Annotated in this window: 49 protein-coding genes and 1 tRNA gene (2 of these 50 cut by a window edge); 23 read left to right on the top strand and 27 right to left on the bottom strand. The window is 64.9% G+C overall.

Annotated elements, in window-relative coordinates; genetic code table 11:
* The 3 genes from DMR_RS09835 to DMR_RS09825 all read right to left on the bottom strand — a co-directional run.
* On the bottom strand, positions 1-185 hold the start of the coding sequence (locus DMR_RS09835; RefSeq protein ID WP_006918937.1) for a chemotaxis protein CheW. 292 nt of this gene lie to the left of the window's left edge; the window shows 185 of its 477 coding nt (coding positions 1-185); it begins with the start codon at positions 183-185; the stop codon falls past the left edge of the window.
* A gap of 171 nt (positions 186-356) precedes the next feature.
* A complete protein-coding gene (locus tag DMR_RS09830; protein WP_043600429.1) occupies positions 357-848 on the bottom strand; it encodes a hypothetical protein in 492 nt (163 codons plus the stop codon).
* 74 nt (positions 849-922) lie between these two features.
* A complete protein-coding gene (locus DMR_RS09825; protein WP_015860753.1) occupies positions 923-2,122 on the bottom strand; it encodes an aminopeptidase in 1,200 nt (399 codons plus the stop codon).
* 175 nt (positions 2,123-2,297) lie between these two features.
* On the opposite strand from DMR_RS09825, the gene infA reads away from it, so the two are divergent.
* Positions 2,298-2,516, top strand: a complete 219-nt coding sequence (gene infA / locus DMR_RS09820) for a translation initiation factor IF-1 (RefSeq protein ID WP_006918952.1) — start codon at positions 2,298-2,300, stop codon at positions 2,514-2,516.
* A 176-nt stretch (positions 2,517-2,692) separates the two neighbouring features.
* Here infA and DMR_RS09815 read toward each other — a convergent pair whose 3' ends face one another.
* Positions 2,693-4,300, bottom strand: a complete 1,608-nt coding sequence (locus tag DMR_RS09815) for an MBL fold metallo-hydrolase RNA specificity domain-containing protein (protein WP_015860751.1) — start codon at positions 4,298-4,300, stop codon at positions 2,693-2,695.
* Positions 4,301-4,462: 162 nt separating this feature from the next.
* On the opposite strand from DMR_RS09815, the gene DMR_RS09810 reads away from it, so the two are divergent.
* Together DMR_RS09810 and DMR_RS09805 are read left to right on the top strand one after the other, a co-directional pair.
* Positions 4,463-5,119, top strand: a complete 657-nt coding sequence (locus DMR_RS09810; RefSeq protein ID WP_015860750.1) for a TIGR00730 family Rossman fold protein — start codon at positions 4,463-4,465, stop codon at positions 5,117-5,119.
* A gap of 25 nt (positions 5,120-5,144) precedes the next feature.
* Complete coding sequence (locus DMR_RS09805) at positions 5,145-5,597, top strand: YaiI/YqxD family protein (RefSeq protein ID WP_015860749.1); 453 nt, start codon at positions 5,145-5,147, stop codon at positions 5,595-5,597.
* Positions 5,598-5,719: 122 nt separating this feature from the next.
* Here DMR_RS09805 and rpoD read toward each other — a convergent pair whose 3' ends face one another.
* From rpoD to DMR_RS09760, 9 genes are all read right to left on the bottom strand, one after another.
* Complete coding sequence (gene rpoD, locus DMR_RS09800; RefSeq protein WP_015860748.1) at positions 5,720-7,486, bottom strand: RNA polymerase sigma factor RpoD; 1,767 nt, start codon at positions 7,484-7,486, stop codon at positions 5,720-5,722.
* Positions 7,479-9,209: a DNA primase gene (dnaG, locus tag DMR_RS09795; protein ID WP_015860747.1), complete on the bottom strand. Its 1,731-nt coding sequence runs from the start codon at positions 9,207-9,209 to the stop codon at positions 7,479-7,481. Before dnaG ends, rpoD begins: the two co-directional genes overlap by 8 nt.
* A gap of 90 nt (positions 9,210-9,299) precedes the next feature.
* A complete protein-coding gene (locus tag DMR_RS09790; RefSeq protein WP_015860746.1) occupies positions 9,300-11,621 on the bottom strand; it encodes an endonuclease MutS2 in 2,322 nt (773 codons plus the stop codon).
* Between the two features lie 23 nt (positions 11,622-11,644).
* On the bottom strand, positions 11,645-12,091 hold the full coding sequence (locus DMR_RS09785; RefSeq protein ID WP_015860745.1) for a GatB/YqeY domain-containing protein: 447 nt from the start codon (positions 12,089-12,091) through the stop codon (positions 11,645-11,647).
* The gene (gene rpsU / locus DMR_RS09780; protein WP_006918961.1) at positions 12,091-12,291 is read right to left on the bottom strand and encodes a 30S ribosomal protein S21; all 201 of its coding nucleotides are present in this window, start codon (positions 12,289-12,291) and stop codon (positions 12,091-12,093) included. Before rpsU ends, DMR_RS09785 begins: the two co-directional genes overlap by 1 nt.
* 306 nt (positions 12,292-12,597) lie before the next feature.
* The gene (locus tag DMR_RS09775; protein WP_006918962.1) at positions 12,598-12,780 is read right to left on the bottom strand and encodes a hypothetical protein; all 183 of its coding nucleotides are present in this window, start codon (positions 12,778-12,780) and stop codon (positions 12,598-12,600) included.
* Positions 12,781-12,801: 21 nt separating this feature from the next.
* Positions 12,802-13,074, bottom strand: coding sequence for an HU family DNA-binding protein (locus tag DMR_RS09770; protein WP_006918963.1), 273 nt, complete (start codon positions 13,072-13,074; stop codon positions 12,802-12,804).
* A 205-nt stretch (positions 13,075-13,279) separates the two neighbouring features.
* Complete coding sequence (rsmA, locus tag DMR_RS09765) at positions 13,280-14,110, bottom strand: 16S rRNA (adenine(1518)-N(6)/adenine(1519)-N(6))-dimethyltransferase RsmA (RefSeq protein ID WP_015860744.1); 831 nt, start codon at positions 14,108-14,110, stop codon at positions 13,280-13,282.
* On the bottom strand, positions 14,107-15,714 hold the full coding sequence (locus DMR_RS09760; protein ID WP_327194902.1) for a glycosyltransferase family 4 protein: 1,608 nt from the start codon (positions 15,712-15,714) through the stop codon (positions 14,107-14,109). Before DMR_RS09760 ends, rsmA begins: the two co-directional genes overlap by 4 nt.
* Before the next feature lie 181 nt (positions 15,715-15,895).
* Here DMR_RS09760 and DMR_RS09755 point away from each other — a divergent pair, with 181 nt between their 5' ends.
* Both DMR_RS09755 and DMR_RS09750 read left to right on the top strand, forming a co-directional pair.
* Positions 15,896-17,392 (top strand): GGDEF domain-containing protein, encoded by a 1,497-nt coding sequence (locus tag DMR_RS09755; RefSeq protein WP_015860742.1) that lies wholly within the window; start codon positions 15,896-15,898, stop codon positions 17,390-17,392.
* 149 nt (positions 17,393-17,541) lie between these two features.
* Positions 17,542-17,618: transfer RNA gene (locus tag DMR_RS09750), tRNA-Arg, on the top strand.
* 234 nt (positions 17,619-17,852) lie between these two features.
* Here DMR_RS09750 and DMR_RS09745 read toward each other — a convergent pair.
* The 3 genes from DMR_RS09745 to DMR_RS09735 all read right to left on the bottom strand — a co-directional run bounded on the left by DMR_RS09745 (position 17,853) and on the right by DMR_RS09735 (position 21,044).
* Positions 17,853-19,100 carry a hypothetical protein gene (locus DMR_RS09745; RefSeq protein ID WP_015860741.1) on the bottom strand — a complete coding sequence of 416 codons (1,248 nt, stop codon included), beginning with the start codon at positions 19,098-19,100 and terminating at the stop codon, positions 17,853-17,855.
* Positions 19,101-19,242: 142 nt separating this feature from the next.
* Complete coding sequence (locus tag DMR_RS09740; protein WP_043600425.1) at positions 19,243-19,788, bottom strand: cysteine hydrolase family protein; 546 nt, start codon at positions 19,786-19,788, stop codon at positions 19,243-19,245.
* A gap of 158 nt (positions 19,789-19,946) precedes the next feature.
* On the bottom strand, positions 19,947-21,044 hold the full coding sequence (locus DMR_RS09735; protein WP_043600424.1) for a nicotinate phosphoribosyltransferase: 1,098 nt from the start codon (positions 21,042-21,044) through the stop codon (positions 19,947-19,949).
* A gap of 296 nt (positions 21,045-21,340) precedes the next feature.
* On the opposite strand from DMR_RS09735, the gene DMR_RS09730 reads away from it, so the two are divergent.
* The 8 genes from DMR_RS09730 (at position 21,341) to DMR_RS09695 (ending at position 30,508) form a co-directional block, all read left to right on the top strand.
* Complete coding sequence (locus tag DMR_RS09730) at positions 21,341-23,482, top strand: Tex family protein (RefSeq protein WP_015860738.1); 2,142 nt, start codon at positions 21,341-21,343, stop codon at positions 23,480-23,482.
* A 535-nt stretch (positions 23,483-24,017) separates the two neighbouring features.
* Positions 24,018-24,842, top strand: coding sequence for a nitrogenase iron protein (gene nifH, locus DMR_RS09725; protein ID WP_015860737.1), 825 nt, complete (start codon positions 24,018-24,020; stop codon positions 24,840-24,842).
* Positions 24,843-24,891: 49 nt separating this feature from the next.
* Positions 24,892-25,221 (top strand): P-II family nitrogen regulator, encoded by a 330-nt coding sequence (locus DMR_RS09720; RefSeq protein ID WP_006919643.1) that lies wholly within the window; start codon positions 24,892-24,894, stop codon positions 25,219-25,221.
* An 11-nt stretch (positions 25,222-25,232) separates the two neighbouring features.
* A complete protein-coding gene (locus tag DMR_RS09715) occupies positions 25,233-25,607 on the top strand; it encodes a P-II family nitrogen regulator (RefSeq protein ID WP_015860736.1) in 375 nt (124 codons plus the stop codon).
* A gap of 51 nt (positions 25,608-25,658) precedes the next feature.
* Entirely contained in the window at positions 25,659-27,278 is a 1,620-nt protein-coding gene (nifD, locus tag DMR_RS09710; RefSeq protein WP_015860735.1) for a nitrogenase molybdenum-iron protein alpha chain, read from the top strand.
* Positions 27,279-27,310: 32 nt separating this feature from the next.
* Positions 27,311-28,696, top strand: coding sequence for a nitrogenase molybdenum-iron protein subunit beta (gene nifK / locus DMR_RS09705; RefSeq protein WP_015860734.1), 1,386 nt, complete (start codon positions 27,311-27,313; stop codon positions 28,694-28,696).
* 135 nt (positions 28,697-28,831) lie between these two features.
* A complete protein-coding gene (locus DMR_RS09700; protein ID WP_015860733.1) occupies positions 28,832-29,137 on the top strand; it encodes a (2Fe-2S) ferredoxin domain-containing protein in 306 nt (101 codons plus the stop codon).
* A gap of 162 nt (positions 29,138-29,299) precedes the next feature.
* The gene (locus DMR_RS09695; RefSeq protein WP_015860732.1) at positions 29,300-30,508 is read left to right on the top strand and encodes a tetratricopeptide repeat protein; all 1,209 of its coding nucleotides are present in this window, start codon (positions 29,300-29,302) and stop codon (positions 30,506-30,508) included.
* 31 nt (positions 30,509-30,539) lie between these two features.
* Here the strand turns inward: DMR_RS09695 and DMR_RS09690 are convergent, their stop codons facing one another.
* The 3 genes from DMR_RS09690 to DMR_RS09680 form a co-directional block, all read right to left on the bottom strand.
* Positions 30,540-30,866: a hypothetical protein gene (locus DMR_RS09690; RefSeq protein WP_015860731.1), complete on the bottom strand. Its 327-nt coding sequence runs from the start codon at positions 30,864-30,866 to the stop codon at positions 30,540-30,542.
* Positions 30,863-32,854, bottom strand: coding sequence for a molybdopterin-dependent oxidoreductase (locus DMR_RS09685; RefSeq protein WP_015860730.1), 1,992 nt, complete (start codon positions 32,852-32,854; stop codon positions 30,863-30,865). Before DMR_RS09685 ends, DMR_RS09690 begins: the two co-directional genes overlap by 4 nt.
* Before the next feature lie 189 nt (positions 32,855-33,043).
* Complete coding sequence (locus DMR_RS09680; protein ID WP_015860729.1) at positions 33,044-35,080, bottom strand: two-component system sensor histidine kinase NtrB; 2,037 nt, start codon at positions 35,078-35,080, stop codon at positions 33,044-33,046.
* Positions 35,081-35,244: 164 nt separating this feature from the next.
* On the opposite strand from DMR_RS09680, the gene DMR_RS09675 reads away from it, so the two are divergent.
* From DMR_RS09675 to DMR_RS09660, 4 genes are all read left to right on the top strand, one after another.
* Positions 35,245-35,817, top strand: a complete 573-nt coding sequence (locus tag DMR_RS09675) for a LemA family protein (RefSeq protein ID WP_015860728.1) — start codon at positions 35,245-35,247, stop codon at positions 35,815-35,817.
* Positions 35,818-35,948: 131 nt separating this feature from the next.
* Positions 35,949-37,817: a DUF2207 domain-containing protein gene (locus DMR_RS09670; RefSeq protein ID WP_232502903.1), complete on the top strand. Its 1,869-nt coding sequence runs from the start codon at positions 35,949-35,951 to the stop codon at positions 37,815-37,817.
* Positions 37,818-38,307: 490 nt separating this feature from the next.
* Entirely contained in the window at positions 38,308-39,387 is a 1,080-nt protein-coding gene (locus DMR_RS09665; RefSeq protein ID WP_015860726.1) for a tetratricopeptide repeat protein, read from the top strand.
* 16 nt (positions 39,388-39,403) lie between these two features.
* Entirely contained in the window at positions 39,404-40,141 is a 738-nt protein-coding gene (locus DMR_RS09660; protein WP_015860725.1) for a tetratricopeptide repeat protein, read from the top strand.
* Here the strand turns inward: DMR_RS09660 and DMR_RS09655 are convergent.
* Entirely contained in the window at positions 40,138-43,143 is a 3,006-nt protein-coding gene (locus DMR_RS09655; RefSeq protein WP_015860724.1) for an NAD-glutamate dehydrogenase domain-containing protein, read from the bottom strand. The two genes, DMR_RS09660 and DMR_RS09655, sit on opposite strands and share 4 nt — an antisense overlap.
* 130 nt (positions 43,144-43,273) lie before the next feature.
* On the opposite strand from DMR_RS09655, the gene DMR_RS24905 reads away from it, so the two are divergent.
* Entirely contained in the window at positions 43,274-43,741 is a 468-nt protein-coding gene (locus DMR_RS24905; RefSeq protein ID WP_052278983.1) for a hypothetical protein, read from the top strand.
* Here DMR_RS24905 and DMR_RS09645 read toward each other — a convergent pair.
* From DMR_RS09645 to DMR_RS09620, 6 genes are all read right to left on the bottom strand, one after another.
* A complete protein-coding gene (locus tag DMR_RS09645) occupies positions 43,713-48,131 on the bottom strand; it encodes a DEAD/DEAH box helicase (protein ID WP_015860722.1) in 4,419 nt (1,472 codons plus the stop codon). The genes DMR_RS24905 and DMR_RS09645 overlap by 29 nt on opposite strands.
* A 177-nt stretch (positions 48,132-48,308) precedes the next feature.
* Positions 48,309-49,097, bottom strand: coding sequence for a 4-hydroxy-tetrahydrodipicolinate reductase (gene dapB, locus DMR_RS09640; protein WP_015860721.1), 789 nt, complete (start codon positions 49,095-49,097; stop codon positions 48,309-48,311).
* Positions 49,098-49,189: 92 nt separating this feature from the next.
* A complete protein-coding gene (gene hypE / locus DMR_RS09635; RefSeq protein WP_043600419.1) occupies positions 49,190-50,191 on the bottom strand; it encodes a hydrogenase expression/formation protein HypE in 1,002 nt (333 codons plus the stop codon).
* A 107-nt stretch (positions 50,192-50,298) separates the two neighbouring features.
* Complete coding sequence (hypD, locus tag DMR_RS09630; RefSeq protein ID WP_015860719.1) at positions 50,299-51,390, bottom strand: hydrogenase formation protein HypD; 1,092 nt, start codon at positions 51,388-51,390, stop codon at positions 50,299-50,301.
* A complete protein-coding gene (locus DMR_RS09625) occupies positions 51,377-51,604 on the bottom strand; it encodes a HypC/HybG/HupF family hydrogenase formation chaperone (RefSeq protein ID WP_015860718.1) in 228 nt (75 codons plus the stop codon). The genes hypD and DMR_RS09625 overlap by 14 nt, the downstream gene beginning before the upstream one ends.
* 96 nt (positions 51,605-51,700) lie before the next feature.
* The gene (locus DMR_RS09620; protein WP_015860717.1) at positions 51,701-52,060 is read right to left on the bottom strand and encodes a hypothetical protein; all 360 of its coding nucleotides are present in this window, start codon (positions 52,058-52,060) and stop codon (positions 51,701-51,703) included.
* A 119-nt stretch (positions 52,061-52,179) separates the two neighbouring features.
* Between DMR_RS09620 and DMR_RS09615 the strand changes: the two genes are divergently transcribed.
* The 4 genes from DMR_RS09615 to DMR_RS09600 all read left to right on the top strand — a co-directional run bounded on the left by DMR_RS09615 (position 52,180) and on the right by DMR_RS09600 (position 55,798).
* Positions 52,180-52,839: an HDIG domain-containing metalloprotein gene (locus tag DMR_RS09615; protein WP_015860716.1), complete on the top strand. Its 660-nt coding sequence runs from the start codon at positions 52,180-52,182 to the stop codon at positions 52,837-52,839.
* On the top strand, positions 52,802-53,716 hold the full coding sequence (locus tag DMR_RS09610) for a D-alanine--D-alanine ligase family protein (protein ID WP_015860715.1): 915 nt from the start codon (positions 52,802-52,804) through the stop codon (positions 53,714-53,716). Before DMR_RS09615 ends, DMR_RS09610 begins: the two co-directional genes overlap by 38 nt.
* 108 nt (positions 53,717-53,824) lie before the next feature.
* Complete coding sequence (gene carA, locus DMR_RS09605; RefSeq protein WP_015860714.1) at positions 53,825-54,952, top strand: glutamine-hydrolyzing carbamoyl-phosphate synthase small subunit; 1,128 nt, start codon at positions 53,825-53,827, stop codon at positions 54,950-54,952.
* Between the two features lie 27 nt (positions 54,953-54,979).
* Positions 54,980-55,798: a tetratricopeptide repeat protein gene (locus DMR_RS09600; protein ID WP_015860713.1), complete on the top strand. Its 819-nt coding sequence runs from the start codon at positions 54,980-54,982 to the stop codon at positions 55,796-55,798.
* A 388-nt stretch (positions 55,799-56,186) separates the two neighbouring features.
* Here the strand turns inward: DMR_RS09600 and DMR_RS09595 are convergent, their stop codons facing one another.
* Entirely contained in the window at positions 56,187-57,029 is an 843-nt protein-coding gene (locus DMR_RS09595) for a L,D-transpeptidase family protein (protein WP_043600418.1), read from the bottom strand.
* A gap of 320 nt (positions 57,030-57,349) precedes the next feature.
* Here DMR_RS09595 and DMR_RS09590 point away from each other — a divergent pair, with 320 nt between their 5' ends.
* On the top strand, positions 57,350-57,671 hold the 5' portion of the coding sequence (locus tag DMR_RS09590; protein WP_015860711.1) for a bacteriohemerythrin. The gene runs 86 nt beyond the window's last position; only the first 322 of its 408 coding nucleotides appear in the window; it begins with the start codon at positions 57,350-57,352; its stop codon lies off the right edge, out of view.

Raw genomic sequence — 57,671 nt, 5'->3', positions numbered from 1 at the left:
ATGACCTTGCCCCGCAGGTTGATGACGCCCTCGACGAACTCGGGGGCGCGCGGGACCTTGGTGATATCCATCATGCGGATGATCTCCTGCACGCTGAGGATATCGACGCCAAATTCCTCCTCGCCAATACTGAACGTGACGAGTTGGAGGAGTTCGGCATCCTGTTTCTTGAGGGTTTCCTCCATGCGGCAAGCTCCCGTTTATAGTGTGGCCGCGCCTGGGGCGGCAAATTGCGTCGCTATAGCAATTCTTACGAAAAGCGGCCGTAAAGCGCAAGGCCGATGCGCGGGCCGGCAGAAAAATCCCGAGATCTCCTGGCCGCGCCGTTGCCGAACGCCGCCAGGTGAAAAACAAAGTTAGTCCCCGGCGTCCATTCCGGCTTCGCGCTGGCGCTCTTCGGGCGTCATGCTCCAGAACGGGAAACCGTCCTTGGTGCGACGAACCTTGAGCTGAACGTCGTCGCCCTTCTTGACCTTGACGGCCATGAGCACGTCCTGGCCGTCGAATTCGGCCCAGGCGCCGGCCGCCTTGACCTGATCGCCTTCCTTGAGGCCGATGGAGGCCAGATCGACGAATTCCTTGGGGCCAAGATGCACGATTTCCAAGGTTTTATCTTTCTTGTCCTCGACCTGCAGGGCCACGCCCGTGGCCATGCCCGGCAAAGGCACGATATCGTAAATCTTGACCACCCGCCCCTTGATGGCGTCGGCTTCCTTGGGATCAAACAGCTTGTCGTAGGCCCCGCCCCGCTCCCAGCCCCGAATGTTGGGGTTGGTCTTGGGTCCGGCCTGGGCCAGACCGGCCAGAAGCGCCAGGACCACAACCGTCAGCATCGCCAGTTTCCGCATACCCCGCTCCCTTCCGTGTGGCTGCGCGCCGCGCGGGCGCGCCCCTGCCGCGTTACGGCAGGCCGCTCGTCGCGTCAATACGTGAACTGCCCATCTTCATAGATGGTCACGTCGCTGCCGTCCGCCAGATGGGCGCGCACCCGCTTGGGCTCGGTATTGACGAGGTCCCAATGCAGGGCCGAATCGTTGAAGCCCAGTTCGGCTTTCCTGGCGGCATCCAGGCTGGCCGGGTCGCCGTCGTAGGTATCGGAATAGGAACTTCCCACGGCCACGTGGCAGTTGCCGTTCGGTCCGCCAAAGTTTTCGTCATACAGCGTATTGGCCATGAACTTGTCGATGCGCGAAAAACGCCGATCAGTCAGGGAAAATTCGCCGATGCGCGAGGCTCCGGGGTCCATGGCCAGCTGTTTACGCACGAACTGCTCGCCCTGCTCGGCCGAAACCTCGGCCACCTGCCCGTCCTTGAAGGTCAGACGCACGCCGGAGACGAGATTGCCGCTGCGATACGACGGCTGGTCGGCGAAATAGCGCCCGGACACGCCGCGCCAGTCGGGCGAAGTAAATATCTCGAAGCTTGGGATATTGTGTCCTGAAAGCCCAAGCCAGCGGCGGCGCTCGCCGATGCTCACCTTGAGGTCCACGCCGACCGACTCCACATGGAGATAGTCGGCCTTGATGCTGCCAAGCCAGGCCTTGATCTCCCGGACCTCTTCATACAGCGCCCGCCAGCGGGCCACGGGGTCGGGGTCTTTGAGAAAGCAGGCGGCCACGACCTGGGCGGCGTAATCCTTTTTCGACAGCCCGGCCTTGGCGGCCAGTTCGGCCGTGGGATACAGGCACAGCGTCCAGCTGAATTCGCCGCGTTCCTCCCGGCGCACCAGGATGTCGCGCAGGGGCTTGCGGGCCACGGCGGCGGCGGCGATGCGCTTGGGGTCCACGCCGCTTAAGTGCGTCAGACTGTCCGGGCCGAGCAGATGCATGGCCCCGTGGAGATTTTCGTGAAGTTCGGCCTGTCCAGGGGCCTGGAACACGAGCTGGGCCTCGTCGGCCTTGCCGTAGAAGGCGCTTTCCATGGCCGGGGTGAGCGCCAGTCGCGGCACGGGACTGATGCCGCGCTCCAAGAGCTTGGCGTAGACGGCCTCGGCCAGTTTCAGGGCGGCCAGTTCGTATTGGACGAGCACCACGTCGCCGGGCTTGTAGGGTTCGGTGCGGGAAGTCAAAAGCCCCCAGACCAGGACATCGGCGTATTTATCGAGTTGCGGTCGCGTCAGCACGGCGGTTCTTCCTTTTTTTCAACGCTATACTCCAAAATGCGGCCAGGCGGCAAGAACGGACGGCAAGCCTCCCTGCCCCTTGCCTTTTTCGAAAAAACCATCTACCTAACCCCGTTCACGATAACGCGACCATTCGGCCGCGTCCATGGGGCGCGCCGTCAGGAGGATACTGTTTATGGCCAAAGAAGGCGCCATCGAGGTTGACGGCGTGGTGCAGGAAGCACTGCCCAACGCCATGTTCCGCGTCGAGCTGGAAAACGGTCACGAAGTGCTGGCCCACATTTCCGGCAAAATGCGCAAGTTCTACATCCGCATCCTGCCCGGCGACCGGGTCAAGGTCGAGCTTTCGCCCTACGACCTCACCCGCGGCCGCATCACCTACCGCCTCAAGTAGCCAGCCGCCCGCCGACTCACGGGCCGCGCCTTCCGGGGCGCTTCCCGCTCCCAAGCAGCCAAGGCCCGAAAGGCTTTTTACGGATTTCGAGCACCGGACGCCAGCCACGCCGCCCTCCCCTGTCGACGGACGGCGCGGCCCCGGGGCCTGCCCGAAGCCGCGTCCGTTGTTTGAGCCTACAATTCCGAGAGCAGCTCCAACATCTCCCGGTCCAGGGTCGTAATCCGCTGGCGCAGTTCCGCCTGCTCCTCGGACGGGCGCTCGGACAGATCCTTGGCCTTGCCACGAAGCCGGGCCAGCCGTCCTTCCATCTCGGCGAACAGCACTTCCCAGTCGATATGCGGGTGGGCCTTTTCGGCGTCCACGGCCACCACCGGCTCGGCTCCGGGCGTGAGCGTGTATTCCTCAAGGTACTGGGGAATGCGCACCTTGACCCCAAAACGCTGGCGGATCAGCCCGGCCAGGGTCTCCAGGGACTTCTGCTCGCCGTGGACCAGAAACACCTGGGGATGGTTGACCTTGAAATGCGACAGCCAGGCGAGAATCTGGCTCTGGCCAGCGTGGGAGGAAAAGCCGCCGATGGTGTAGACCTTGGCGTTGACCGCCACTTCCTCGCCCAGGATGCGGATCATTTTCGCGCCGTCCACGATCTTGCGGCCGGGCGTGCCCATGGCCTGGAAGCCGACAAAGACGATGCCGGCCTCGGGACGCCACAGGTTGTGGCGCAGGTGGTGCTTGACGCGGCCGGCGTTGCACATGCCGCTGGCGGCGATGACGATGGCCGGGCCTTTGAGTTCGTTGATCTCGCGCGACTGGTCGGTGGTCTGGGTGAAGCGGAGATTGGGCAGGGACAGCGGGTCTTCGCCCCGATCATAATAGGCCCGGGTCTCGGCGTCGAGGTAGGCCGGGTTGCGGCGAAAGATCTCCGTGGCCTTGATGGCCAGCGGGCTGTCCACGAAGACCGGCAGATCGGCCGGGATGCGGCCTTCCTTGAGCAGCAGGTGCAGGCAGAAAAGCATTTCCTGGGTGCGTTCCACGGCAAAGGCCGGAATGATGACCTTGCCGCCCCGGGTGTAGCTCTCGCGGATGGCCTGGGCCAGTTCCTCGCGGCTGTCCTGGGGGTTTTTGTGGTCGCGGTCGCCGTAGGTGCCTTCCAGAAAGAGGTAGTCGGACTCCACCGGCTTGTCCGGATCGTTGACGAGGAGCTGATCGGGCCGGCCGAGGTCGCCGGAGAACAGCATCCGCGTGCGCTTGCCGTTGCCGTCCAGGGACAATTCAATAAAGGCCGATCCCAGGATATGCCCGGCGTCGTGGTAGACGGCGGTGATGCCCGGGGCCGGCGAGAAGGACTCGCCGTAAGGGACAGGGGTCAACAAGGCGGCGGCGGCCAGGGCGTCGGCCTTGGTGTAGAGGGCTTCCACGGTCCGGCCGCCATGGCGGCGGCTTTTGCGGCTGGCCCATTCGGCTTCCATCTCCTGGATGTGGGCGCTGTCCTCCAGCATGATGGCGAGCAGCTCTTTGGTCGGCGGCGTGCAATAGATCTTGCCGCTAAAGCCGGTCTTGACCATGCGCGGAAGGAGTCCCGAATGGTCGATATGGGCGTGGGTGAGCAGGAAGAAGTCGATGTTGCGGGGCTTGTAGACCGAGGTGTCGAGGTTTCGGCGCTCGATGACCTCGTTGCCCTGGTGCATGCCGCAGTCGATGGCAAAGCGGGCCGTGGCGGTCTCGATAAGATGGCAGGAACCGGTGACGGTTCCGGCCGCGCCGAGGAACTTGACCTTCATGGTGCCTCCGGGTGCGGCCGCCCAGGCGGCCGCGTCTTGATAATAAGCGCCTTTGCGGGCAAGACCGGCAAACGGCGGTCGGCCGTTTGCCGGAGGACGCCGTGTACCCCGTTCGGCCGCCGCTGAAAAGGCCCTGCCCGGTAATCAGCCAAAGGAGCGCCCATGTCCGCCTCGCGCCAATACTTGATCAACGATCTGTCGATGTCGGAATCCTGGCGGCTTTTCAAGATCATGGCCGAAATCGTCGATGGATTCGAGCAGCTTGGAGAATTGAAACCGGCCGTGTCCATCTTCGGCTCGGCCAGGATAGGCCCCGACGAACCGCTCTACGCTGAAACGGCCAAGCTTGCCCACATGCTGTGCCAGGCCGGCTATTCGGTCATCACCGGCGGCGGACCGGGGCTCATGGAAGCGGCCAATAAGGGGGCCTACGAATGCGGCGGCGAGTCGGTGGGCTTGCATATCCATCTGCCCCTTGAGCAGCAGCCCAACAAGTTCCTGACCATCCGCAGCGATTACCGCTATTTTTTCATCCGCAAACTCATGTTCATCAAGTACGCCATGGCCTACATCGCCATGCCCGGGGGCTTCGGCACCCTGGACGAACTGAGCGAAGCCCTGGTGCTCATCCAGACCCGGCGCATCAAGCCCTTTCCCATCATCTTCATGGGCAAGGCCTTCTGGGGCGGGCTGATTGACTGGTTCAAGGGCACGGTTCTGGATCGGGGGTTCGTCTCAGCCGAGGACCTGGAGCTGTTCACGGTCCTGGACACGCCGGAAGAGGCCGTGGCCTACATCCGGCGGCACGTCATCGTCTAACCTTTTCACGACGCGTAAGGACAGCATGAAGATTTACGCCGATGCCGACGCCCTGCCCACGCCCATCAAGGACATCCTGTGCCGGGCGGCCATGCGCCGGGGGATTGCCCTGGTGCTCGTCGCCAACAAGGCCCTGCGCTTCCCCGAGTCGCCCCATATCACGGCCGTGCGGGTGGGCCAGGGCTTTGACGTGGTGGACGGGGTCATCGTCGAACGCGTGGCTCCCGGCGATCTGGTCATTACGGCCGACATTCCGTTGGCTGCCCAGGTGGTGGAGAAGGACGCCCATGCCCTGAACCCGCGCGGGGAGCGCTACACCCGCGACAACATCCTGGGCAAGCTGGCCATGCGGGGGCTGCTCTCGGAGCTGCGCGACTCGGGGGTGGTCACCGGCGGCCCGCCGCCCCTGTCCAACCGGGACCGGGAGGCGTTCGCCAACCAGCTCGATCAGTTTTTGCGGCAGTACACCGGCAACTAGAATACCATGTTCCCAGGTACGACCGGCAGCCGGCTTATCAGCCGCCGGAAAAAAACGCCCTCCGATCTATACGACCGGAGGGCGTTCTCGTTTTCTAAAGCAGCAGAAGCGATTAGCGCGGCTTAGCCTTCGTAGTACGACCGCAGATGCTGGCTGCGCACCGGATGGCGCAGCTTGCGCAGGGCCTTGGCCTCGATCTGTCGGATGCGCTCGCGGGTGACGTTGAACAGCTTGCCCACTTCCTCAAGGGTGTGGTCCGACTTCTCGCCAAGCCCGAAACGCTTGCGCAGCACCTGCTCCTCGCGCGGGGTCAGATCGGAAAGCACCTTGCCGATCTGCTCGCCAAGCTTGGTGTTGACCACTTCCTCGGCCGGAGCCAGGGCCTTTTTGTCCTCGATGAAGTCGCCCAGGCTCGAATCCTCTTCGTCGCCGATGGGCGTTTCCAGGGAAATCGGCTCCTTGGCGATCTTGAGGACCTTTTTGACCTTCTCCAGCGGATAATCCATGCGCTCGGCGATCTCTTCCGGGGTCGGGTCGCGACCGAGCTCCTGGACCAGATAGCGCGAGGTGCGAATGAGTTTGTTGATGGTTTCGATCATGTGCACCGGGATGCGGATGGTGCGGGCCTGGTCCGCGATGGCGCGGGTGATGGCTTGCCGTATCCACCAGGTGGCGTAGGTCGAGAACTTGTAGCCGCGCTGATACTCGAACTTGTCCACGGCCTTCATAAGGCCGATGTTGCCTTCCTGGATGAGATCGAGAAACTGCAGACCGCGGTTGGTGTACTTTTTGGCGATGGACACGACCAGGCGCAGGTTGGCCCGGATCAGTTCCTGCTTGGCGCGCTGGGCGGCGTTGTTGCCGCGCTTGATGCGCCACAGCACCTCTTCGAGCTCGTGGACGTTGTGGCAGCACTTGTCCTGAAGCCGAACGAGAATCTCCATCTTGGCCGAGAGCATTTCCTTGAAGGAGAAAAGCTCTTCCACGGTCAGCCCCAGCGACTCGGCGGCGATCATGGGATTGATCTCCCGGGCGTCGAGCTGGGCGAACATCTCCTGGATTTCGGACTGGGACTTGCCGACCGACAGGATATAGGCCGAGAGGTCGCGCTGACAGTTGTGCATCTGACGCACATAGTCCTCGACGATCTCGATGATGCGGTCGATAAGCGTCTTTTCGAGCTTGATGTCACGAAGGCGGGTCACGATCTCGTCCTTGAAGACCATGATCTCCTTCTGGATGCCGGCCACCCGCTTGTCCACGCAGGCGCACTGGTCGAACTTCGAGTACACCTTGCGTTTCTTGCGAAACGACGTCTTGACCTCTTCAAGGAGGAAGATGACCCGCTGGCGCTGGTTCATCTCATCCTCGGAAGGATCGTCTTCCTCGATGGTCTTGACCACGTCCTTGAGCTTGATACGGCCGATCTTGAGGTCCTCGCCGACCTGGATGAGCTCTTCCACGGCCACCGGCACTTCCACCAGGGCGTAGAGGACTTCCATTTCGCCGTTCTCGATCTTCTTGGCGATGACCACCTCGCCCTCGCGGTCGAGCAGCGGCACAGCGCCCATCTCGCGCAAGTACATGCGCACCGGGTCGGTGCTGCGGGACGAATAGTCGAGGGAATCCTCGCTTTCGGTCAGTTCCAGATCGGCGTCCGGGGCGTCGTCTGGCTCGGCGGCGGCCACTTCGATCTTGCGGCCGTCCTTGTCGGTGTCCACGAGGTTGATGTCGAGCTGATCGAAGATGGCAATGACCTCTTCGAGCTGCTCGGGGTTGTTCACCTCGGAAGGCAGGGCCTTGTTCACCTCGTCGAAGGTGAGAAAGCCTTTTTGCTTGCCTTTGATGATGAGGCTTTTGATCTGTTGGATCTCTTTGAGATTACTCATCTCCCCTCCCGGAAAGGGCTTGCAGTTCCCCGAGTAGCCGCAGGGCTTCCTCGCTGTCTCCCCGTTGCTGGGCCAGACGGATGGCGTCCATGACGGACCGCCGCCGGTCGCTCTCCCGCGCCTCATGGAGAAATACGCAAAGTTCCTCGAAAAACGCCGCCGCGTCCTCGTCGGACACGGGCGGTTCCATCTGCGCCTTGGCCCAAAAGGCGGTTTCGGGCTCGGTCAGGCGCGCCTCGGCCTCGTCCGAAACCAATCCGGCCAATCTGGCGAAAAACAGCCGGGCGTCGGCGTTGCCCAAAAGCTCGCCCGCCCCGGCTCCGGCAAGGTGCGCCGCATAGTCCGGCCGGCGCACGACAAACGACAAAATCTGTGCGTCGCGCGGGGCCAGCTCCCAGGCCGGCTGGCGCGGCGCGGCCGTCTCGCCCGGCCGTGGCCCGGGGGCCGGCCTCTTGGCCGGTCGGGAAAGCAGCCGTCGCAGTTCGGCCTCGGCCAGCCCCAGCCCCGAGGCCACGCGCGGAATAAACAGCGCCCGCAGGCCCTCGTCGGCCAGGCCCCCCAAAAACTCCCCGGCCCAGGCCACGATCTCCCGGGGGGCGTAGCTCTCGCGCACCATGCGCAGACAGAAATTGAGTCCGTCTTCGGCCCGTTCCAGACAGGCTTCGAATCCGTCGCGCCCCTGGGCATGAAGCAGGCTGTCCACGTCCTCGCCGTCGGGCAGGGGCACTACCCGGCAGGCTCCGCCAAGGGTCAAAAGCATCTGGGCCGCCCGCAAGGCCGCCTTGCGCCCAGGCGCGTCGCCGTCAAAGACCAGATCGACCCGGGGGGCGAACCCGCTTAGGCGCTTGGCCTGCTCATGGGTCATGGCCGTTCCCAGCACCCCGCAGGCCTCGCCGTAGCCGAACTGGTGCAGGGTGATGACGTCGAGATAGCCCTCGCTCAAAAGCGCCCGCCGGGTCTTGGCCATGACCGGCCTGGCTTCGTAGAGTCCGTAAAGATGCTGCCCCTTGGTATAGATGGGGGTTTCGGCGCTGTTGAGATACTTCGGATCGCCCTCGCCCATGACCCGGCCGCCAAAGGCGATGACCCGGCCGCCGCCGTCGCGGATGGGAAACATGAGCCGGCCGCGAAACCGGTCCCATGTGCGCCCGTTCTTGCCCTGGGTCAAAAGGCCCGCGATGATGGCCGAATCGTCGTCAAAGCCCCTGCCGCGCAGCACGGTTTGCAGGCCCTGCCAGCCCTCGGGGCTCACGCCCAGGGAAAACCGCTCGATCATCTCGGCGCTGACCCCGCGCCTTTCCAGGTACTCCCGGGCCACCCGGCCTTCGTCCCGGCCAAGCAAGTGGCGGAAATACCGGTCAGCCAGCTCGTGCATGGCTAGGCAAGCGTCGCGTTCGCGCTTCTTGGCCGCCGCGCGCGGGTCGCTGCGCGCCCGGCCGAGATCGACTCCCACTTCGGCTGCCAGCCGCTCCAGCCCTTCACGAAACTCCAGGCCGTTTATGCGGCAAAAAAAATCAATCACGTCCCCCGAGGCCTGGCATCCGAAACAGTGGAAAAAGCCTTTGTCGGGATGTACGTTAAACGACCCCTTGGTCTCCTGGTGAAACGGACAAGGCCCCACCAGCCGGCTGCCGACCGGCCGCAGGGTCACATAACGCCCCACGATTTCGGCGATGTTGGCCCGGGCCTTGACCGCCGCCACGGCCCCGGAATCATTTTTCATCGCACCCGGCCAGACAAACGTTGCAAGCGGCCCGGGGCCGCCCAAGGGTTGCTCGCTCCCGCCGGCGAAGCGAACAAAAAATGCCGACGCTTATTTGAGCGTCACCATGGTCATGCCGTCGCCGCCCCGATCCTCGGGAGCGATGGCAAAGGACGCGACCTGGGGATGGTCCTTCAGCATCCGATGCACCTCACGCCTAAGCGCCCCGGTGCCCCGACCGTGGATGACCTCCAGCTCGCCGTGCCCGCGCAGCAGCGCATTGTCGACAAAGGCCAAAAGCTCGCTCTCAGCCACGTCGGCGCGCATTCCCCGCAAATCGACCACCAACCCCAGCCCCTTGGCCTCCGAGGCTGTCGGCGTCACCACCGCACCGCCCCCGGCCTTGGCCGGTTTGCCGGCGGCCGGGGCCAGATCAGCCACGTTCACCCACAGGCTCACGCCGCCAATATCGACCTTGGCGGCCTGACGCTTGAGGTCTTTTTCCCGCACCACGCCGATTTTGTTCCAGCTTGTCACCTGAACCGAATCGCCAGGAGCCACGACGGACAGGTCGAAGGCCACAGCCGCGGCCTCGCCTCCGGGTCCCCCGGTCAATTCGTTGCTTTCATCAATAAGTCTTTTGCGAACATCGGCAAGGGCCTTTTGCGCTTCCTTACGTCCCAGGCGTCCGGCCTCGTGGCGACGCACGATGTCGCGGGACAGCTCGCGGATTTCCTCCACCAGCTTGTCCTGAGCTTTCTTCAAGTTGTCCTTGAGCTTTTGAATCTTGCCTTCTTCGGCCAGCCGCTTGGCGGCAATGGCCTCCAGCTCGTGTTCGCGACGCAAGGCCAGGTCATTTAAGCGGTCGAACACCAGTCCGGTGTCGTTGCCGTCCAGGAGCAGATAGCGGTTGGCCCGCTCCAGGATGTCCTCGGGCAGGCCGTGCTCCCGGGCCACGTCCAGGGCGATGGACGCCCCGACCTGATCGTAGGCCAGACGGTAGAGCGGCTTTTTGGTGGCCGGATCAAAGAGCATGCAGGCGGCGCGCACGCCTTCCCGGGACAGACCGTAGGCCTTGAGCGCCGGAAAGTGGGTGGCGGCGGCCAGATAGGCCCCCCGGTCAAGGAGACCGTCCACCACGGCCTGGGCCAAGGCCGCGCCCTGGGACGGGTCGGTGCCGGCCCCGAATTCGTCAAGGAGCACCAGCGTGTCCGCGTCGATGTCCGGCCAGACGCGCGAGAGGTGGCGGATCTGGGCCGTGAAGGTGGACAAATGGTCCTCAAGGCTTTGCTCGTCGCCGAGAAAGACGAAAATCTTGGCGAAAAAGGGCAGGCTGCTGCCCTCCCCGGCCGGCACGGGCAACCCCGACAGGGCCATGGCGGCCAGAAGCCCCAAGGTCTTCAAACAGACGGTCTTGCCGCCGGCGTTGGCCCCAGTGACGATAAGCGCCCGTTGGTCGGGGGCCAGTTCCAGGTCCTGGGCCACGGCGGAATCCGGGCCGGCCAGGGCCAGCAGGGGATGGCGGGCGGCGAGCAGGCGCACGGCCCGGCCCTGGGCGACCTCGGGCAGCGTGCCACCAAAGGCATCGCACAAGGCGGCCTTGGCCCACAGCACGTCGCAATCCACGAGCAGGCGGTAGGAGGCCGCCACTTCCCGGCGCTCGTCCCGGGCCAGGCCGGTCAAAAAGGCCATGACCCGGGCCTCGGCCTCGCGCTCCTCGTTTTTGAGTTCCTGGAGGCGATTGTTGATCTCCACCAGGAAAAAGGGCTCCACGTAGATGGTTTCCCCGGTCTGGGAATAGTCGTGGATGACGCCGGGCAGGCGGCCCTTGAAATTGGCCCGCAGCGGCAGGACGTAGCGGTCCGAGGAGATGGTGACGTAATCGTCCTGCAAAAGCGGCCCCAGCTCGCGCTCGGAGATGAACTCCTTGACCTTGGTCAGGATGGTCTGGTGGATGGAGCGGATTTCCTGGCGCACGGAGAAAAGCTCGGGCGAGCTTTCGTCCTTGAGGCGTCCGTCCGGGCCCAGGCAACGGGCCAGGGCGGCCTGGGTCTTCTTGGCCCAGGGCGTGCGGTAGACGATAGCGCCGAGTACGGAGTCGCCCTCTTCGCGGCCCAGGGCTTCGCGCAGGGCGGCCACCCGCGACAGCACGTGGGAAAGAGCGACCAGCGCATCGAGGTCCAGGACCCGGCGTTCGCTTTCGAGTACGGCGAAAAGCGGCTCGATGTCGGGAAAAGCGGTGAATTCGAAGGCCCGGTCGCGGCGCAGCTCAAGGGCCTCGACGAGCTTTCGCTGTTCCGTGGCCAAACGCGCGGCATCGCCCATGGGCCCAAGGGCCCGACAGGCGGCGGCGGCCGGTTCCGAGGCGGCATAGCCGGCCAACCGGTCCAAAACCTTCGGAAACTCCAGCAACGAAAGAGTTCTGGATTCCATAAGAAAATGTGGATTCGGGGAGGTCAGGAAGCGAGGCGCGCCTTGACGGCGTCGCTGACCCGCTTGCCGTCGACCCGCCCCTTGTGAGCGGCCAGCACCGCCTGCACGACCTTCCCCATGTCCTTCATGGAGGCGGCGGCAAGGTCGGTCACGGCGGCGTTGACGGCGGCGGCAAGCTCGTCGTCGGTCAAGGGAGCGGGAAGATAGGCGAGCAAAACGCCCAGCTCCCGCTCCTCTTTTTCGACAAGATCAGCCCGGTTCGCCTTGGCGAACTGTTCGATGGACTCCCGGCGCTGCTTGGCCTGCTTGGCCAGGACGTCGCAATACTCGTCCTCGGTCAAAGGGCGTCGCAGTTCGACCTGACGGTTTTTCGCGGCTGACTTAAGCATCCGCAAGACACCGAGGGTCAACTCGTCCCTGGCCTTCATGGAAGCCAGGTAGTCGGATTCGATACGGGCTATGAGATTCATTACATCATGTTGATTTTGCGCATTTTCTTGAGCAACCGCTTGCGAGCGGCGGCCTTCTTCTTCTTGCGCATGACGCTGGGTTTCTCAAAGTGCTGACGTTTCTTCAGCTCGGAGAGAATCCCGGATTTTTCGACCTGCTTCTTGAAGCGGCGCAGGGCCACGTCAAAGTTGTCGGACTCCTCAAGGTAGACACCGGGCATTCACATCACCCCCTCTTTGAAAAATTCCCTCGCGGTAAAGCAGGGTCATTTACCCGACGCACTCCTCCCTGTCAAGGGAGGCAATCCACGTCTTGTCAAAAAAGATCCCGTCGTTCAACCGCCGCCTCCCCTGCCGGATGAGGCCTGCCCTGGTCTGGAAAAGCGCCAAGCGTTTTCCCATAAAAGCGCCGACATCCCCGTCCCCGACAGGTTCAGCGCCCGGCAAAGGCGCAGGCCCCCACACGCCAAACAAAACCGCCCGGCGGCAAGCCGGGCGGCGGCGCGATCCCGAGGCCGGGAAAAGACTTAGTGGTGGCCGTGAGCCGGGGCGTTCTTGGTGTCCTGGTAGGCTTTGAAGATGCAATAGCCCATGCCCGAGGCGATGATGAAGAGCACCAAGTAGAGCACGCTGAAAAACACGAAATGATCGGGCTGCCACCAGGGGAGGTCCTGCGGCAGGGGGCTGTGGACGGTTTCGCCGTGTAACATGTGAGCTTCTCCCGCGATTGGTTATTGAATAGCGTCCTTGAGCAATTTGCCCGGCCGAAATTTGACGACTTTGGAAGCCGGGATATTGATCTCGGCGCCGGTGCGGGGATTGCGGCCGGTGCGGGCCTTGCGCTCGTCCACCATGAAGGTGCCAAACCCCGTCAGCGTGATCTTGCCTTCGCCAACCAGCGTTTCCTCGATCGCCTCGATAAAGGCGTTGAGGGCGCGTTCGGCGTTGGCTTTGGTCAGCCCTGTCTTTTCGGCAATTTTTCCTACCAGATCAGCCTTGGTCATCAGTCCTCTCCTCCTCGGTTGATCGCCTCCGGCCTGGCGGCGGCGCTATGCTCGCAAATCACTCCGGCGCGTTCCGTCAACATCAACAGGGACGCCCCCCCTCGCCTCCCCGCGGCAAGGACGGCCCTCCTGCCCCTGCGTCGCCGTTTCCGGCCTGACGCGACGCACGTGAGTGGGCAAACCAAAATCGATTTCAGCCCCAAAGTCAAGAGGGCAAGCGCGTTTTCAGCAATTTGGCCAGCTGCTGGAACTGGCCTGGCGTCAAGGTTTCGGGCCGAACGCGCCCCTCGATGCCGTGCCCGGCGCATGCCTGGGCCAGGGCCTCGTCCCAGTGGGGCTTCAAGATGCCGGCCAACTGCTTGCGGCGCATGGAAAAAAGCCGCTTGAGCAAGGTCGCCAGGCCGGCCGGGTCCTCGGGCCGTTCCTTGCTCGCCCGGGGAGTCACGGCCACCACCGCCGAATCCACCTTGGGCTGGGGCCGAAACACCCCGGGCGACACCTTGAAACAATAATCGAACCGGGCAAACGACGACGTCCAGGCGGTCAGCGCCCCGTACTGCCTGCCGCCCGGAGCGGCGCACAGGCGAAGGGCCACCTCGTGCTGCACCATGAAGACCCCCACGGCAAAGCGCGAGGCCTGGGAGCAGATATCCCACAACAGCGGCGAAGCGATATTATAGGGAAGATTGCCCACCAGCTTGGCGCCGTCCAAGGCGTCAAGGCGCGACCAGTCCAGGCGCAAGGCATCGACCAGGGCCGGATGGGCCCCGGGATGCTCGCGCGGCAGCCGGGCGGCCAGTTCCCGATCCTTTTCCAGGGCCAGATAGGCGCGCGGCCCGGCGGCCAGGATATGACCCGAAAGGGCTCCCCGCCCAGGGCCAATCTCGATGACCGTGTCTTCAGGCCCGATCCGCAACTGGGCCACGATCTTGGCGGAAACGTTGGGATCGACCAGAAAATTCTGGCCCAGGCTGCGTTTGGCCGGGGCGAACCCATCGCCCCGCTCTGTCGTGTCATGGCCCATGGGGCGCGTCATGCCGGCTCCTTTTGCACTTCGAGCAAATCTTGCTTGAGCGCCCACAGCACATGCCAGACGGCGGCGGCTTCGTCGAGTCCCGGCACGGCCGCAGCCAGACGTCTGGCCAGGGTCAGGCCCGGACAGCCGCCCCGGGCCAGAAAGACCAGCACCCGCAGAGCCTCGGGCCGCACCTCCCGGGACAGCTCGGCGTAGATCACCGGAAAATCCTGGCGGTGGTAGACCGCCTGGCCGGCCCGGGTCCAGACCAGCCGCAGGTCGTCGCCAAGCCTGCCCGAGGGATAACCAGCAAAGACCTCGTCGTAGGCCAGGGTCCAGGGATGGGGCGTGGCGGCCAACTGGTCCCGATCCGGCACGGGCTGCGCGGCCAGGCGTTTCCAGAGCTCCAGATGGCGGCCAACGCAGGCGTCCCAGGTGAATTGCGCCACGGCCCGCTCGCGCCCGGCCTCACCCAGGCCCCGGGCCTTATCGGGATCGCCAAGGACAGTGGCCAGCGCTTCGGCCAGGGCCGGCACGGACACGGCCGTAGCCTGGGCCAGGCGCAGATGGGTATGGTTGTCGTAGCACAGCGGAGCCAGCACATCGCGCGCCGGGGACCGGGGCAGCCCCAGCGTCGGCAACAGCCAGCCGGTGCGCCCCGGCGCAACGATGTCGCGGTAGCCGTCGTAGTCCGAGGCGACCACCGGCAGGCAGGCGGCCATGGCCTCCAGGAGCGTGAGGCCAAAGGTTTCCTGGGGATTGTCGGCCAGGGAGACAAACGCGTCGGCCAGGCCGAACAGTTGCCGCTTGGCCGCCTCGTCCGGCCGGCGCACCAGAACCAGGCGCAGGCCCACGTTGGCGGCCAAGGCGGCCAGGGTCCCCAAAAACGGATCGTCGTCATCGGTCCAGCCGGCCACCACCAGCATCAGGTTCGAGACATCCAGGCCGGAAGCCATGAGACGCTGCACGGCCCGAAAAAGCGGGAGCAGGTCCATCTTGGAGCTGTGGGAAACCCGTCCGAACATGAGGAGCACCGTGCCCTGGGGGGCGATGCCCCAGGCGGCCCGGGCCTCCGCGCGTTCCTGGCCGTCAAGACGCCGCCAGTCGTCGGGCTCCACGCCCAGGGGGATCAAGGCCAGTTCGGGCGCGGGATAAGCCTCGGGCGAGAGACCGTAGCCCCGGCGCAAGGCCTTAAACAGAGCCGTCACGGCTTCCCGGCCGGCCTTCGAGGTGCACACGATGGCGTCGCGCCGGGTGGTCGCGGGCGCGAGATGGGCCAGAAAATCGCGCTGATAGTGGGCGTAGCTTAGGGAATGGATGCCGCCGGTGATGGGAAAGATCACTCGAGAGAGAGCGTTCCGGGCAGCGGCCAGACGGGCCTGGGCAGTGAGGCAATCCGAGAGGTGAAAGACCGCGTAGTCCGTGGTTCCCAGGGCGGCCGGCAGCTCCTGACGCGTCAGAACTTTGAACGCGCCGCGCCCGGCCAGGGCCGGATAACGGGCGGCGAGCAGACCTTCCTGGCGCTGGCGCTCGCGCTCGGAGGGCATGAAAAAGTGGTAGGCGTCAAAGGGATCGCGCCGGGCCAGGGCATCGAGAAAGGCCGCGTTGGCCACCTTTCTGCCCATGATGTCGGCCCCTTCGATAAACGGGTCCAACGTAGCGAAGATACGGGGGGGGTGCATGGAGCCAGGGAGCCACAGCCTGGGCCGGTTGTCAAACGGCGCAGCCTATTACTGTTTGGACTGTCTTTTGCAAAGAGCGTGTCGGGCAGGCATATTGTGCCGGCCCTGACCCAAGGAGGCAGCCATGACGCGCGGAATCCGCCCCGAACATGTGTGGGGCATCGGACTTGGCGAAGAGGCCGCGACGGCCGTGAGTTCGGCGCTTGGAGCCGGTTACGTGCTGCGCAACTGGCCCATGGGCAGCCATCCCGGCGCCAGGGACATCGCTCGGGCCGCGCCCCTTGTCGTCTTTGTGGTCAAGGAAGCCTGGGACGCCCTGCCCCTTGATACCCAGAAGATCATTGAGGAATGGGAGACCCCCCAACGGGTGTTGGTGCTCGGGGCCACCCAGTCCGTGGCCGAATTCGAGGACGTGTTGGAAAACGGCTTTTTGTCCGCCGTGTCCGAGCCGCTGACCGACAAAAAGATCCGCGACGTCATCTTCCGGGCCAAGGAAGTCAAGAGCCTGTACGACGACATTTTCCGCATGACCCGCGAGATCATGCTGGAGCGCGAGCTTCTGGCCCGAAAGACCGATCTTGTGCTGTTTCTCAACCGCATTCTCACCCGGGCCAGCGAGTCCCTGGACCCCATCGTGATCCTGGACAACGCTCGGGAGGATCTTGAGCTGCTTCTGCCCCTGCAGGCGCTCATGGGCGCGCTGTGGCAGACCGGCGAAGGCGGGAATCTTGAAGCCGAACTGTTCCTGGAACCCGACATGGACCAAACGGCCGAACGCCACTGGACCGAGCAGTTGCTGCGTCAGGCCGCCAAGCTCGCCGGCAAGCCCATGCACAGCTACAAGGCCAGCTTCCTCGACGGCGGAGCCGACCACGAGTCGGTCGGCGTCCCGACCGCCCCTGAAGATCTCATCACCTTGCCGCTTCGGGCCGGCGGCCAGATGTTTGGCCTGCTCGTGCTCTACCGAGCCAAAGGCCGCGCCCTGGGCAAGGATCAGGTCCAGGCCCTCTACGCTTCCATCAACCATTTGGCTCTGGCGCTGAAAAACGCTGCCCTCTTCAATCAGGTCAAGATCCGGGCCGACCACGACGGCCTCACCCGCATCCACAACCGTCGGGCCTTTGATGAACGCCTCATCGACGAATTGCGCCGCCACCAGCGCTACCGCCATGCCATGAGCCTGCTTATGGTCGACATCGACCATTTCAAGGGCATAAACGACCGCTACGGCCACCTGGTCGGCGACCACGTGCTGCGCGAGGTGGGGAGCATCCTGTCGGAAACCCTTCGTAGCACGGATTTCACGGCCCGCTACGGCGGCGAGGAATTCGTGGTTATTCTGCCCCAGACGGCCGAGGAACAGGCGCGAATCCTGGCCGAGCGGCTGCGAGGCGCCATTGCCGAAGCGCGTTTCGTCCATGACGGCGAGGACTTTTCCATCACCGTGTCCATCGGCGTCTCGGCCTTGCAGCCCGGCGCCTTGACCCGGCGCAAGGATCTGCTGGAAAAAGCGGACAAGGCGCTTTACCAAGCCAAGCACCTGGGCAGGAACCAGGTCTGTACGTCCCTTGGACCGGTGACCCGCAGCGTGGACGCCTTGAGCGCGGTCCAGGCCGGTTAGTCCGGACCAAAGCCGGGAAGGTGGCTGGAAGACACGCCCAGGACACCATGCTGCTGGAGCCGGGCTTTATCCCCTCCCCAAACCGGAATAGGACAGCAAGATTTCCTTGTTGACATCCGCTGGGCCGGCGCGTAAAAGCTTCCTTCCTTGGGCAATTAGCTCAGTTGGATAGAGCGTTGGCCTCCGGAGCCAAAGGCCACAGGTTCGAATCCTGTATTGCCCACCATATTTCAAGGGGTTACGATGTAAGTCGCGACCCCTTCTTCGTTGCGGCAACAAAGCGGCAACGGCATTAGCCCGCCAGTGAAGCTCTTTTTGTTCGCAACATCCATCCACTGCGGACCACGGCTGTCCGTAAGGGAGACTGCCGGCGACAGCCAAAAACTCCAAAGCGGCCCTCGCAGGGAGCGAATTCCAGGCATTTCACAACGCAATGACTGGTTACGATGGTTTCAATCGGCTATTTCGTCAGAAAAAACCGTTTCCTGGCTTCCTCGGTGTCGGGAATCGGCAGGATGCCACGCTTGCGGACCTCGCTTATGGAAATCAGGTACGGCTCTTGGGCGTCCTCCTCGTCGCCGGCCTTGCCGGCTTTTTTGCGGGCCTCGGCCTTGCGCGCCTTGGCGTAGACCTCATCCATCTGGAGCTGGCCGGCCTTGGCCGCGTCCTCGAAAGTCGATTCACTCAGTAGCGTTGTTTCTAGATACAGCATCTGCTTGCCTTGCGGGTCCAGGGCAACGGCCACGAGCATATGCTCGGGCAAGGCCACAAGCCATGTCTCCAGGCCGATTTTCGTGAAAATCGAGGCCAGCAGGCAGCTGCCTTCCACGCAATTGGCCTGCCGCGACAACAAGGCGTCGCTGACAAACCGCACATGCTGCACCGCGACGTCATCAAGCTTCACGGACGCTTTTTCGATGTTCGAATAGCGGATGCCGCGCCGTCGCAACACCTGCCAGACGGCCTTGACCTGCTTGCGCACGCCGGCCGGATCGGATTGGTAGCCGTTAAAAGCGGCCACCTCCCGAGAGGTCAGGGCCTCTTGCAAAATCTGCTGCACGGCCGGGTGGTTCTCGTTGACGTAGGCGGCAAAGAGCCAAAGCGTCCCATAATACGTCTCATCGTCCTTCAAGCCGAACACGCAGTCATTGATGGAAGCGATGGAGACCTGAGCCGAACGCTCCCCCTGGGGGACGCCGTCCAGCCAAAGCTTGGCCGTCAGAGTCGCAGGCGAGGCATGACGCTGCAACACGACGGCCTCGTCCATGGATACATAAGGAAACACCTGATACACCTTGCCTTTTTGCGGCAAGGCCACCTCGACCCGACCAGGATGGACCAGGGGCGAGGAGGAAGTCAACTCCACCACGGCCTTGGCCCCGGCGCGTGGCGAGACCACCGAAATGCCGAGCAGACCGTTGGCGTCGCCCAGTTCGCCGTCCTGTTGCTGCGGATTCACCTGCATCTTGGCCATGCAGAGCATGAGCGACGGATAGAGCACGCCTTTCAGCCCAACCTGATCGAATTCCCAGGCGCTTTGGCGGGGTTGTCTGGCCGCGCTCGCGGCCGGGGCGGGTTGGGCGGTCCAGGCGGTCTGCCCCAGGCCCAGAACCAGGACCAGGGCGAGCAGCAGGCAACGCAGGACGAGTTGCCCAATTGCAGGAAAAGCAACAGGCGGCTTTCGGCAAAGATACGCTCTATTAGGCATGGGAACCCCTCCGCTTTGGGCTTGCTGGCGTGTCGGACGATCGATGCAAACAGAACGCCCGGCCAGAAGTCAGGCTTCCGAGCCGGAGGGAGCAGGGACTTCAGCTTGTCCTTAATCTCGCTTGGGCGGCAACGTCCACTGTTTAAAAAGCGGACAGCACGTCGTCGCAGGAGACCAAACGGACTCCGGCCCGGGCCATGGCCTCCAGGGCCGCCTGGGACGCGCCGGGCATCATGTCCACGCCGGCTATGGCGTCGACGGCCACCGTCACGCCGTAGTCCCGGGCCGCCGCATCCAGGGCGCAGGCCTGGACGCAGTATTCGGTGGCCACGCCGCACAGCCAAAGCCGCTTCACGCCAAGGCCCTGGAGGAGCCCGTCCACAGCGGCATGGCTGAAAAGGCTCATGGCGTCCTTGTGGGCCACGAGTTCGCCGGCTGCCGGAGCCAGTTCGTCGATGACGCGCGCGCCCCAGGACCCGGCCAGGCAATGGGGCGGCCAGTCGGCGAACTCCCGGGAATCGACCGGATGGGCGTCGGCGGCGTGGACCACGGGCAAGCCGGCGTCACGGAAGGCCCGGCGCAGCCGCGCGCACGCCTCGACCACGGCCGCACCTTTGGGGAAGTAGAGCTTCCCGTCGGGGTGGATGAAATCATTGAGCATATCCACCACGATCAACAGATCTTCCATGGCCCGACTCCTTGAAGCAACCCTATCGATACTACTCAGCCGACCAGAGAACCAATCCACGCCGACACCCTTTAAACATTTCTGCAGATGGGGGGTCTGGGGGCCTCAGGCCCCCAGCCGCGGGAGGCCTCTTTTTCTTCCCCTCCTTCCCACACCTCTCACACAACGCGCCGCAGGCGGGGGTTGTCGCGCAAGCTCCGGCCGGCCTTGGCCAGGGGCTGGCCCTCGATGCGCACGATGTCGGCGGTGGCGTACCAGGCGTCAAAGAGGCCGCCCACGCCCACGGCCTCGAACAGCCGGCCATGACGCGCCTCGTCGGCGGCAAAGGCGGCCGCCTTGGCCGGATCGCCAAAGCCGCTGGACAGCACGATGTTGACGTGGGCAAAGCCGGCCGCATCCAGGGCCTGGCGCACAGCCCGCACGCCGGCCACGGTGACGCCGGGGCCGGTCAGGTAGGGGCGGCCGTCAAAGGTCGCGCCGCCCTGGCCGATCAGTTCGCCCGAGGTGTCCAGGCGCACGCCCCACAAGCGCTCCCCCAGCGCCCGGGCCGTGTCCAGGGCGTCGTCGATTTCCTTGTTGAAGGTGTCGACAAGGGCGATGCGCGGACAGGTCGGCTCGATGTGGCGGTCAAAGGCCAGGGCGGCTTCGCGGGTGGCCCGCTTGGGGCCGAAGCGATGGGCGAAGGCCAGGACCAGGGCGTGGGGAATGGTGCCGACCCCGGCGGGCAGGCCGGCGGCCCGGGCGCCGGCGTCGGTGGCGCAGGAATCGAAACCGCCGGCCACGGCCGCCCGGCAGAGTTCCTCTTCCAGGGACCAGTGCCAGTGGCGGGCGCCGAAATACAGGAGATCCTTGCCCGGCAAGATCTGGCGTAGGGCCGCCGCCTTGGCGGTTGCGGCCAGGGGATCGGGCCGGGGAACGTCGTTTGCCAGGCTGGTGCGGGCGGTCAGGATGCCGAGGTAGAACGTCTCCAGCTCGATGACGTCGCCAATGGGGCCTTCGATGCGCATCACCGGCTCCAGGGGCGAAAAGGCCTCGCCCTCGGCCAGGGCCCAGACCTGGCCGCCATGCTCCATCAAGGGCGAATAGGCCAAAAACGCGGCGGCCGCCTCGCCAACGCCGGCGATTTTCCCGGGACCATTTCGAAAAAAGACCTGCACCGTAATCCACGGGTTGAGGCCTTCTTTTTCCAGGATATGGCGCGAGCGCAGGAAGTATTTGTCGGTGTAGGGCTGGTGGCGCGGGGGGAGATTGGGCATGGACGGCTCCGTGGGCGGCGCGTTGCCGCGAAAGTGGGGTAAAACTACAAGCTGTCCGCCGTGTTGCCAAGGGAAGGTCAAGGCGTTGAGCCGCCCTGCCCTTGCCCGCAAGGCCCGGTGACTGTTATGTCGGCCCTCCCGAGGCGACGGCCTGAAGCCTCGTGTCGCGTCCACGAAAACGTTTCTGCTCTTTCGAGGACAAAGACTTAAAATCATTCATTTTTAAAAAATACCATGGTATTTTATAGAGGGCGCGACACCAAGACCCGCGCGGGTCGCGCCCGGAGGCGCTCCCCATGACCGAAAAACACGCCGCCCTTATCGCCAAGGAACTGTCCGTCGCCCCGCGCCAGGTGGCGGCCGTGGCCGGACTGCTCGCCGACGGGGCCACGATTCCGTTTATCGCCCGCTACCGCAAGGAAGCCACCGGCTCCCTGGACGAGGTGGTCGTGGCCGCCGTGCGCGACCGCCTCCAACAACTGGCCGACCTGGACAAACGCCGGGCCGCCATCCTGGAATCCCTGACCGAACGCGACCTCTTGACCGACGCCCTGGCCCGGGACATCGAGGCCGCCCAGGACATGGCCCGGCTGGAAGACCTCTACCTGCCCCACCGCCCCAAGCGCCGCACCCGGGCGGCCATGGCCCGGGAACGGGGACTGGAGCCCCTGGCCGAACTGCTCATGCGCCAACGCGGCGTGCCCCCGGAAAAAGAGGCGGCCCGGTTCGTCAATCCCGAAAAGGACGTGGCCGACGTCGCCGCCGCCCTGGCCGGGGCGCGCGACATCATGGCCGAGGCCATAAGCGAGGACGCCGCCAACCGGGCCGTCCTGCGCGATCTTTTCGCCAAGCGCGGCCGCATCGTCTCGCGTCTGGTCAAGGGCAAGGAAGCAGACGCCGCCAACTATCGGGATTTCTTCGAGCGCGACGAAGCCGTGCGCGCGGTGGCCGGCCACCGCGCCCTGGCCATGTTTCGCGGCGAGCGCGAGGGGCTTTTGGCCCTTTCCCTGCGCCCGGTCGAGGACGAGGCCCTGCGCCAGCTCACGCGCCTGGTGGTCACGGGCCGGGGCAAGGACAGCGAACAGGTGGCCGAGGCGGCCGCCGACGCCTACAAGCGCCTGCTTGGGCCGTCGCTGGAAAACGAACTGCGCGCCAGCCTCAAGGACCGGGCCGACCGGGAGGCCATCGCCATCTTCGCGGCCAATCTGCGCCAAGTGCTCCTGGCCGCGCCCCTGGGACAGGCCCGGGTGCTGGCCCTGGACCCCGGGTTTCGCACCGGGGCCAAGCTGGCCGTCCTGGACGCCCAGGGCAACCTACTCCACTACGAGACCATCTTCCCCACCGGCTCCGAGCGCCAGCGCGACCAGGCGGCCGAGACCCTGCGCCAGCTGTGCGCCGCCCAGGCCATCGAGGCCATCGCCGTGGGCAACGGCACGGCCGGGCGCGAGACCGAACGCTTCGTGGCCGACCTGGGCTTGGGCGTGCCGGTGATCCTGGTCAACGAGGCTGGGGCGTCGATCTACTCGGCTTCGGAAACGGCCCGCAACGAATTCCCGGACCTCGACCTGACCGTGCGGGGCGCGGTAAGCATCGGCCGCCGGCTCATGGACCCCCTGGCCGAACTGGTCAAGATCGACCCCAAATCCATTGGCGTGGGCCAGTACCAGCACGACGTGGACCAGGCCGCCCTCAGGAAGGCCCTGGACGAGGTCGTGTCCAGCTGCGTCAACGCCGTGGGCGTGGATCTCAACACGGCCAGCGTGGAGCTGCTCACCGCCGTCTCGGGCCTGGGGCCAAGCCTTGCCGCCAACATCGTGGCCCACCGCAAGGAAAATGGCCCTTTCCGATCCCGGGCCGAACTGCGCAAGGTCAAGCGCCTTGGTCCCAAGGCTTTCGAGCAGGCAGCCGGTTTTTTGCGCCTTCGCGGCGGGCCGCCCCTGGACGCCACGGCCGTGCATCCCGAGCGCTACGCCCTGGTCGGCCGCATGGCCAAGGACCTGGGCTGCGCCGTGACCGACCTCATCGCCAAGGCGAGCCTGCGGGAAGGCATCGAGCCGGCCCGCTACGTCGCCGGCGACGTGGGCCTGGAGACCCTGCGCGACATCCTGGCCGAACTGGCCAAGCCCGGGCGCGACCCACGCCCCACGTTTTCGGCCTTCGCCTTTGCCGAGGGAGTGAGCGAACTGGCCGATCTGCGTCCGGGGATGCGGCTGCCGGGCCGGGTCACCAACGTCACGGCCTTTGGCGCGTTCGTGGATGTGGGCGTACACCGCGACGGCCTTGTGCACGTGAGCCATCTGGCCGACGCCTACGTGGTCGATCCGGCCAAGGTGGTGGCGGCCGGGCAGGAGGTCATGGTGACGGTGCTGGCCATCGACAAGGAGCGGGGGCGGCTGAGCCTGAGCATGAAGTCCGAGCCGCAAGCAACCACGGGATAACGGGCCTGATCCGCGCCGCCGCCCGGCGGCGCACGTTCATGGCGCTCCCAAAGCCTGACCGCCCGGCCTGGAGAGCGGCCCTTGCCCGGCGGAAGTCGCACTCTGCAGTCGGGCCTTGAGGATCATTGGATTCTTCGCCCGGCGCATTTCCATATTCGTCAAATCAACCCTGCCCCTCTCCCTCTTCGCCTGCGAGGCGGCTTCCTTTCCTGGAGCCTGCCTCGCAGCGCAACACCCTGAAGTACAGAAGCAATCACCCGCTGCATAGCTCCTCATCCTCCTTGAGCGGCCATTCGTGACCGCTCCCCTGCATCCCTGGACATTTTGCTTGCGACATTTATGTCGAACATTTTTGTCGCGCCAAACGCAACAAAAATGTTTGCAACCAATTCCGGTTGACAAATCAAAGCTCGAGTGAATCAGCTATCTTAAATTATATCGATAAGTTATCGAAAAAGTATCACGCCTGGCACACACTGGCATGACTCTTGCCTAAAGAGAGACATTCCAACTTTGCAGCAGGAGGCATTACAAAATGCGCAAGATCGCTATTTACGGCAAGGGCGGCATCGGCAAGTCCACCACCACGCAGAACACCGTCGCCGGGCTGGCGGAAATGGGCAAGAAGGTCATGGTGGTCGGCTGCGACCCGAAGGCCGACTCCACCCGTCTGCTCCTGCACGGTCTGGCCCAGAAGACCGTTCTCGACACCCTGCGCGAGGAAGGCGAAGACGTCGAACTCGATGACATCCTCAAGGAAGGCTACGGCGGCACCATGTGCACCGAGTCCGGCGGCCCCGAGCCCGGCGTCGGCTGCGCCGGCCGCGGCATCATCACCTCCATCAACCTCTTGGAGCAGCTCGGCGCCTACGAGGAAGACAAGAAGCTCGACTACGTCTTCTACGACGTGCTCGGCGACGTCGTGTGCGGCGGTTTCGCCATGCCCATCCGCGACGGCAAGGCCGAGGAAATCTACATCGTCTGCTCCGGCGAAATGATGGCCATGTACGCCGCCAACAACATCTGCAAGGGCATCGTGAAGTACGCCGACACCGGCGGCGTGCGCCTGGGCGGCATCATCTGCAACAGCCGTAAGGTCGATTTCGAAAAGGAAATGATCGAAGAGCTGTGCCGCCAGATCGGCACCCAGATGATCCACTTCATGCCCCGCGAAAATCAGGTGCAGCGCGCCGAAATCAACCGCAAGACGGTCATCGACTACTCCCCCGAGCACGCCCAGGCCGACGAATACCGGGCCCTGGCCAAAAAGATCGACGAAAACAAGATGCTGGTCATTCCCAAGCCCCTGGAAATCGCCCAGCTCGAAAAGCTGCTCGTCGACTTCGGCATCGCCAACTAGTCGCGCCGCTGCCCCGACACACAACGCACACACGCAAGGAGTATTTCATATGCAGACCATGGTCAGAGCGATCGTCCGCCCCGAGAAGACCGATGAAGTCCTGTCCGCCCTGATGGATGCCGGGTTCCCCGCCGTCACCAAGTTCAACGTGGCCGGTCGCGGCAAGCAGCGCGGCATCAAGATCGGCGAGATCCAGTACGACGAGATCCCCAAGGTCATGCTCATCTGCGTCGTGCCCGACTGCGACAAGGACTTCGTGATCAAAACCATCATGGAGAGCGCCCGCAGCGGTTCCAAGGGAGCCTTCGGCGACGGCAAGATCTTCGTGAGCCCGGTGGAAGAGATGTACACCATCTCCTCCGGCGTCAAGGAAGCCTAAGGGGGCGCGTCATGAAGGAGATTATGGCGGTCATCCGCATGAATAAGATGAACCAGACCAAGAAGGCCTTGGCCGACGCGGGCATCCCGGCCTTCGTGGCCCGCGAGGGCTACGGACGCGGCAAGGGTCTGGTCAACCAGGCGGTGCTTGACGGCGCCGCGGCCGGCAACGAGGAAGCCATCGCGCTTCTGGGCACCAAGGGCCGCCTGTACCCCAAGCGCATCATATCCATCGTGGTCCCCGACGATCAGGTCAAGGAAGCTGTGGACGCTCTTATCAGCGTCAACAAGACCGGCCAGGCCGGCGACGGCAAGATCTTCGTTATGCCCGTCTCCGATTCCGTGCGGGTCAGGACCGGCGAAGCCGGCGAAGCGGCCATCGTCTAGCCCGGTTTGGCGGACGTTCCCGGACCCCAAGACCAATGAGGTAGCAGCGAGATGAGCACCAAGCCCACCAATGTCGAAGAGATCAAGAAGGAATTGATCGCCAAGATGCCCACCAAGGTCGCGCGCAAGCGGGCCAAGTCCATCCTCCCGGGCACCGAGGTCGGCGAACCGATTCCCGAAATTCAGTCCAACGTCCGCACCATCCCCGGCATCATCACCCAGCGCGGCTGCACCTACGCCGGCTGCAAGGGCGTCGTTCTCGGCCCCTCCCGGGACATCGTCAACCTGACCCACGGCCCCATCGGCTGCGGCTTCTACTCCTGGCTCACCCGCCGCAACCAGACCGACGCCGGTCCGGACGGGGAGAACTTCATCCCCTACGCGTTTTCCACAGACATGACCGAGCACGACATCGTGTTCGGCGGCGAGAAGAAGCTGCGCGCGGCCATCCAGGAAGCCTACGACAACTTCCACCCCAAGGCCATTTCCATCTTCTCCACTTGCCCGGTCGGTCTTATCGGCGATGACATCCACGCCGTGGCCCGCACCATGCAAGAAGAGCTGGGCATCACCATCTTCGCCAACTCCTGCGAAGGCTATAAGGGCGTGTCCCAGTCCGCCGGCCACCACATCGCCAACAACCAGATCATGAAGCATGTCATCGGCACCAAAGACGTCGAAGTCGAGGGCAAGTTCAAGGTCAACATGCTCGGCGAGTACAACATCGGCGGCGACGCTTTCGAGATCGAGCGCATCCTGGAAAAGTGCGGCTTCACCCTGGTCGCCACCTTCTCCGGCAACTCCACCGTGGAAGATTTCCGCATCGCCCACGCCGCCGACCTCAACACCGTCATGTGCCACCGGTCGCTCAACTACGTGGCCGAAATGATGGAGACCAAGTACGGCATCCCCTGGATCAAGGTGAACTTCATCGGGGCTGAAGCCTCGGCCAAGTCCCTGCGCCGCATGGCCGCCTACTTCGAGGACCAGGAACTCATCGACCGCACCGAGGCCGTCATCGCCGAGGAGCTGGAAAAGGTCAAAACCGTCGTGGACGAAATCAAGCCGCGCACGGACGGCAAGACCGCCATGCTGTTCGTCGGCGGCTCCCGGGCCCACCACTACCAGGAACTGTTCAAGGAACTGGGCATGAAGATCCTGGGCGCGGGCTACGAGTTCGCCCACCGCGATGACTACGAAGGCCGCCACGTGCTGCCGACCATCAAGATCGACGCCGACTCGCGCAACATCGAAGAGCTCGAAATCCATCCCGATCCCGAGCGCTTCAAGCCCCGCAAGACCGAGGCGGAACTGGCCAAGCTCAACGAGCAGGGCCTGGACTTCAAGGGCTACGAGGGCATGATCGGCGGCATGGGCAAGGACGCCATGGTCATCGACGACATCAACCACTACGAGACGGAAAAGCTCCTGGAGATCTACAAGCCCGACATCTTCTGCGCCGGCATCAAGGAAAAGTACATCGTCCAGAAGATGGGGATTCCGCTCAAGCAGCTGCACAACTACGACATGGGCGGTCCCTACGCCGGGTTCAACGGCGCCATCAACTGGTACCGCGATATCGACCGCATGGTGAACACCAAGGTCTGGAACCTTATCAAGGCTCCCTGGCAGGCCGACGGTCCCGAGCTCGAAGCCACCTACGTGGCCTAGCAACGCACGCGATTGCGAGAAAGGAAAGCATTATGGCTCTCTTAAGACACACCACCGGCGAGATCAAGGAACGCAAGGCGCTCACCGTCAACCCGGCCAAGACCTGCCAGCCCGTGGGGGCCATGTACGCGGCCCTTGGCGTCAAGGGATGTTTCCCCCACAGCCACGGTTCCCAGGGCTGCTGCGCCTACCACCGCTCCGCCCTGACCCGGCACTACAAGGAGCCGGTCGTGGCCGGCACCTCCTCCTTCACCGAAGGTTCCTCGGTCTTTGGCGGCCAGTCCAACCTCATCACCGCCATCGACAACATCTTCACCCTGTATGACCCCGAGGTCATCGCCATCCACACCACCTGCCTCTCGGAGACCATCGGCGACGACCTGATGCAGATCTCCCAGAAGGCCAAGGACGACGGCAAGGTGCCGGCCGGCAAGCACATCGTCTACGCCAGCACCCCGAGCTACGTCGGCACCCATGTCACCGGCTACGCCAACATGGTCAAGGGCATCCTCAAGGGCTTTGTCACAAAGACCGGGACGCCCAACGGCAAGATCAACATCATCCCCGGCTTTTGCGAGCCGTCGGACATGGCCGAGATGCGCCGCCTGGCCGACATGATGGGCATCGACATCACCATGGTCCCGGACACCAATGGCGTGCTCAACGGCCCCATGACCGGCCATTACGAAATGTACCCCAACGCCGGAGCCACCCCGGCCGAGATCGCCGGCATGGGCGACGCCAAGGCCACCATTGGCCTCGGCCGCTGGGCCACCGCCGACGGCGTCAACTTCCTGGACGCCGAGTTCAAGGTGCCCGGCCACGTCATGGGCCTGCCCATCGGGCTTAAGGCCACGGACCGCTACGTCGATCTGCTGCGCAAGCTCTCCGGCAAGACCGTGCCCGACTCCATCAACTTCGAGCGCGGCCAGGTCGTGGACCTGCTCTCCGACTACAGCCAGTACTTCTACGGCAAGAAAGTGGCCATGGCCGGCGACCCCGACCAGGTGCTGGCTCTGGTCGAATTCTGCATCACCCTGGGCATGATCCCGGCCTACACGGTCACGGGCACCGCCGGTAAGTACTTCGACGAGCGCATGACCGAACTGCTCAAGGACGTGCCTTACGACTGCAAGTTCAAGTGCGGCGGCGAAGCCGACATGTACCTGCTCCACCAGTGGATCAAAAACGACCCCGTCGATCTGCTCATCGGCAACACGTACCTCAAGTACGTCGCCCGCGACGAGGACATCCCGCTGGTGCGCCACGGCTTCCCGATCCTTGACCGCGTCGGCCACCAGTACTTCCCGTCGGTGGGCTACTCCGGGGCCATGCGGCTGATGGAAAAGTTCCTGGAAGCGCTCCTGGATCGGCTCGACCGCGACGCTCCCGAAACCCGCTTCGAACTCCAGCTGTAACGACCGATCCCCGGTGTGATGTCCTCGCGACGCGACAACCGCGATCACGAGGACGTCACACCGGGACATAAAAAGCAGACCACGGCATGTGACGAGGATTGTGAAGGGACGCAACACGAGGGAGACGTAGGGACCATGGAAAAGCCGCAATACCTGATCAACGTCTGCGCGAGCTTTCGCGTCAAGGGCGAGGCCAAGGGCATCTGCCACAAAAAAGGCTCGCACAACCTGCTCGGCTACATGGAAGAAGGCATCCTCGACCGGGACATCGACGCCCGGGTGGTGAGCACGGGTTGCCTCAAGCAGTGCGAAGACGGACCGGTTGTGGTGGTTATGCCCAACAACTGGTGGTACAAAGAGATCGATAGCGAAGACAAGGTGGATGAGATTCTCGACGCCCTGGAAAACGGGGAAGCCTGCGAGGACCACCTGTTCACGTAGAGCCGGTTTGCCAACCGCTTGGATTGGACTCCCATACGGTAGCCGCCCCGCTGTTCACGGACCCAGCGGGGCGGCTTTTTTGCGCTTGACAAAACGTCAGATCAACGCAAATTAAATACACGATAAAAAATATTTTTTGACAAAGAAACCGTAGACACTGACATGAAAAACGCCGAAGAATGGTATCGCAAAGGAAGATCCTTAGAACGCATTGAACAGTACGAAGAAGCGCTGGCTGCATATGAGCAAGCGTTGCTATTAAACAAAAATCATGTTGACGCCTTGTTCAGCAAAGGCTTTGTCCTCAGAAAGCTTAATCGGTACGAAGATTCGTTAGCGGCCTTTACAACAGCTTCAGTCATCACTCCTAACGATCCAGACATATGGTACTATATCGGCAGAAATCTAGTCAAGGCAAATCGACCGAAAGATGCCTTGGCCGCTTTCGATACAGGCTTGAGATTGACTCCACAAGACAATGACTTCTGGTATGGAAAAGCAGATGCTCTCGTGAAAATGGGACATTTCAACGAAGCACTGACATATTTCGACAAATCTCTAGAACTCAAACCTGACGACGACAGGTCATGGAACGATCGGGGACTAGTCCTTTTCCATCTCCAGCGTTACGAGGAGGCGCTAGCTTCTTGTGAAATGGCCATACTGTTGGATGAAGAATACCCTATGTACTGGAACAACAAAGGCTTGACGCTTTCCGCTCTTGGAAACTTCAGCAGTGCTTTGGACGCGCATGAAAAAGCGACCAACCTGGACGCAGATTACGCGGCGGCCTGGCACGCAAAGGGCGTAGCTCTCTACAAGCTCGACAGATTTGACGAGGCCCTTACAGCATACGATGTTGCGATAAATATCGATCCAGATGTCGCCATTACTTGGACCAAAAAAGGTGATGCACTCAAACAACTCGACCGCGACGACGAAGCTCTTCAAGCCTACGAAATCGCCCTCAACTTGAATCCCTCTGATGCTGGCGCATGGTACAGCAAAGGGGTGATCCTTGGCACGCATGGACAATACGACGAAGCTTTGCTTGCTCTAGAAAAAGCATTACAAATAAACTCAAAAAGCCCGCATGCCTGGAACAACTTTGGTGCTGCGCTCAACTCACTTAATCGGCCTGAAGAAGCTCTCGCCGCCCTCGACATGGCGTTGAGCCTCGACCCTGAATTAATTCCTGCCCAACACAACCGCGCTGGAGCCCTTAAACAATTGGGTCGACTTGACGAGGCCCTGGCTGTTTGCAACTCCGTACTTGAGCTATTTCCTGATTTTGAACCAACTTCAAAAAGAAGACAGGAAATTCTTGAAATTATGAATCGCAAAATGAACCTTGACAAAACCATAAACTAACACACGACACACAAACCAACGCCAGCAACATCTACTCCTTACCCGTCGGCCACGCCGCCCCAACCACCCCATAATGCCTCACCACCGTCTCCGGCACGAGTTCATATACTTCGTCGCCGGGATACAGCACCGCCACCCCTATGTCCTCGCCGGCGAAGGCCTTAATATCCTCCAGCGATCCCCAGTACGTGACAAGCGTCACCTCGGCCACATCGCCGGGAAGCTCGCGCTCCAAGATTTGATAGCCGCGATACCCCGGCAGCGCCGAGGTCTCGGCCACGCCCGTGGCATACAAGTGCTCCATGAAGCCGTCGCGGTGGCGACGCGGCAGGGTGCATTTCCATTCGCGCGAGATCACGACAGCCGCTCCACGTCCACACGGGCCTCGTAATACGGCGTGCCCTGCCCCACCGCGCTGACCAGGTCCGGGATGAGACGGTTGACACCCTGGCCGTGGGACAGCCAGCCGCCTCGGCCGCAGGACACGACATCAGCCCGTGACGTCTCGTCGTGGCGCACGGTCACGACCAACTCGCCAAGGGGACTGACGAGCTTGGCCGGCGAACCGTCGGCGATGCCCAGCCGCGTGGCCGCTTCGGAGGCCATGGCGATTTCCAGCGGCCCCGAGTCATAGCCCGGCTCGCGCTCGGAACACAGATGCCCCACCGGGCCGACGGTGAGCAGCGTGAAGGGATAGCGGGCGGCGTCGCGGCAATCCTCGCAGGCCGTCACCTCCGTGAGCAGTTGGAAACGCCCGGTCGGCGTGTCGAACTTGCCGTCGGCCCAGGGGACCATGGGCGCGTCCGGGATGCGCACCGGCCCCTTCCAGAGGTCGTCCCAGGCCACGCCTTTTTCCAAAAGCGGCCGGATGAGCAGCCGCAGCCACTCCTCCTCGGTTTTGATGTACTCCCCGGCAAAGGGAAATCGCCGGCCAAGGTCCATGAAGATGTCGAACTGGCTGCGGCACTGCCCGGGCGGATCGACGGCGCGCACCAGCGGCCCGACGTAGTTGTGGCCAAAACTCGCCACCAGATCGCGCTGCTCGTAAAAGGCGGCGCAGGGCAAGAAGAGGTCGGCGTGTTCGGCCGTGTCGTCGAGGAAAAGATTCATGTGGACCACGAAGGGGACGCAGTCCAGGGCCTTGGCCACGAGATCGGCATTCGGGGCCATGCAGACCGGATTGGCGGCGGTGATGACGGCCATTTCCACCGGCGGGTCCTTGGCTTCGAGAATCTCCCGGCCGATTTGCGGCATGAGCAGCTTACGCCGGGGCGGATGCAGGCCCTCGCCCCACAGCTCCGGGTCGTAAGGCCCCCACTCCTCGAAGCCCTGGGACACGCCGCCGCCGGCCAGGCCGATGTTGCCCGAGACCGCGCCAAGGGCGTCCACGGCGCGCACCATCTCGTGGCCGAGCGTGAAGCGGTGCAGCCCCCAACCGAGCATGGTGGCCGTGGGTTTGCCCTGGGCGTAGGCCTCGGCCAGGGCGGCGACCACGGCCAGGGGCACGTCGCAGGCGGCGACCAGCTCGTCCATGCTCCACCGGGCCAGCAAGGCCAAGTAGCCGGCCAGATTGTCGGCCCGGGTTTCGAGAAAGGTTCGATCCTCCCAACCGGCCTCGATGATGCGTTTGGCCACGGCCAGGGCCAGGAACGCGTCGCGGCCGGGCCTTGGCTGCACGAGCAAATCGGCCAGGGCGGCGGATTCGCTTTGGCGCGGATCAATCAGCACGATGCTGGCCCCGCGCTCCCGGGCGGCGCGCAGATGCGGCATGAGCCCGAACTGGGTGGCGACGGGGTTTCTGCCCCACAAGACGATGGTGCGGGCGTTTTGAAGGTCCAGGGGATCGTGGGAAACGCGGGGGCCGTAGTCCAGGCCCTGGGCGGCGTAGCCCGTGCCGCCGCACAGTGTGCCGCGAAGGGTGGTCACCCCACCCAGGTGGGCGAAAAACCGGGCATTGACGATTTTGAGCGCCGTGCGTTCGCCAAAGCCCATGTAGTAGAGGATCGACTCCGGGCCATGGCGGGCAACGCAATCCTTGAGGCGCTCGGCCATCTCGTCCAGGGCGTCGTCCCAGGACACCGGCGTCCACTGGCCGGCCACGCGCCGCAGCGGCGTGGTCACGCGTTTGTCGCTGGTCATGCGCCGCAGGAAACCCGGCGTCTTGCGGCAGGCCGTGCCCCTGTTGACGGGATGGGCGGGGTTGCCGGTCAGTTTGACCACCCGGCCTTCCCGGACATAGGCGAGCAAGCCGCAGGCGCTGGGGCAGTCGCGGGTGCAGGTGGCGACCACGGGCGTGGTCACGCCCTGGGCGCCCGGGGCGGCGGAAAAAGCGGGGTCGAGGGCCATGCGTCCTCCTGGCGTCGGGCAAGTCGAAATGATGCGGCAAAGACTCGACTTTATCCCCGGCCGTGATCGTCGGCAACCCCGACACAAGGCCGTGCCCGGACCCGAAGACTGGTTCTGGTACGAAACAACGGACGGCTCGCCGCAGCGCCGCCGGGGCAAAGGCCCGTCGAAAGCGGAGGCCGGGCGTGTCTAGCGGCCGATCTCCGGCAGATTGGCCACGGGCAGGCTCAGGACGAAGCTCGTGCCCTGGCCCGGGGCGGACAGCACCTCCACCCGGGCCTTGTGGCGCTGGAGGATGCCGTGGACCAGGGCCAAGCCCTGTCCCGTGCCCTTGCCCACGGGCTTGGTGGTAAAAAAGGGATCGAAGACGCGCTGGCGCACTTCCTCGGACATGCCCGGACCGTCATCGGCCACGGCCAGCTCCACCACGGGGCCGTTTTGCACGGCCCGGATGTCGATATGTCCCTTGCCGCCCGTTCCGGCGTGCTGCTCCTCAATGGCCTGGGCGGCGTTGACGATGATGTTGAGCAGCACCTGGTGCAGATCGCCGGGCACGAACAGCACCGGCGGCAACCCCGCGTCGATGTCCAGGCGCACGTCGGCGGCGAACTTCCAGGCCCCGCGCGACACGGCCAGGGTGTCGGCCATGGCCTGCCCCACGTCCACGGCCATGGGCAGCTCGCTGCCGGGATGGGAAAAACGTTTCATGGACGAAACAATGCCGGTCACCCGGTCCAGGCCTTCCCGGGATTCGCGGATGGCGGACGGGGATTCCTCAAGCAGGAACCGCAGCTCCTCGTCGGCCAGCATCCGGGCCAGCTCCTCGGTCAGGCACAGGTCGCCCTCGGTGTCCAGGGCGGCGGCGGCCAAGCCGTCCAAGGTCTCGATGAGGCGGCCGAAAGCGTTGGCCAGAAATTCCAGATTGCCCAGCACATACTGCACCGGGGTGTTGATCTCATGGGCGATGCCGGCGGCCAGCTGGCCCAGGGATTCGAGCTTGAGGGCATGGGCAAGCTGGCGCTCCTGGGCCTTTTGGCCGCTGACGTCGACCATGTTGACCACGACTTCGTCGATGCCACCATCCGGGGCGAAAAGCGGCGCGGCGCTCACCGACAAGAATCGCCGCCCCCCGCCCGGACGGGCCACGGACAGGGCCATGTCGTAAACCGGCTTGCCCGTGGCCAGCACCCGGGCAAAGGGATGATCTGCCCGGGCCAGGGGACGGCCTTCGGCATTGGCCGCGCCGAACCCGGCGTCATCGAACATGTTTCCCGCCAGGGCACGCTGTTGCAACTCCAGGATGGCCGCAGCCCGGGGATTGCTGAACACGATGGCCCCATGGCGATTGAAGCGCAGCACTCCCCCGGGCAGAGCGTCCATGAGCAGGGCGGAAAATTCGCGCTCCCGGGCCAGGGCCGCCTCGGCCCCAAGCCGGCTGAGGGTACGCCCCAGGCGCTGGGCCACGAGCAAGGCCAACTCGGCCTCGTCCTCGTGAAAAACAATGTCCGGCTGTTTTGGATCGGGCGCTTCGTAATGCATTTCCAAAGCAGCCTCGGGCTGGGCCGAGCCAGCCAGTGGAATGCGCAGGCTTTGGGCACAGGAGCGAAAGCCGGGCGTCTCGTAAACGGTCCCATCGACCAGCAGACGGGCGTGAGCCGCTTCGGGGCGGCGCATGGCCGGGGGCAGCAAGGCGATGACGTCCTTGAAGAGGCGGTTTCGGGGCTGGCCGAACCGCTGGATCACGGCATGGACCTTGGACAGGCAGTCCAGGGCGCTTACCCGGCGGGAAAGATCGGCGGTGGCCTCGGCCAGGGCTGCTTCCTGGCGCGCCCGGCACAGCGCCAAGGCGCAGCAGTCGGCCTCTTGGCGGTAAAACTCCAGAAGCTTGCCCAGGCGTCCGGCCAACTCTGCCGGCCCAACCGGCTCCCGGATCACCTCGTCGGCGACACCAAAAGCGGCGGCAACGGCCGCATCATCGGCTCCGGCCGGCAGCACGGCCAGCACCGGAAACCCGGCCTCGCCCGAAGCAGCCTTTCGGGCGGCGACCGCCTCGCCGTGAGCCGCGAGCAACCCGGCCTGGGCCACCAAACCTTCAAGCTCGGCAGCCAAAGGCAGTCCGGCGACAAGGCCGCGAGCGTCGTGGCCCAGGGCTGACAGCAGCGCGCCAAGGCTCCCATCAACGCCCTGCCGGCCATCGCCTTCTTCCCAAATGCCTATTACGCCCATGATGGTTCTCGCTCCTTGTTCTTGGCCCGTCGCCCGTCCCGTCTAGCACCGGCAAGGCGGCATGGGAAGGCTTGGCCGCAACAAGCCATTGCCTTGGCCGGCCGGTTTCCGTATGACCTTGCAGTATCGGCTCATGGGCCGTTTCCCGACAAAGGAGTTCCGCCATGATCGCACTGTCCGTCGTCCTCGGCGTCGCCCTGCTTATCGGCCTCTACGGCATCGCCCTCTACAACGGCCTGATCCGGGGCCGCAACCTGGCCGAGGAAGCCCGCAGCGGCGTTGATGTTCAACTCAAACGCCGGGCGGACCTCATCCCCAATCTGGTGGAAGCCGTCAAAGGCTACATGGGTCATGAACGCGGCGTACTGGAATCCGTGACCGGCCTGCGCACGAAAATCCAGAACACTGCCGATGAAGCCGCCCGTTATCGCCTGGAAGGCGAACTGACCCAGGCCCTGACCCGTTTTTTTGCCGTGGCCGAAGGCTATCCCCAACTGCGGGCCAGCGAGAATTTCGCCTCCCTGCAACAGGAACTGGCCGCCATCGAGTCGGACATACAGCTCGCCCGGCGCTACTACAACGGCGCGGCCCGGGAGCAGAACAACCGGTCCCAGACGTTTCCGGCCAACCTGCTGGCCTCGTCCATGGGCTTTGGCCCCCTGCCCTATTTCGAGATCGAAGATCCGGCCGACCGCGCCATGCCGCGTGTGAGCTTCGACGCCGGAGCCGGCTCGTGAAACGAGCGGCCTTGCGGCCCGGCGGCGTTCTTGCGTCGCGCCCTGGAGAAAGGCGCTTGGCGGCAAACCGAAAAGTCTTTGGACAAAAAGCTGTTACGCGCATACTCCGCGCGTTCTACTCCCACAGCGCCATGCTGGCGGCTCTGGCCTTGCTGCTTGTCCTGGCCGGCCCGGCCGCAGCCCAGTCCGAGCGCCTCCTGTCCTTTGACAGCCGGGTGACCATCGCCGTCACAGGCGATCTCACCGTGGTCGAGACCCTGCGCGTCATGGCCGCCGGCCAGTCCATCCGCCAGGGCATCGTGCGCGAATTCCCCACCCGCTACGACATGCCCGACGGCAAGACCGTGACGACGGGCTTCAAAGTTCTGAGTGTGCGCCGAGACGGACGTGGCGAAGACTACCATACCGAGACGGCCGGCAACGGCGTCAAGGTCTACATGGGCAAAAAGGGGAAGCTCCTCGACCCGGGCGAACACACCTATGAGCTGACCTACGCAACCGACGGTCAGATTGGGCAGTTCGCGGACTACGATGAACTCTACTGGAACGTCACCGGCAACGGCTGGCGGCTGCCCATCGACCAAGCATCAGTCACGGTCTTCCTGCCGCCCGGGGCCCAGCCGGGACAGTGGGCCGCCTACACCGGGCCGGCCGGGGCCAAGGGCCGCGATTTCACCGCCCAGACCGGGCCGGGCACGTTTTATTGCCAAACGACCAAACCGTTGCCCCCAGGCTCGGGCCTGACCGTGGCCGTGAGCTTCCCCAAGGGCTTCGTCACCCTGCCCACGCCAACCGAACGTATCCTGACGAGCCGGGCCTTTCACCTCGCCGCCGCCGGACTGGTGGTGGTGACGGTTTTTTTCGTCGTGGCCTGGCTCATTGTCGGCCGCGACCCGGCCAAGGGCATCACTATTCCGCTTTTTTCGCCCCCAGACGGCGTCAGCGCCCCGGGCGCCCGCTACCTGCGGCGCATGGGCTATGACGACAAGGCCTTCGCCGCCGGGGTGGTGGAAATGGCCGTGGCCGGCGGGGCCGTCATCGAGGACGACGACGGAACCTACATTGTCGGACGCGGCAAGAAGCGCTTTCCCGAGGGTTCCTGGCAGGCCGGCCTCCTCGACGCCCTGCTTGGCGGCGCACCGGCCGTGCGTCTGGAACAGGATAACTATCAAGCCGTGCGGGCGTCGCAAAAGGCTCTTCGCGAAGACCTCAAGGACCGGTACGAGGGCAGCCATTTCCAGATCAACCGGGCGTATTTCTTTGTCGGTGTGGCGCTTTGCCTGCTGGTCTTTGCCCTGGTCGCCATCCATGCCGACGAGCCGGAGATGGCCGGCATGACCCTGGCATGGCTTGGCGTATGGAGCTTCGGCGTGGCCGCCCTGACCATGCGCGCCCTGCAGGCCCTGGCCAAGGCCAAGGCCCGGCCGCGCTTTCTGAGCATCGTCGGCGCGGCGTTTGCCTGTTTGTTCGCCCTACCCTTCGTCCTTGGCGAGCTGGCCGCCCTGGCCTTCCTTTCCATCGCCGTCTCCTGGCCGGCAGCCGGCTGCCTTGCCGCCATCGCCGTGGAAGCCGCGATCTTTCGCCACTTGCTCAAGGCCCCGACCAGGGAAGGCCGGCGGGTCATGGACGCTCTGGAGGGTTTTCGGCTCTATCTCCGCGTGGGCGAGCGCGAACGCCTCAACAGGCTTACTCCCCCGGAGCGCACGCCCGAACTTTTCGAACGCTACCTGCCCTACGCCCTGGCCTTGGACGTGGAAAACGACTGGGCGGCCCAGTTCGCCGACGTGTTGGCGCTGGCAGCGGCCGAGGGCTACCAGCCGGTCTGGTACGTCGGCCACGGTTGGAGTTCCGGGGACTTCGGCGGTTTTGCTGGTGACCTCGGCTCGGGGTTTTCCTCGGCCATCAGTGCCTCATCCACGGCCCCGGGATCGTCTTCCGGCTCGGGCGGCGGCGGGAGTTCTGGCGGCGGAGGCGGCGGAGGCGGAGGCGGCGGTTGGTAATCGGGCGGCGCAACCGGCAGCCAGCTTGAAGGCAAGGTCGTACCTTGCGGGTGTGCGTCAACCTCTTGCCGCGTCCCTAGAAATGTCGGCATTGTTTATTAAAATCAATATGTTATGGATATCACCCACGAAACACCCAGACGCTTCTTCCGAGGACACAACACCGGATCGACGCGGCGAGCAGGCAAGGCGTCTGGCTGCTCCAGAAGTCCCGAGACAGACCCGACCATTGCAGATAAACATTTATGGCGGACGGCATTGTTGCAGTGTAAATCATAGCGCGGAACGCCTCTGCAGCGGCACAGCAACGTGCGTCTGATCGGCCCTGCCGAACTTCCGCTTTTTCCCTTGGTTTTGCCGCCGACGCATGGTAGCTTTCTAATGCACGACAATTCCCGCTCTTTCTTGGCCTCCAGGCTCGGCATCAATCTTTCCCCGGCCCGGACCGCGTGCAAGACAGGCGCACTTTATCCCGACTACCGAGCGAAGCATGGAAACGCCGAACATCTCCGTCGCCATCCTCACCAATAACCTGCATCATGCCGCGCGAGACAAGAAGTGCTGTCTTGATCTCAACATCAAAAACGTCATCGTCTCCGACGAACTCGACGATCTGCTTGATCCCATCAAGGAAGACGCCGTCCAGGTGGTGCTCATCGACGCCGCCGTCAAGGGCATGGACGGAGCTAGCTGCCTGCGCGCCCTGCGCCGGGCCACCCGTTCCAAGCTCTTGCCCGTCATCATGGTGACCACCGAAAGCGGGCTGCAAAACGTGGTCAAGGCCATTGCCGCCGGCTGCAACGGCTACGTCATCCGCCCCTATTCTATGACCACCCTGGAGCGGCATCTGCAAATGGCCCTGGAGACCACCAGCGTCGACGAAGTTGAAGTCGAGCAGTTGCAAACGGCCCAGGAACTCGTGCAGCAAGGCCGCTTTGACGAGGCGTTGCAGGAATTTTCCGAGATCGTGGAAGAGGAAAACGAGTCCACCGTCTGGTTCAACAAGGGGATGGATTACCTGCACCGTCAAAAATACGGCAAGGCCATCGTAGCCTTCAACAAGGCCCTGGCCTTAAACGCCATGTACGCCGAGGCGTACCAGGGCATGGCCCACGCCTACAAAGGCAAGGGCGACGACGCCAACTACCGGGCCTATCTCGATAAATCCGCCGAGATTCTCGCTCTCCAGGATCGTCTGGCCGAGCTCAAGGAACTCTTCGCCGAGATCCTGCAAGCCAATCCCGACGCGGTCAACCCCTACAATTCCCTGGGCATCGACCTGCGAAAGCGCGGCGACTACCCCGGCGCCCTGCACGCCTACACCCAGGCCCTGACGCTGACGCCCAAGGACGAAAACCTGCATTACAACATCGCCAAGGCCTGCATTTTCGCCAAGGACTACGACCGGGCCATCTACCATCTGGAACAGGCGGCCAGCTTGCGCGACCCTTTCCCCGAGGCCACGAAACTCCTGGCCAAGCTGCGCGCCAAACAATACGACGGCCTCGCCCAAGCCCCGCAAACGACCGCAGCCGACGCCGGCCAGGCCGCCCTGGCCATGGACGTCTGAGCGCCCGGGCCGCGACATGAGCCAGGAAAACCGGATCAACGGCATCTTTTCGCTCAAAACCGCCGTTACGGTGGGTTTTGGCGTCACCAAACGGACAGCCCAGTCCGAGACGTATTGGTTCGTCAAGGAAATCGAGGACAACGCCTTCGACGTCCAGAGCCTGGACATGGACTTCAAGCGTCAGGGCGCGCCTTTTCGCATCACCCGGGAAAAGCTCTTCGAGGACTACCACCTGGAGCCGGACCTGAGCTATCGCCTGCTCAGCCAACCCCTGCTCGTGGGCGACCACTACCGGGCGTCCAACAAGCCGGCCAGCGCCGAGCAGGAATACCTCAAGATCAAGCGCATCGACGAAGACAACATCCGGGCCAACTTCGGCCTGGGGCTGGTCTATCTGTCCATGGACAAGACCGAGAAGGCCTCCTACATCTTCGACCGCTTGGTGAGGATGGAAGAGGCCTTCGAGCCGCGCCACAAGCACCTGTTCAACGAGTTCGGCATCAATCTGCGCAAAAAAGGCCTTTTCGACGAGGCGCTCAAGTACTATTTCCGGGCCCGCGAACTCTCCCCCGCCGATGATCATTTGCTGCTCAACATCGCGCGGGTCTACTACGAGCAGCACAATCTGGCCGAGGCTGAGAAGACCGCCCGGGAGGCCCTGGCCATCAATCCCGACTTAGCCGAAGCCAAAAGGCTCCTTGAGCGCATCTGGGACACGCCGCCGCGCATCGAACTGCCGCCCATCAAGATCTAGAGTCCCTCACTCTCCCCGCCCGCTGCCGGGCCATCCAGGCCCAGGGCCTGTTCGCACAGCAGCTTGCGCCCGGACCGGGCCAAAAGGCCGGCCAGCTCGTCTCGTCCGGGCATCCGGCTTCGGCCCAGGGCGGCCAGACGTCGGTCCAGCTCCCCGGCGGCCGCGAAATAGGCCCGGACAATAGCCATGAGGTCGCGTAAGCCGGCCAGACGAGACAGCCAGCCCAAGCCTTCGGCATAGACGATGGTTGAGGCGGCCTGGGCCGCGGCCACGGCATGGAGATAGGCCGCCGGGGCGACGGCAAAAAGCCGCTCCAGGTGGCGCGCCGCCACCAGCGGCGGGCAGTGGGCGGCAATAAGCTCTGTCAGCAGCGGGTCGGCGGCGATGTCGGCCACGGTCGGGGCCTGCCGGGCCATGGCTTCGCTCAGAGCGTCCTTAAGGGCCGTGATCTCCAGAGACGCCTCGCGGCTCAATCCCACCAGTCCCGTCGTGCCCCCGCGACGGCGGCGTTCGCGCAGCAGCAGCCCGGCCTCGTTCCGGGCCTTGCGGCCAAGAATCACCAGCACTTCCTCGACATAGCGGCCATGGCAGGCGGCCAGTTCCTCCTCGGTCATGGCCATGCCGGCCAGGATCTCGTAGGATGAGCAGATGACCCCGGCCTTGTTGGCCGAGGGGCCAGGCGCGATGAGCACCCCGGCCGCTTCCAGTCCCCGGCGCGCGCCGGAGGTCAAAAAGAGGTTGGCCCCCTCGATGACGACCCGGGCCGAGGGACGGCCGGCCTCGTCGCAAAAGGCGCTCCAGTTGGCGTCGTTGATGGTGTCCGGGCGGCCGCCGGCCGGGATGAAGAGGTCGGCTACGACGGTGTTGTGCAGGCTGGCCCGGGCCTTGGCCCCTTGTGGCGTGTCGGCGGCCAGGACAAAGGCTTGCGAGCCGGACAGCCGGGCCGGGTCAAAGCCGGTGATGGAGGTTTCGGCAGCCACCAGCCGGGCCAGCTCGGCCGCGTCCAGGCCGGCCGGATCGTAGGCCGCGCCGTGACCGTCGCTTATGGCCAACACCTTGGCCCGGTCGCCATAGCGGGAAAAGAGCTGGATCAGGGCGTTGCCGGCCACGTCCCCAGCCGGGCCGCCGGTCAGCTTGACCGTGAATTCCTGGCGGTCGGGGTCAATGCCGGCCTCGCGCAAAAAGGCGTCGGCGAATTCCAGCACGCCAAGGCTGGTGACGCCGTAACGCTTGTGGTTGATGCCGCCCTCGGGCTTGGAACTCATAAACGCCCGGGGCCAGCCGTAGCCGCGTTTGGCGGCCCGGCGCACGATCCAGCGGATATGGTCCGGGGTGATGCCCTCATCCGGGCCGAGATAAACGAGCTCGGGCCGGCCCAGATAATCGACCACGCCGGGAAGGGTATCGGCCTCGTCCCCGGGCACGAGCAGGTCGAGCAGCCCGTCCACGGCGCTTTTGAGCGCCAGGGTGGGATCGGCCCCGGGATCAAGGAGCAGCACGGCCTTGGCCCCGCCTTCGGGGATATCCTTGTTCTTGAGCTGCTGGGACTCGGCCAAGTGCTTGGCCTCTTCGTAGAGCCGGCCGGACTCCAGTTCGAGCTGGGCCCAGGTCCGGGTCCGCACCAGACGCACCCCGCCCCGGGCCATCTCGCGGTAGCGCACGTGGAAGCCGCGCATTTTTGGGCCGGCAACGAAAAAGAGCGCATGGGGCAGGTGCTCCCCGGACGGTCGAGGCACGCCGCCAATTGCCTCGATGACGCCGGGGTCGAGACGGAACGCCAGGCCGAAACGGTCGGCCAGATAACAGTTCGTGCGCAGCACATGCCGCCACAGTTCGATGACGGCGGCAAACACCTGCCGGGCCAGATCGTCGTCGAGGCCGTCCAGCACGGCTCCGGCCAGCGGCCCATCGTCGGTTTCCCGATGCCGCACGGGCAGTTGCGGATCAAACCGGGCGGCAAACACATCCAGCAGCGCCCTGGCCCGGGCCGGATGGGCGATAAGGACGCCGTGCACGTTGTCCATGGAAAAGGCGTAGCGGTTTCGGGGCAGCAGGAATTGCCGAGCGCATTCGCAGCCGGCCCCGAGCAACTCGACTTCCTCCTGGGCAAACCCGTGCCGCGAAGCCAGGACGGCCAGGGGCTGATCCTGGGCCGGCACGCTCCACTTGACCCGGCGCAGAAGCAGCCGCAGCCGTTTCCAGGCCGCGTCGGCCGGGTCAAGGGCCCGGCCTCCCCGGGCGACGTAGAGGCTAATAACCGACAGGTCTCCGCCGGCCAGGACAAACCGGTCGGAATAGCCGCGCAGGATGGACAGGCCCTCGGACATGACGGCCTGGGCCACTTGCAGCAAAAGTCCGGACCGGGGCGGCTCACGCATGGCCAGGACAAGCCGGCTCTCGGAAGCGTCGGCCAAAAGATGCAGCTCCACCCGCACGCCGTCGCGGCCGTCGAGTTCCCGGGCCAGGGCGAAGTGGCGGGCGGCCCGCAGGGGGTCGAACTTCTCGACGTAATCCGCCGGTGCGCCGCCGAGAAAGGCGGTGAAAGCCTGGCGGAACCGGGCATCGAGATGGCCGCCGGCCATCATGGCGGCCACGGCCCGACGCATGGCCGGGCTTTTGGGGGCCACCGGCGGCTGGGGGTCGAGCAGAAAGGTGTCCAGCCGCAAACGGCCGTCCAGGGAGGCGTAGAGCCGCGAGGTGCGAATATTGTCGTCAACCCGTTCGGCCAGATGGTCGAGCAGGCAGGAACCGTTGGCCGGGGCGATGCGGGTCAGCCGGGTGCGGGTGGCGTCCCAGAGGGTAGCCGATTGGCCGCCGGTCAGCACTTCGCCGGAGATGACGGCGCGCAGGTGGCGGGCCTGTTCGGCGGCGTCGTGGGTGCGGAAATAGTAGGCCGGCATGTTGGCCGCGAACCAGGGAGCCAGTTCGCTCACCTGGCGGCGTAGGTCGCGGTTGACGCTTCGGGCGAGGACGGCGGCGTCGGGCAGGCTGGACTCGGGCATGGCGGACGGCTCCTTGGCGAGGGATTTCGGACCATCTCCGTCATGGCCAAAGCTTTGCCAGATGGCAAGGGGACTTGCGCCCGGGGCCGGGCTGCCGTACCCAACGGTTTTTCGCCACGGAGACACCGCCATGTCCGCCCAAAACGCCTTTGAAAGCCTGGAAACCGCCCTTTGGCCCACCTTTGCCGCCGCCTTGGCCAAAAGCCGGCACGGCGCGGATGTGGAAAAATATTTTGCCTACGCCGTGTTGGAGCTGCTCCACGGCGTCCTGGCCGACGAAGCCGGCGGCTTTGCCATCTTCTATGAGGACATCCGCCTTGATCCCGCCGCGCCGGGCGGCTGGAGCCTGGCTCCGCGCCTGGCCGGCCATCCGCCCCTGGCCGCCGCCTTGGCCGGTCCCGACCTACCGGCCGTCCTCAGCCGCCTGTCCCAGGCTGCCGCTGCCCGCCTGGCTGCGTTTCTGACGCGCCCTGCGGCAGCAACGCCCGCCCCCTTTCCCATTTGGGGGGTCTGGGGGCCTCAGGCCCCCAGCCGCCGGAGGCCTCCCCCGTCTTCTCCTGTCCCCCTCGCTACAACGAACGCGACCGATACAGAGTGACTCCCCGGCGTTCGCCCACAACCTCGAAGAGGCTGCGCAACATCGCGAGGTAGGGGCTTTTGTCGGCCGGGACGTCGTTTATGGTCGCCACGGTCAGGCGCGGCAGGGGAGAAACGCGGCGGCACAGGAGATGGACCAGGGGCGATAACGCCGCCGGCAGTCCGGGATCATCCGGGGCAAGGGCCAGACGCAGGCGCGCGCCGCCGGCTTCAATGACGGCCACGGGTCGCGGGCCGGCAAAGGCGACAAAAGCCCCCGCCGTGCGTCGCGGCAGGGCAAGAGCGGCCGGGTCCTGGCCGAACCCCCAGACGGCGGCCGGATCGTTGCCGGCAATCCACCAGGGGGCGTCACCGACAAGGCCGGCGACAAGCAAGCGCACGGCTCCGGGATCGGCGAACTGGGGGCCGGACAGGCCGGTAAAAAATTCGCCGGACACGACCTCGCCGGTCAGCTCCATGCGCCGCAGCGCCCGAAAGACGGCGGTCCAGCTCAAGGCGGCGGACTCCCGGGCCAGCATGTCGCGGCAGACCACGCCGTAGCGGGCGAGCAACAATCTGGCCCGGTCCATGGCCAGTTCCTCGACGGCCAGGGGATCATCCGGCAACAGCGGCGGGACAAGCGCTTGCCAGGAGCCGGACAGCGGCAGCGAACCGGCGAAACGCCCGGGCGGCGTGCGGCGGAAACCGCGCCGAACCGGGCCGCCGTGGGACGAGCCGGAGCGAATCGGCGCATAGGCGTCCTCGGCCGTGAAGTCGTTGGCCACGCCCCGGCGCAACACGGACAAGGCCGGGCAGGACGCCTCGCCCTTCCAGGCCGCCTGCCACAACCGCTCGGCCAGGGTCTTGGGCGGCAAGCCGGTGATGTCGAGCAGCGCCGAAAAATCATACGAAGCCCGGGGATCGGGAAACAGCCCGGCATCGGGCGCGCGCCGGGCAAAACCGGCCAGATCAAGGTCTTCAGGGCGGGCAAAAAGCACCTTCTTGGTTCCCGCGCCGAACCAGCGCAGGCCCGAGTCCTCCAGGGCGGCGTCGAGCAGGGTCGGGTCGTAGCCCAGGGCGCGGGCCGGCAAGACGTCGGCCTCCCAGGCGGCGGCGGCAAGAGGCAGACAGGCCAGACGCTCCAGGCGCTCGGCCAGGGCCGCCGCATCCTTGGCCGGTTGGGCCACGCCCTGCCAGACGGCCAGGAAATACGGCAGCTTTTCCGGCGGCAAGGCGGCCAGCGCCGGCCGCCTTGCTGCCCGGGCCAGACGCAGCAGGGTCTCGAAATTGGCCGCGTCGCACCACAAGGCTTCGTCCCGGCCGGTCACGAGGCGGCCGCTGACCACGTTCCCGGCCGCCTGCAAATCCTCAAGTACCGCTTGAAGTATTGCCGAGTCCAGGCCCAGACGCGACACCAAATCGTCCAGGGATCGCGGCCCGTAATAGCTCAGCCATTGGGCAATGAGCCCTTCCCGGACAGCGCTTTGGTCCTCGGACGCCGCCTTGGCTCGGCGCGGCGGCTTGGCCTTGGCCACCAAGGGCTGGACAAGGACCGCATCGCCGTAAACCGCCTCGGCCGCCTCGGCTGCCCGCTCCAGGGCGACGATGCCCGGCTGGGGCGGCGTGGCGAGGCGGGCCAGCTTGGGTGTCAGGGCGGCTTCCAGGGCAGCCGGGGCCAGCCCATGGTCGCGCTCCATGGCGGCGAGCATGGCCTGCCATTCGTCCCCGGGCACCACGACCCGCTCCTTGACGTATTCCAGGAGTTCGGCGGCACTCACCGGCGCGTAGCCCGGATACAACCGCTGGCGACGGGCCTCGAAAGCCTGGGCCACGGCCTCGGGCACGGCCGGCCGGTCGGGCCGGCGGGTCAGCTCGGCCACCAGATCGGGCCGCGCGCCGGTGGGGCCCGCCGCCGTGCCGGCGTCGGTCAAGTACATGTATTCGGTGACGTGCCGCCAGACGATGTCGGCGGCAAAGGGGCTTTGGGTCCGGGTGCGGACTACGGTCACGGCCATGGCCCCGGACTGGGCGGCGGCCAGAAACCCGGCCAGCCCCTGGGGATCGAAGAGATCGACCAGGCAAGTCCGCCAGGCTTCGAGGACAATGGGGAAATCGCCGTAGCCGGCCACGGCGGAAAGGAGCTTCCTGGCCCGCAGCCGGGTGATCCATAGGGGCTGGCGCTTGCCGAAGCCGTCGCGGGGCAGCAGCAGCGCCCGGCCGGCCGCCTCGCGAAAGGCAGCTCCGAACGCGCCGGAACCTTCCAGCCGGTCGCGCAGCAGCGCCGCCGCCTGCCGTGACGGCACGGCAGCCAACACCTCCAGCGGATCGACCTCGCCGGGCAAGGTGACGGCCAGGCAGTCGTTGCCGGCATAGACCGGCACGGCGTGGCCGAGCCTGGCTTCCAGGGCTGCCTCCAGGGCCAACCCCAGCGGCGCGGTGACGACCAATCCCAGGGGCGCATGCAGGATTACCTGATTGCCGGGCGCGCCGCCCGGGCCGGTGTCCGTCACCTCGATAAGCAGATGGCGGGCATGGGGCAGGGCCGCACCGGTGACGTCTTTTTGGCGGCGCAGGTAGCCGACCAGGGCTTGCGCGGCCTGGTGGTCCAGAAAATGCTCCGTGGCCAGCGCTTCGGCATAGGTTGGATCGTCCAGTCGCGCGTTGGCCTCTTCCAAAAAGGCGGCCACCAGCCCGGAAAAATGGCGGTCGCGCTGACGCGGGTCGCCGAGCCAAAAAGGAGCCGGCACGGCCCCGACCGGAGCCGGCGACACGAACACGTCAGCGTCGGTGATGCGCTCGATGCGCCAGTTCTGCGCGCCAAAGGCGAACACCTGGCCTAGCCGCGCCTCCCAGACGAACACCTCGTCGAGTTCGCCCAGGCGCGTGGCCGAATCCTGGCGGCGCAGGGCGTAATAGCCCCGGTCGGCGATGACCCCGCCCGAGGCGTACAGCCGCAAGAGCGCCCCGGCCCGGGCGCTGGCCGTGCCGTCCAGGGCGTCGATGGCGACAAGGGGGGAGAGTTCGCGCAGGCGCGTGGCGGCGTAGCGCCCGGCCAACATGCCCAGGGTCAGATCGAAAGCGGCCCGGGAAAGGTCACGGTAAGCGTAGATGCGGCGCACGGCGTCGAAAAGCGCGTCCACGTTCCAGGTCTCGACCCCGAGCATAGCTACCAGCACCTGGGCCAGGACATCCAGCGGCGCATCGACCAGCCGCAGGGGTTCGATGTCGCGGCCGGCCGCCGCTCGGGCCATGACCGCCGCTTCCAGCAGATCTTTTTCCGAAGTGGGCAAGAACACCGCCCGACTCACCTCGCCCACGCCGTGCCCGGAGCGGCCAATGCGCTGCACCGCCGCGCTCACCGTGGGCGGGCACTCGATGAGCAAGACCTCGTCCACCGAACCGATGTCGATGCCCAGCTCCAGGGAATGGGTAGCCACCACGGCCTTGAGCTCGCCGGCCTTGAGGCGAGTTTCCACGGCCAGGCGCAGCTCCTTGGACAGCGAACCATGGTGGGCGTGGGCCAGCGGCGTTTCCCGGTCGGCGTTGAGCAGCCGGGCCAGTTTTTCGCACAGCTTGCGGTTGTTGACGAAACACAGCGTGGTGCGGTTGGCCGCAATACGGCGGCGGATGCGTCCGGCCACGATGGCAAGGAAGGAATCCCTGGAGCCTTCGCGCTCACTCCAGTCCGGGTACTCCACCCGCACGTTCATGACCTTGGCCGCCCGGCTCTCCACCACGGCCACGGGCCGGGGAGCCAGGACGCCGTCCGGGCCGGGAGCCAGCCCGCCCACGAACCGGGCCGCCTCAGCCAAGGGGGATACCGTGGCCGACAGGGCCACCCGCTGGAATTCGCCGGCCAAAAGCGCCAGCCGCTCCACGGCGGCCATGAGAAACACCCCCCGTTTGGAGCCGGCCACGGCGTGGACTTCATCCAGGATGACCAGCCGCACCGCCCCGAGCATCCCCCGGCCGCCCTTAGAACTGAGCAGGAGATTCAAGGATTCCGGCGTGGTGATGAGGATTTCCGGCGGCTGGCGCAACATGCGCCGCCGGGCATCGGCCGGGGTGTCGCCGGTGCGCAGTTCGGCCCGGATGCGGGGAAACTCCCGGCCGGCGGCGGCGAAGGCCTGGCGAAGGCCCGAAAGCGGCCGGGCCAGGTTGGCCCGGATGTCGCCGCCAAGGGCTTTTAGCGGCGAAACATAGACCACGCTGGTCTGGCCGACCGGCCACCGGCCGCAGGCCAAGGCGTCCAGGGCGGCCAGAAAGGCGGTGAGCGTCTTGCCCGAGCCGGTAGGGGCCACGGCCAACACATGCTCGCCAGCGGCGATGCGCGGCCAGGCCAGGGACTGGATGTCCGTGGGCCGGCCGACCTGGGCCGTAAACCATTCAACAGTCAGCGGATGAAACGGCAACGCTGCCTCCGGCGGCCAGGAGAGGCGCTGCCTCTGCCTTACCCTCTCCGCCGGGGGCCTGAGGCCCCCGGACCCCCCGCATAGACAACAAGCCCGCTTTGCCCCCGCAGGAACAACGCGGGCTTGGTCGTCAGCTTCGCGGCCTTGCCCCGAATAGGGTGAACAAACGGCCGCCCGCTAGGCCAGCATGTCGGCCATGTTGTAGAGCTTGCCGGGCTTTTGCTTGACAATCCAGGTGGCGGCCCGCAGCGCGCCCTGGGCCAGGGTGTCGCGGGTATGGACCCGGTGGGTCACTTCGATGCGCTCGCCCGGGCCGAAGAAATAGACGGTGTGGTCGCCCACCACGTCGCCGCCACGAAGGGCGGCGACGCCGATCTCGTCGCTGGTGCGCGGGCCGATGATGCCGTCGCGGGCGTGGCGCTTGACCGTGTCGTAGTCCAGGCCCCGGGCCTCGGCCAGGCACTGACCGAGCTTGATGGCCGTGCCGCTGGGGGCGTCGGCCTTTTTGCCGTGGTGGATTTCCATCACTTCCATGTTGTAGGCCGGGCCGAGCTTGCGCACCAGATCAGGCAGCACGGCCAAAAGGACGTTGAGGCCCACGCTCATGTTGGGGGCAAAAAACAGCGCCGTTTTCTTGGCCGCTTCGGCCAGTTCGGCGGTCTGCTCGGCAGAAAGGCCGGTGGTGCCGATGACGCACGGGTTGCCCGAAGCGGCCACGGTCCGGGCCACATGCACGGAATTCTCCGGGGAGGTGAAGTCGATGACCACCGCGCCCGGGCATTTGGCCAGCACCGTGGCCAGATCGTCGCCGATCTCGCAGTGCAAATTGGCCAGCCCGGCGGTGCAGCCCGCCCGCTCCAAAGCCCCGACCAGCCGGAACGTGGCCGGTTCGGCCTGGATCAACCGCACGAAGGTCGCGCCCATGCGCCCCAAAGCCCCCATCACCACAACATCGCACACGCTCATGTCCGCGCTCCCGTCGGTTATATGGTGTCAGCGCCGCGTATCACGCCGCTTGCATAACAAATGCTTCGTTTTGTGCCGTCAGAAACGCGTTACTAGCAGATGCGCGGCAGCTGCTCGCCTTCGAGCATCCCCAGCAGCCGCTTGCCGCCCAGGGGCGTGACCAGGGCCACCTTGCCCGGATGGTCGGAAACCACCCGGCCGATGACCTTGGCCCCGGCCCCCAGCGGATCGGCCGTGATTGTGGCCAGGGCGGCCTGGGCCTTTGCCTCGGGCACAATACACAAAAATTTGCCCTCGTTGGCAAGATAGAGCGGATCAAGGCCCAGCACGGCGCAGCCGCCGGCCACGGCCGGATGGATCGGAATGTCGGCCTGGGTCAGTTCGATGCCGACGTCGGACTGGCCGGCGATCTCGTTGAGCGTGGTGGCCAGCCCGCCGCGCGTGGGATCGCGCAGCACATGCACGCCCGGCACGGCGGCGAGCAGTTTGCCCACGATGCCGGCCAGGGAGGCGCTGTCGCTGACCACCGGGGCCTCGAAGGACAGGCCTTCGCGGGTGGAGAGGATGGCCAGCCCGTGGTCGCCCATGGAACCCGAGACGATGACCACGTCGCCCACGGCCGCCCGGTGGCCGCTGGGAGCCGGATCGACCATGATTTCGCCCACGCCGGTGGTGTTGATAAAGATCTTGTCCGCCGCGCCCCGGGGCACCACCTTGGTGTCGCCGGCCACGATGCGCACCCCGGCGTCGCGCGCGGCTTGCCCCATGGAAGCGACGATTTTCGCCAGATCGTCCATGGGCAGACCTTCTTCCAGGATGAAGCCGCAGGTCAGATACAGCGGACGCGCGCCCATCATGGCCACGTCGTTGACCGTGCCGTGGACGGCCAGGGAACCGATGTCGCCGCCCGGAAAAAAGATCGGGTCCACCACGAAGCTGTCGGTGCTCATGGCCACCGGGCCGGTGAGGGACAGCACGGCCGCGTCGTCCATGCGGGCCAGGATGTCGTTGCCGAGATATTTGAAGAACAGATCGGCCACGAACCGGTGCGAAGCCCGGCCGCCGCTGCCGTAATCAAGCAAAACCTTGTCCATGCCCCATCCCTGTGTGTGATCGATGCCAATACTCCACCCCCTTTTCCCCATATGGGGGGTCTGGGGGCCTCAAGCCCCCAGCCGCCGGAGGCATCTTCATCTTCCTCTTACAACTCCAACCGATATTTGTGGTAAGCGGCGCAGCCGCCTTCGGTGGAGACCATGCATGGCCCCACGGGCGTGGCCGGGGTGCAGGCCTTGTCGAAAAGCGGGCATTCGTTGGGGGCCCTCTTGCCTTTGAGCACCTCGCCGCAGCGGCAGCCGGCCAAGGGCGGCACGTCGGGCAGGCTGACTCCGGGCAGGCGCAGAGCGTCGAAGTCGGCGAACTCCTCGCGAATGTCCAGGCCGCTGCCCGGCAAAACGCCAAGGCCGCGCCACAGGGCATCGACGGGGATGAACACCTCGTCCATGACCGCCCGGGCCACGGGATTGCCGTCGTGGGCCACCACGCGGGTGTAGGCGTTGACCACGGCCGGCCGGCCGGAGGCGCGCATGGCCGTGATTTCGAGCAGCGCCGACAGGATGTCCAGGGGTTCAAAACCGGTGACCACAGCCGGCAGCCCGTGCTTTTCGGCTAAAAAGCCGTAAGGGGCCGCGCCGATGATGGCCGAGACGTGGCCGGGCAGAATAAACGCGTCGATGTTGATGTCCGGGTCGGCGACCAGAGCGGCCAGGGCCGGCGGCACCAGCTTGTGGAAGCTCAGCACCCGGAAGTTTTTGAGATTCTGCTCCCGGGCCAGCCGGATGGTGGCGGCCACGGCCGGGGCGGTGGTCTCGAAGCCGACGCCGAGAAAAATCGTGGTGCGCCCGGGGTTGGCGGCGGCCACGGCCAGGGCGTCCACGGGCGAATAGACCACCTCGACCCGCGCGCCGTCGGCCTGGGCCGTCTTGAGGTTTTTGCCCTTGGGGCCGGGCACGCGCATGAGGTCGCCGAAGGTGGCCAGCACGATGTCGTCGCGGGTGGCCAAGTCCAGGAAACAAGCCACTTCGGATTCGTGGGTGACGCAGACCGGGCAGCCCGGGCCGGTCACGTGGGTGATGGTCTGGGGCAGCAGGCTACGCAGCCCGGACTGGAAGATGGAAACGGTATGGGTGCCGCAGACTTCCATGAACCGGTAGGGGGTGTCGGCTTCTTTCTGCAAACGCTCCAGCAGCGCCCGGCACAGGGCCGGGTCCTTGAAGGCCTCAAAGGAGTTCAAGGTTGAGTCCTTCCTGGAAAAGCTTGATGGTCTCGATGGCGTCTTCCCGGTCCAGGCGACGGATGGCGAAGCCAGCGTGGACGATGACGTAGTCGCCGACAGCCGGGGCCGCGTCGATGAGTTCCAGGCGCACCTGGCGGGTGACGCCGCCGATTTCCACGTCGGCGATCTTGTCATGGATGGCGGTGATTTCCATGGGAACGGCAAGGCACATGAGGACCTCCGGGTCTGGCGGTTGGCGGCAGGCGGATTGGCCAGCGCGTCCGAAAGATATGCGCATGGGCGCGGCGCTTGTCAAAAGGCCGGCGGACTAGGCGCCGCCGATCTCCTCCACGGCCACGGCCCTGAAGCATTTGGGCGGAATGAATTCCTGGTGCACGGCCAGCCGGGCCTTGGACACGGCCTTGTCGGCGTCGGTTGCTTCCACGTCCACTTCGCCGGACACGGGTTTTTCCACCTTGGTGCGAAAGGCCACTTCGTACCGGCCGGGCTCGATCTGACGAATGGTCAGGGGCTCGAAGTGGAAATAGGGCTCGTCGAGACGTTCGTCCGGGTGGACCATGGCCTGGACGGCCAGCATGGCCTGGCCTTTGCTCGAGGCGGCCACGGTCTCGGTCCCTTCCAGGCCGTAGAGAAGCCTCGTCTCGTAGCGGATGCGGAATTTCTTCATTATGGTTCCCTGCCGGCGCGTATGCCTCACGTCGGCCTTTGCTTTTTTAAGCAGGGTTGGTATCAGAACCGAGGCCGGGAGCGAACCGTTTTTTTTCGCCCGCTTCCGGCTGCATTTCCATGTCCGACAGCACCAGCAAGCCTCTTTTTGCCGCTCCCGAGGCGGATTTTCCCCCGACCGAAGCCGTGGCCCTGCCGCTCGTGGCCGAGTTGCCGCCGGTCGATGCCGTCCCCACCGACGCCCAGTGCCGCTTGCTGTGGGACGCCTACGGCATGTTGCCCAACATCCGAGCCCACAGCGAACTGGTGGCCTGTCTGGCCACGGCCCTGGCCGAACTGGCCCGGGCGGCGGGATTGGCCGTGGACGTGACCGCGGTGCGGGCGGCCGCTCTGCTCCACGATCTGGCCAAGACCTACACCATCCGCCACGGCGGCAACCACTGCCAGCTCGGGGCGGCCTGGGTGCAGGAGATCACCGGCAATCCGGCCCTGGCCCAGGGGGTGCTGTGCCATGTCCACTGGCCGCGCGAGATTGATCTCGCCGTCGATTTCTTGCCGCTGGCCCTCATTTATAGCGACAAACGGGTCAAGCACAACCAGATCGTGACCCTGGAAGCGCGCTTTGAGGATCTGCTGGTGCGCTACGGAACCACCGAGTACATCCGGGGCCGCATCCGCGAATCCTTCCAACAGGCCGAAGCCATTGAACGGGCCCTGGCCGCAACGCTTGGCATAGACATCCATGAAAATACTTTTGGTTGCGGGCGGCTGGTCGAGTGAGCGGGCCGTTTCGCTCTCCGGCGCGGTCCAGATCGAAAAAGCCCTGACGTCCCTTGGCCACGAGGTCGTGCCCTATGACCTCTCCCACGATTTCCCCGGCTTTGTGCGACGGGCCAAGGCCTGCGACTTCGTGTTTCTCAGCCTCCACGGCGCGCCGGGCGAGGACGGACTGCCCCAGGCGCTTCTGGACGCCGCCGGCGTGCCCTATCAGGGCAGCGGCCCGGCCGGTTCGTTTCTTGCGCTGAACAAGGCCGCCTCCAAGCAGCTTTTCCTCGAGGCCTGCCTGCCCACGCCGCGCTGGACGTTCGTGCCCCGCGACGCCGGCACGAGCGCGCGCCCGGATTTCCCCCTGCCCTGGTTCGTCAAGCCCAACCTCGGCGGATCGAGTATCCACATGACCCTGGTGCGCCGGGCCGAGGAGCTGCCGGCCGCCCTGGAAAAAGTCTTTGCCCACGGCGACGACGCGCTGATTGAGGAAGGGCTTTCCGGTCCGGAACTCACCTGCGCCGTCCTGGGCGACGAAGCCTTGCCGCCCATACTCATCCGGCCCAAGGCCGGGGAGTTTTTTGATTACGCCAGCAAGTACGAGCCGGACGCGGCCGACGAGATCTGCCCGGCCCCAGTGGAACCAGCCGTGACCGAAGAACTTTCGCGCCTGAGTCTGGCCGCCCACCGGGTTCTCGGGCTTTGCGGCTACAGCCGGGCGGATTTCATCCTGGCCCCGGAGGGCCTGAGGCTCCTGGAGGTCAACACCCTGCCCGGCATGACGCCGACGAGCCTTTTGCCGCGCGCGGCGGCAACGGCGGGCCTGAGCTTCGCCGATCTTATCGCGCGCCTGATCGAACTTGGCCTTGCGCAGCAAGCCAAGAGGCCTTAAGTGAGCGCTGCACCCGGGGATGCCCGGCCCTTTACGCCGGCCCCTTTCCGATATACCCTGCCGCCGGCCGCAAGTTGCGGTCCTTAGCGAACACGTCCGGAGACACGCATGAAAGCCATTTTGGCCCTCGAAGACGGCACCCTTTTCCACGGCCACACTTTTACCGGCGAGGGCAGCGCCGGCGGCGAAGTCATCTTCAACACCGGCATGACCGGCTACCAGGAAGTCCTCACCGATCCGTCCTACACCGGGCAGATGGTGTGCATGACCTATCCCCACGTCGGCAACTACGGCATCAACCCCGAGGACATCGAATCGGCCCACATCCGCGTGGCCGGCTTCATCGTCAAGGAATGCTGCAAGGAGCCCTCCAACTGGCGCTCCACCATGACCCTGCCCGAATACCTGACCAGCCAGGGTATCACGGGCATCGAAGGCATCGACACCCGGGCGCTGACCCGTCACCTGCGCCTGCATGGAGCCATGCGGGGCTACATTTCCACCGACGTGTCCGATCCCCAACGCGTGGTCGGGCTGGCCAAGGGCCTGCCGTCCATGGAAGGCCTGGGCCTGGCCGACCGGGTCTGCTGCGACGCGCCGTTCACCTGGTCCGGCACGGCCATGGAGCCGGCCAAGATCGTGGACGGGACCTACGCCTGGCCCGGAACCGGCCCCAGGCTGGTGGTCTTCGACATGGGCATCAAGTGGAACATCCTGCGGCTTCTGACCGCCCAGGGCTTCGACATGCTGGTGGTGCCCTACACCACCACGGCCGAACAGGTGCGCAAGCTCGGCCCCGACGCGGTCTTTCTCTCCCCCGGCCCGGGCGACCCGGCGGCCCTGACCGATCTGGTCCATACCACGTCGCTTCTGGTCAACGAATACCCCCTGGCCGGCATCTGCCTGGGCCATCAGCTCCTGGGTCTGGCCCTTGGCGGGCGCACCTTCAAGCTCAAGTTTGGCCACCACGGGCTTAACCATCCGGTCAAGGATCTCCAGACCGGCCGTATCGAGATATCCTCGCAAAACCACGGTTTTTGCGTGGACATCGAGAGCCTGTCCGACGTAGAGTTGACTCACGTCAATTTAAACGACAACACCCTTGAGGGCTTTGCCCACAAGAAGAAACCCGTCATCGCCATTCAGTACCACCCTGAGGCGGCGCCGGGTCCCCATGACAGCCGGTATTTCTTCAGCCGCTTCCGCAATCTGGTGCGCAAGGAAACGGGCAAATAAGCACGGGCGCCACAGCGCCGGGGTAGCATGTCAGGTGAACTGACCAAAGCTCGGGCCCAGATCAACAAGGTCGGGACGTTCCTCAAGCAGGCCAAGCCCCTGCCGGCCGTCTCGGCCTTGTACGAAGCCATCGCGGCGGTCATGCGAACGCCGCTTATCCGTTCGGAAAAAGAAGAGTTTTCCAAGCTTATCACCGACGCGGTCCTGCACCTTAACGGCGACAGGAATCTGCGCACCATCTATCCCCTCATCCTCGATTACAAGCCCGGCGCGGAAAAAGAGCTGGCAGACCAGCTCTTCAATGTCCTTGGCGAACTGCAAGCCACGGCTGTGGAAGCGGCCAAGGACATTATCGCCGACAAGGAACAGCGCATTGCCGAGGGTCTGGCCCAAGGCAAGCTCCTTATCGAGGAAAAGCGCATCGACGAGGCCAAGGCGCTGCTGGAAAAGCTCGCCCGGGAACATCCCCATGACGCCGATCTGCGCGCCCGCATCGCTGAGCTTTTCATCGGCGGCGAACTCTACGAAGAAGCGTTTTCCTACCTCGACGAAGCCATCGAGCTTTCGCCCGACCAGATCCATCACTACAACCGCATCGCCATTGTCCTTCGCAAGCTACGCAAGTACGACATCGCTGAACGCTATTTCATGCGGGCGGCGGAGTTCGCCAAGTCCGACCCCAACCTCTATTTCAACCTGGGCCGGCTCTATGTCGACTGGGAACGCTGGGACAAGGCCGAAAAATCGTCACGTCTGGCCCTGCGCCTGTCGCCGGAATTCGTCGAGGCCAGAAAACTCCTCAACTATGCCCTCAAGAAGCAAGGCAAGGAGCCCGAAACCGCCTGAACCGGCGAGCCTGGGCATCTGCCCGGCCACCCTCCTTTGGCTTGCAAAACGACAAGACGGCGCACCGTCAAACGGCGCGCCGTCTTTTCACACCAAAGCGACGACCTTGGTCGGGGCGCTAACTGGAGCCATTGGCTGAGGTGGGAGCACCGCCTCGGCTGCAGCCGCTTTTCCCAGGCTGCACAACCCATCTTCCCCCGTTGCCGTTTTGGTGTCGGTGGCCTTAGCCTCTCGGCCGCCGGCCTTGAGCGCCAACCTCGACTACTTTACCTTCCCAGCCGGCAGAGAGCGCATCCACGCCGCCCCCCTTTGAAGCATTGTTCCAATTGCAGGGGGCCGGGGGGATCATCCCCTCGGCTGCCGGAGCAATTTTCTTTTTGTTTCCAGGCTATTCCCTGGGCGTAAGACGCAGGACGACGAGTTCGGACGCGCCCCAGCTCGGGGCCAGGCGTTCCAGTTCGGTCCGGGGCAGTTGCACGACAATGGGTTTTTTGGAGGCGTCCAGCCAGGCCAGCACGGCCAGCATGGCCGCTTCGTTCATGGCCGTGCAGCCGACCGTCGGCGCGCCGGGCCGCCGCCACAGATGGAAGAAAATGCACGAACCGGCTCCGGGCTTGGTGTCCGGCGCATTGTGGTCCACCATGAGGCCGTAGCGGTACAGGCCGTCGGGGCGCAGCATCCGGTCGGGCGAGGACCAATCCACGGCCGGGACGGTGTTTTCGTCCACAATACGATTGTACCAGCGGGAACTTATGCTCTCCACGCACACCGTCTGGTCGGTGACCCGGTGCATGGGCATCTTGGCCGGCTGCCACAGGTCTTCGGGGCGGTAGGCGAAGGCCGTACCAAAGGCAAACACACCGGCCGGCGAACGGCCGTCGCCCTCCACCTTGACCGGTCCCGGCCCAAGAGGCGTTTGCCCGTGCACCCCCCGGCCCCAGGCCAGGCCGTTTTTGCCGAGAGTAACGGCCACGTCGTCGCCCACCGGCCGCCAAGAGCCAGGCCCCGAGCGTTCGAAGCGGCGCATACGGGCTTGATTGTCGTCAAAGCTTTCGGTCACCACCAGCACGAGTTGGCGGGAGCCGTCCAGGGGCGATTTACCTGCCTGGATGGTCGCAGCTTGGCCGCTGCGCCCGGCGGCCGCCGGGGTTGTGGGGCCGGCCGTGCGGCAGGCAGGCAGACAAACGAGCAACAGGAGACCGAGCAGCAAAAGCCTAAACGAGCGAACCATGGCCATCTCCAAGTAAGAGGTCAAAACGGCATGACACGCTGAGTCTAACTCACCGTAAGGCTTTATGGGAAGCATTTCGGAAAATGTCGTTGGGCGAATCCACGTTCTGGTGATTCGCGTCGTCTTGACATGTTCCCTGGCTATGGCATGGTGCATAGACAGTTGAATATGTTGGCGCAATCCCCCGCAAAAGCCCCGCACGCAACGGGCGCAAAGCTGAAAGAATCGGGGTTTTTTGCCGTACCCTGATTCACATCACCCCGTCCGGGTCAGACCGGGGCCGGCCGCGCCCCATTGGCCCCAGGCTTTGGAGAAAACACATGATCGCATGGGACGAATCTTTGGCCGTGGGCGTGACGGAAATCGACGAACAGCACCAAGCCATCATCCGCCTCATCAATGATCTGGCCGCCAGACAGGGACAGGCCGAGGAAGCCGACGCCGCCAAGGCCCTGGCCTTTTTGCGCGCCTATCTCCACGACCACTTCGACCTCGAAACCGAACTCATGCTTGATCTTGGCTACCCCGAACTCGACGCCCACCGCCAGCAGCATGAACTCTTCGCCAACCATGTCATCTTTTTCGAGATCGAAAAGGAATTCGGCGTGGTCAGCGAACAAATGCTGGCCGACATCCTGGTCT

Origin of the sequence: Solidesulfovibrio magneticus RS-1 (genome assembly GCF_000010665.1) — a bacterium.
In the GTDB taxonomy this organism is placed as follows: Bacteria; Desulfobacterota; Desulfovibrionia; order Desulfovibrionales; family Desulfovibrionaceae; genus Solidesulfovibrio; species Solidesulfovibrio magneticus.
This window is presented reverse-complemented; position numbering and strand designations above follow the sequence as displayed.

Coding starts and splice junctions, on each gene's coding strand:
- DMR_RS09830 (WP_043600429.1), bottom strand. CDS start 848: ATGCGGAAACTGGCGATGCTGACGGTTGTGGTCCTGGCGCTTCTGGCC.
- infA (WP_006918952.1), top strand. CDS start 2,298: ATGGCCAAAGAAGGCGCCATCGAGGTTGACGGCGTGGTGCAGGAAGCA.
- DMR_RS09815 (WP_015860751.1), bottom strand. CDS start 4,300: ATGAAGGTCAAGTTCCTCGGCGCGGCCGGAACCGTCACCGGTTCCTGC.
- DMR_RS09810 (WP_015860750.1), top strand. CDS start 4,463: ATGTCCGCCTCGCGCCAATACTTGATCAACGATCTGTCGATGTCGGAA.
- DMR_RS09805 (WP_015860749.1), top strand. CDS start 5,145: ATGAAGATTTACGCCGATGCCGACGCCCTGCCCACGCCCATCAAGGAC.
- rpoD (WP_015860748.1), bottom strand. CDS start 7,486: ATGAGTAATCTCAAAGAGATCCAACAGATCAAAAGCCTCATCATCAAA.
- dnaG (WP_015860747.1), bottom strand. CDS start 9,209: ATGAAAAATGATTCCGGGGCCGTGGCGGCGGTCAAGGCCCGGGCCAAC.
- DMR_RS09790 (WP_015860746.1), bottom strand. CDS start 11,621: ATGGAATCCAGAACTCTTTCGTTGCTGGAGTTTCCGAAGGTTTTGGAC.
- DMR_RS09785 (WP_015860745.1), bottom strand. CDS start 12,091: ATGAATCTCATAGCCCGTATCGAATCCGACTACCTGGCTTCCATGAAG.
- rpsU (WP_006918961.1), bottom strand. CDS start 12,291: ATGCCCGGTGTCTACCTTGAGGAGTCCGACAACTTTGACGTGGCCCTG.
- DMR_RS09775 (WP_006918962.1), bottom strand. CDS start 12,780: ATGTTACACGGCGAAACCGTCCACAGCCCCCTGCCGCAGGACCTCCCC.
- DMR_RS09770 (WP_006918963.1), bottom strand. CDS start 13,074: ATGACCAAGGCTGATCTGGTAGGAAAAATTGCCGAAAAGACAGGGCTG.
- rsmA (WP_015860744.1), bottom strand. CDS start 14,110: ATGACGCGCCCCATGGGCCATGACACGACAGAGCGGGGCGATGGGTTC.
- DMR_RS09760 (WP_327194902.1), bottom strand. CDS start 15,714: ATGGGCAGAAAGGTGGCCAACGCGGCCTTTCTCGATGCCCTGGCCCGG.
- DMR_RS09755 (WP_015860742.1), top strand. CDS start 15,896: ATGACGCGCGGAATCCGCCCCGAACATGTGTGGGGCATCGGACTTGGC.
- DMR_RS09745 (WP_015860741.1), bottom strand. CDS start 19,100: ATGCCTAATAGAGCGTATCTTTGCCGAAAGCCGCCTGTTGCTTTTCCT.
- DMR_RS09740 (WP_043600425.1), bottom strand. CDS start 19,788: ATGGAAGATCTGTTGATCGTGGTGGATATGCTCAATGATTTCATCCAC.
- DMR_RS09735 (WP_043600424.1), bottom strand. CDS start 21,044: ATGCCCAATCTCCCCCCGCGCCACCAGCCCTACACCGACAAATACTTC.
- DMR_RS09730 (WP_015860738.1), top strand. CDS start 21,341: ATGACCGAAAAACACGCCGCCCTTATCGCCAAGGAACTGTCCGTCGCC.
- nifH (WP_015860737.1), top strand. CDS start 24,018: ATGCGCAAGATCGCTATTTACGGCAAGGGCGGCATCGGCAAGTCCACC.
- DMR_RS09720 (WP_006919643.1), top strand. CDS start 24,892: ATGCAGACCATGGTCAGAGCGATCGTCCGCCCCGAGAAGACCGATGAA.
- DMR_RS09715 (WP_015860736.1), top strand. CDS start 25,233: ATGAAGGAGATTATGGCGGTCATCCGCATGAATAAGATGAACCAGACC.
- nifD (WP_015860735.1), top strand. CDS start 25,659: ATGAGCACCAAGCCCACCAATGTCGAAGAGATCAAGAAGGAATTGATC.
- nifK (WP_015860734.1), top strand. CDS start 27,311: ATGGCTCTCTTAAGACACACCACCGGCGAGATCAAGGAACGCAAGGCG.
- DMR_RS09700 (WP_015860733.1), top strand. CDS start 28,832: ATGGAAAAGCCGCAATACCTGATCAACGTCTGCGCGAGCTTTCGCGTC.
- DMR_RS09695 (WP_015860732.1), top strand. CDS start 29,300: ATGAAAAACGCCGAAGAATGGTATCGCAAAGGAAGATCCTTAGAACGC.
- DMR_RS09685 (WP_015860730.1), bottom strand. CDS start 32,854: ATGGCCCTCGACCCCGCTTTTTCCGCCGCCCCGGGCGCCCAGGGCGTG.
- DMR_RS09680 (WP_015860729.1), bottom strand. CDS start 35,080: ATGGGCGTAATAGGCATTTGGGAAGAAGGCGATGGCCGGCAGGGCGTT.
- DMR_RS09675 (WP_015860728.1), top strand. CDS start 35,245: ATGATCGCACTGTCCGTCGTCCTCGGCGTCGCCCTGCTTATCGGCCTC.
- DMR_RS09670 (WP_232502903.1), top strand. CDS start 35,949: ATGCTGGCGGCTCTGGCCTTGCTGCTTGTCCTGGCCGGCCCGGCCGCA.
- DMR_RS09665 (WP_015860726.1), top strand. CDS start 38,308: ATGGAAACGCCGAACATCTCCGTCGCCATCCTCACCAATAACCTGCAT.
- DMR_RS09660 (WP_015860725.1), top strand. CDS start 39,404: ATGAGCCAGGAAAACCGGATCAACGGCATCTTTTCGCTCAAAACCGCC.
- DMR_RS09655 (WP_015860724.1), bottom strand. CDS start 43,143: ATGCCCGAGTCCAGCCTGCCCGACGCCGCCGTCCTCGCCCGAAGCGTC.
- DMR_RS24905 (WP_052278983.1), top strand. CDS start 43,274: ATGTCCGCCCAAAACGCCTTTGAAAGCCTGGAAACCGCCCTTTGGCCC.
- dapB (WP_015860721.1), bottom strand. CDS start 49,097: ATGAGCGTGTGCGATGTTGTGGTGATGGGGGCTTTGGGGCGCATGGGC.
- hypE (WP_043600419.1), bottom strand. CDS start 50,191: ATGGACAAGGTTTTGCTTGATTACGGCAGCGGCGGCCGGGCTTCGCAC.
- DMR_RS09625 (WP_015860718.1), bottom strand. CDS start 51,604: ATGTGCCTTGCCGTTCCCATGGAAATCACCGCCATCCATGACAAGATC.
- DMR_RS09620 (WP_015860717.1), bottom strand. CDS start 52,060: ATGAAGAAATTCCGCATCCGCTACGAGACGAGGCTTCTCTACGGCCTG.
- DMR_RS09615 (WP_015860716.1), top strand. CDS start 52,180: ATGTCCGACAGCACCAGCAAGCCTCTTTTTGCCGCTCCCGAGGCGGAT.
- DMR_RS09610 (WP_015860715.1), top strand. CDS start 52,802: ATGAAAATACTTTTGGTTGCGGGCGGCTGGTCGAGTGAGCGGGCCGTT.
- carA (WP_015860714.1), top strand. CDS start 53,825: ATGAAAGCCATTTTGGCCCTCGAAGACGGCACCCTTTTCCACGGCCAC.
- DMR_RS09600 (WP_015860713.1), top strand. CDS start 54,980: ATGTCAGGTGAACTGACCAAAGCTCGGGCCCAGATCAACAAGGTCGGG.
- DMR_RS09595 (WP_043600418.1), bottom strand. CDS start 57,029: ATGGTTCGCTCGTTTAGGCTTTTGCTGCTCGGTCTCCTGTTGCTCGTT.